This is a genomic window from Pseudomonas sp. dw_612 (genome assembly GCF_018449725.1).
GTDB lineage: Bacteria > Pseudomonadota > Gammaproteobacteria > Pseudomonadales > Pseudomonadaceae > Aquipseudomonas.
Genome location: NZ_JAAVVC010000011.1, coordinates 172291 through 229469 on the forward strand (window position 1 = coordinate 172291; position 57179 = coordinate 229469).

Consider the following 57179-nt stretch of genomic DNA (forward strand, 5'->3'; position numbering starts at 1 on the left):
AAACTCCTGTCCATTTTGCTGGCAGCAGTTAATCACAGGAGCGCGCGTCAGGCTGTGCGACAACGCCGTCAAAAGCGGCGGTTCTAACCATTTGAAACACATTCCCCACGCAATCGAGAAACCTGTGGGAGCGAGCTTGCTCGCGATGAGGGAGTGTCAGTCACCATCCATGTTGTCTGATACACCGCTATCGCGAGCAAGCTCGCTCCCACATGGATAGGGTTGTCAGATCTCAGAAGGCGGTAACGCCGCCATCGACAGCCAGCGAATGCCCGGTGGTGAACGCCGCACCGTCGCTGCACAGGTACAACACGGCGCTGGCGATTTCCTCGACCTTGCCGATGCGGCCGACCGGGTGCATGGCGTTGGCGAATTCAGCCTTCTTCGGGTCGGCTTCATAGGCACGGCGGAACATGTCGGTATCGATCACTGCCGGGCACACCGCGTTGACGCGGATCTTCTTCTTGGCGTATTCGATGGCTGCCGACTTGGTCAGGCCGATCACCGCGTGCTTGGAGGCGGCGTAGATGCTCATCTTCGGCGCCGCACCGAGGCCAGCCACCGACGCGGTGTTGACGATCGCACCGCCGCCCTGAGCCAGCAGCAATGGCAACTGATACTTCATGCACAGCCAGACGCCTTTGACGTTGACGCCCATGATTGCGTCGAACTCATCCATCGTGCCGTCGGGCAGTTTGCCTTTTTCGATTTCGATGCCGGCGTTGTTGAAGGCATAGTCGAGACGACCGTAGGTATTGATCACCTCGTCCATCAGATGTTTTACCTCGCTCTCCACGGTGACGTTGCAACGCACGAAGGTCGCTTCGCCGCCTGCCGTACGAATCAGCGCCACCGTGCCTTCGCCCCCCGCCGTGTCCAGATCGGCGACCACGACCTTCAACCCTTCGGCCGCAAAGGCCTGGGCGGTGGCGCGGCCAATACCATTGGCGGCGCCGGTCACAACGGCTACCTGGCCGGAAAACGTCATGCTCATTGTTCTGTCCTCGAAGAGAAGGTTGCGGGGGATCGCGTGCTTGCAGTCTAGCCACAGGGACCTGTCCCACGGCAGCACTATCAGAAGGCCGGTTGAGGGCCCATGACTCACAGTGATAGAACCGCCCGAGTCACTATCACTGCACTGGATCGGCCTGCATTCGCCGCATCAGCCAACCTTGCGGCATCTGCCTTGAAGGGCTATCAACAAGGCTTCATTCATCTTGAGTGCCTGCCATGACAACCCAGACCAATCGCCAGTTCCTGCTCGCCAAACGCCCGGTCGGCGCGGCGACCCGTGAAACGTTCACCTATCAAGAAGTACCGGTCGGCGAGCCGGCGGCAGGTCAGATCCTGGTCAAGAACGAATACCTGTCGCTGGACCCGGCCATGCGTGGCTGGATGAACGAAGGCAAGTCCTACATCCCGCCGGTCGGTATCGGTGAAGTAATGCGCGCATTAGGCGTAGGCAAAGTCGTGGCATCGAACAATCCGGGGTTTGCGGTCGGCGACTACGTCAACGGCGCCCTGGGCGTGCAGGATTATTTCCTTGGCGAGCCACGGGGTTTCTACAAAGTCGATCCGAAACTGGCGCCACTGCCGCGCTACTTGTCCGCGCTGGGCATGACCGGGATGACCGCTTACTTCGCCTTGCTCGACGTCGGCGCACCGAAGGCCGGCGACACCGTGGTGCTGTCGGGCGCGGCAGGTGCGGTGGGCAGCATTGCCGGGCAGATCGCCAAGATCAAAGGCTGCCGTGTGATCGGCATCGCCGGCGGCGCGGACAAGTGCAAGTTCCTGATCGATGAACTGGGTTTTGACGGGGTCATCGACTACAAAAACGAAGACGTCGTCGCCGGGCTCAAGCGCGAATGCCCGAAAGGCGTGGACGTGTATTTCGATAACGTCGGCGGCGATATCCTCGACGCGGTGCTGAGTCGTCTGGCCCTGAAAGCGCGGGTGGTGATTTGCGGCGCCATCAGCCAATACAACAACAAAGAAGCGGTCAAAGGCCCGGCCAACTACCTGTCGCTGCTGGTCAACCGCGCGCGGATGGAAGGCTTTGTGGTGATGGACTACGCCGCGCAATTCGCCGCCGCCGGGCAGGAAATGGCCGGCTGGATGGCCAAGGGGCAGTTACAGAGCCGCGAAGATATTGTCGAAGGACTGGAAACGTTCCCGGAGACGCTGATGAAATTGTTCAGCGGGGAGAATTTCGGGAAGTTGGTGTTGAAGGTTTAACCCGGTTTTTGCAGGCAACACATAACCAATGTGGGAGCGAGCTTGCTCGCGATTGCGGTGTGTCAGACAACATTGATGTCGACTGATACACCCTCATCGCGAGCAAGCTCGCTCCCACAGGTTTAGCGGTGTCTGTTTAGGCGATTTCGGCGACGACATCGGCCAACGCCTTGGCCGGATCCGCCGCCTGGCTGATCGGACGGCCGATCACCAGATAGTCGGAACCTGCATCCAACGCCTGGCGCGGGGTCAGGATGCGGCGTTGATCGTCCTGGGCGCTGCCCGCCGGGCGAATCCCCGGGGTCACCAGTTGCAGCGACGGATGGGCCGTTTTCAGGGCCTGGGCTTCCAGGGCCGAGCACACCAGACCGTCCATCCCGGCTTTTTCCGCCAGCGCGGCCAGGCGCAGCACTTGCTCCTGCGGCTCGATGTCCAGGCCGATGCCCGCCAGATCCTCACGCTCCATGCTGGTCAGCACGGTCACGCCGATCAGCAGCGGCTTGGGACCGGTGCGCTGGTCGAGCACTTCACGGCACGCCGCCATCATGCGCAGACCGCCGGAGCAGTGCACGTTGACCATCCACACGCCCATTTCCGCCGCAGCCTTGACGGCCATCGCGGTGGTGTTCGGGATGTCGTGGAACTTGAGGTCCAGGAACACTTCGAAACCCTTGTCACGCAGGGTGCCGACGATTTCCGCGGCGCAACTGGTGAACAGTTCCTTGCCGACTTTGACCCGGCACAGTTTCGGGTCCAACTGGTCGGCCAGCTTCAGTGCGGCGTCACGGGTGGGGAAATCCAGGGCGACGATGATAGGAGTCTGGCAGACGGACATGTGCGGGCTCTCAGGCAGGACGAAATCGGCGCGCATTGTAGCGGAAGCAGCGCCGCTGCGGGACCCGATGATCGGTAAATCGTCCCGAAGACTCTGGCAAGCCTAGCTTGTGCGCCAATTGTGTCGAGCCCGATACACACAGGACACGCCCACAACAAAGGGCGTCGCTACCCTCGGCAGCCGCAACACGTCCTTACAGCACTTCCCGCCTTCGGGCTGGACGCCTATGCTGAAGCCACAACCTCGCAGCCCATCTTTGTGGTTGGCAGCCTATCCGGCAGATGAACGCACGCATGCACAACACCTCAGCACCTGTGAACGACGATCAAAAAGCGCCCGGCGACGACAAACGCTGGAGCATTCGCGCCCTGATCGTCGACGATGACGTCCCGATCCGCGAATTGATGATCGACTACCTGGCCCGGTTCAACATCCACGCCAGCGGCGTCACCGATGGCGCGGCCATGCGCCAGGCACTGCAAGCGGAACATTTCGACGTGGTGGTGCTCGACCTGATGCTGCCCGGCGAAGACGGTTTGTCCCTGTGCCGCTGGCTGCGCGCCGAATCGGACATCCCGATCCTGATGCTCACCGCGCGTTGCGAACCCACCGACCGCATCATCGGCCTGGAACTGGGCGCCGACGACTACATGGCCAAGCCGTTCGAGCCACGGGAACTGGTGGCGCGGATTCAGACCATTCTGCGGCGGGTGCGCGACGATCGCACCGAACAGCGTGCGAATATTCGCTTCGACAACTGGCGCCTGAACAGCGTGCTGCGCCAGTTGATCGCGGCTGATGGCCTGGTGGTGCCGCTGTCCAACGCCGAGTTCCGGCTGCTGTGGGTGTTTATCGAGCGTCCGCGCCGGGTACTGAGCCGCGAACAATTGCTCGATGCCGCCCGGGGTCGCTCAATCGAAGCCTTTGATCGCAGCATCGACCTGCTGGTGTCGCGCCTGCGCCAGAAACTCGGGGATGACCCGAAAAACCCACAGTTGATCAAGACCGTTCGCGGCGAGGGTTATCTGTTCGACGCGAGAGACATCGGCTGATGCGTGGGCGCTTCGATACGCTGTTCGGCCGCCTGTTTGGTGTGTTGCTGATCGCGATCATCCTGGCGCACCTGCTGGCGTTTTTCTGGTTCCGCCACTACGGCCCGCCTCCCCCGCCACCGCCGCCCGGGTTTTCCGAGGACTTCGGCGGGCAGCGTCCACCGATGGACCCGCGCTTCGAAAAACGCCCGCCACGGCCGTGGTTCGGCGGGCCGTTGGTGCCGCTGACCTTTCAGTTTGTCTCGCTGATCATTGCGGCCTGGTACGGCGCCAAACTGTTGAGCCGACCGATCCAGCGCCTGAGCGATGCCGCCGAGCGTTTGAGCGAAAACCTCGACAGCCCGCCGCTGGACGAGTCCGGCCCCCGGGAAGCGCGGCAAGCCGCCCACACGTTCAACAAGATGCAGCGCCGGATTATCGAGCAAGTGCAGCAGCGCTCGCGGATGCTCGGCGCAGTGTCCCACGACCTGCGCACGCCGCTGTCGCGCCTCAAGCTGCGCCTGGAACAGATCGACGACAACAAGCTGCAAGGCCAGATGCGCCAGGATCTGGACGACATGATCGGCATGCTCGACGCCACCCTCACTTACCTGCACGAACAACGCACCAGCGAGGCCCGGCAGTGGATGGACGTGCAGGCGCTGGTGGAATCCCTGAGCGAAAACGCCCAGGACCAGGGGGCCGACGTTCAGGCCAGTGGTCACTGTGCACCGTTGCAAGTGCAACCGATGGCGTTGCGCTCATGCATCAATAATCTGATGGACAATGCCCTGCGTTATGCCGGGGACGCGCTGATTACCCTGGAAGACAGCCGTGAGCATCTGGTGATCCGGGTGATCGATCATGGGCCGGGGATCGCGGCGGACAAACGGGAAGCGGTGTTCGAACCGTTCTTTCGGCTGGAGGGTTCACGCAATCGCAACTCCGGTGGCGTCGGTCTCGGCATGACCATTGCGCGGGAAGCGGCGGAGCGGCTGGGTGGGCAGTTGAGCCTGGAAGAGACGCCCGGTGGTGGTCTCACCGCTGTCATTAACCTGCCTCGAACCTGAACCATACCGAGATCCAGCGGGCTTGCTCGCGAATACGGTGTATCAGTCAACAATGATGTCGTCTGACACTCCCTCTTCGCGAGCAAGCCCGCTCCCACAAGGGATCTTGGTGGAGCCCACCGACTCTGTGTACCAACCGGTACAAACGCCACATACCCACGACAACTTGCCCCTTGAGGCTGCATAAGCCGGTGCACTCACCGGTTTTCCGTCCAAAGGAGTGAGCCTTATGATCGGTAGCGTCAGCAGTAACTACACGAGCTATACCAGCACAAGCACCAGCAACACGGCGGCCAACGCCGCCCGCCGTGCAGAGTTCCAGAAACAACTGTTAACCAAGCTCGACACCAATGGCGACGGCTCGGTCAGTCAGGACGAGTTGAAAACCGCCCAGACAGAGAAACCCGACAATCGCCTGTTGGCTGACCTGAGCAAGAACTTCACCGACCTGGACAGCGACGACAGTGGCAGCCTGAGCAGTGAAGAAATGGCCGCGATGGCACCGCCGTCGCACTCGCAGGATCAGGCGCCGAACACTGATTTGGCCGACGCGCTCCTCGGCGCACTGGACGCCGACGGCGACGGCAACCTCAGCAGCGATGAACTGAGCAATGGCCTGACCGCCGCCGGCAGCACCGCCGACAGCAAGGAAATCTTCTCGGCCCTGGACAAGAATCAGGACGGCACCGTCAGCAAGGACGAACTGACCGCCGCCCTGAGCCCGCCGCCACCGCCGCCGCAACAGGCGTCCGGCGACCAATTGTTCAGCCAGCTCGACACCGATAGCGACGGCAGCGTCAGCGCCACCGAACTGAGCAGCGCGTTGCAAGCGAGCACCAGCAGTTCATCGACCTCCACCGACACCAGCGCCGCATTGCTGAAGATCCTCGACAGCGACAGCAGCGGTGGCGTCAGCAGCGACGAACTCAAAGCCGCCCTGCAGGCGGGTCGCGAGAAAAACAGCGACAGCTCTACCGACCAGTCGAATGTGAGCGAAGCGCTGCAGAAAATGATCGCCAATTTGAGCAAGCAGTATTCGCTGGATAACGTGGCGAGCGTGGGCAAGTACCTGAACGTTACGAGCTGACCCAAAAGCTTCGCGGGCAAGCCTTGCTCCTACAGGTTTTATGTCGCTCGCATCATCGCGACACGACGATAATCCTGTAGGAGCAAGGCTTGCCCGCGAAGAGGCCTTAAGCCCCAACAAAAAATCCCACTGACCTTCACAGGTTCAGTGGGATTTATATAAGCAGGGGAATATCAGCGGCGGTCTTCAACCCGCGCCTGACTCTTGCTCCAGTCAGTCAACAAGCTATACGCCACCGCCAGCAACGTCGGCCCGATGAACAACCCGATAAACCCGAACGCAATCAACCCGCCAAACACCCCCAGCAGCACAATCACCAACGGCAGATTCCCGCCGCGACTGATCAGGTATGGCTTCAGCACGTTGTCCACGCCGCTGATGATGAACGTGCCCCAGATGCCGAGGAACACCGCCATCCCGTACTCACCCTTCCAGGCCAGCCAGGCCGTGGCCGGAATCCAGATCAGCGGCGGTCCCATCGGGATCAGGCTCAACAGGAACGTCACGATCCCCAGCACCAGCGCCCCGGGAACCCCGGCGATCAGGAAGCCGATCAACGCCAGGATCGCTTGGGCCGCCGCCGTGCCGATCACCCCGTTCACCACCCGTTGCACCGTGCCGGCCACCAGTTCGATGTAATACCCGGCGCGGTCACCAATCAGGCGTGACAGCAAGCTATGGACAAACGCCGCCAGGCGCGGCCCGTCACGGTAGAAAAAGAACACGAAGACAATGCTCAGGGTCAGTTCGAGAATCCCGCCGCCAATCTGCGCACTGCGCGCCAGCAACCAGTTGCCGACCTGGCCGAGATAAGGTTTGACCGCCAGCATCATCGCCGCGCCCTGCTGGTCGATGCTGTTCCAGATGCCTACCAGCCGCTCGCCCACCAACGGCACGCTGACCAGCCAGGCCGGCGCTTCCGGCAGGCCATCGACCTGCACGTCCTTGATGAAGGCCGTGGCATCACGCACGTGGTCCGCCAGGTTGAACCCGAGCCACACCAGCGGCACCGCCACCAGCAACATCCAGCCCAGGGTCAGCAACGCGGCCGCCAGGGATTCGCGGCCATTGAGCCAACGGGTCAGCAAACGCATCAGCGGCCAACTGGCAAATGCCAGCACCGCGCCCCAGAACAATGCCGACCAGAACGGCGCCATCACCCAGAAGCTCGCGCCAAACAGCACCAGGAGCAGAATCTGCACCAACAGCCGATCGTTATTGAGCATGTAAGGTCTCGAAAAAGTCAGTCAGCAAAAGAGTAGGCGAACGCGCGGGACGCGTTCGCCAAATGCAGCTTATCGCAACAGTTCGATGTGCAGGCCAGCGCCTTCGACGCTGCCGGTTTCCATGCGCGCCGCGCGTACGCCCAAGGCGATCAGCGATTGACGCCAGGCTTCGGCCTTGCCCCCGGAAACACTGACTCGCAGCGTGGTGTCCAGGTTCAAACCACGGGAAATCAAACGCAACCAGGTGTCGTCGGGATCGGCATTCAGTTTCGGGAAGTCGAGCTCACCGGTGCTTTTGAGCTGGCGCAGCAGGGTTGCCGAGGTCGGCAACAAATCCCCCAGCGGCGCTGCCGAGTCAAACTGCTCAACGTGCAGGTAGGCTTTGCGATTGCCGCGGGTGATGCTGTAAAGCGCCACCAGCGAATTGTCGTTGGGCGCGGCGCGGCGCAGCAGCAAATACGCCTGTTGATCGTCGGCGCCAAACAGCTTGGCATTGCCGAAGACTTCATTGGCCCACAGGCTGCTTTCACCGCAATCACGGGCCTGGCACCAGAACAGCAATTCGGCGCCCTGCTTCTGCAAGGCTTCGCGGGCGACGGTAAAGGCTTCGGTGGAGGAATGCTCCGGCGGTAGCTCGTAGGTCACCGAGGTGGTTTGCCCACGGGCGCTGACCTGACCGTCAAAACGCAACTGGCCGCTGATCTTGCGGATCGAGCCCAGTGGATAGATCCGTTCAAGCTCCACCGGCGGGCGATAGTCGACGATCTGCGCATCGGCCAGGCGTGGCACGATCGGCAGGTCCTGGCTGCCCGGAACATCGGCAGCGAACAATAAAGGGCTGAAACAACACAACGCCAACAGGCTGAGTAAACGCTTAGGCCGGCTCATCGGATCAGCATGGCCGGGGCGACCGCGAGGCCATTCGGGGTCGCAGCGGTGTAGAGATTTATCATGGTTGTCTCCCTTTTCAACCCGCCCAGCCTCGACAGTTGCCCGGCGCAAGTCAAGGAACGGCGAAGAACCGATTGAAACAGTCTGCGACAAGGTCGGCACCGGACTCGTCATTCAGGTGCAAATGATGGCCGCCTGGCAGCTGTTCACGGCTAAAGGGTAGACGCTCCAGCAACTCGGGATGTTTGGCGAGCATGCCGTCAGCCGCAACCACCAACAGCGCAGGACAAGTGATCCGCTCAACGAAAGCCATGGCTTGTTCTTGTGTCAGACGCAGCGGCGACGGCAGCGTGAGACGGCTGTCGGTGCGCCAGGTGTAACCGCCCGGCACCGGCATCAGCCCCCGTTGCGCCAACAGTTCGGCGGCTTCGCGACTGACCGCCACCAAGCCTTTCATCCGCGCTTCGATGGCCCGGTCCAGCGTGCTGTAGACCGGTTTGCGCTTCTCCCGCAGGTCCAGTTGCGCTTGCAGGGCCATGCCCATGCGCTCGGCCGCATTTTCGCCTTTGTCTGTAGGAGGAATGACGCCATCGATCAACGCCAGGTGCGTGACCCGCTCCGGCATCGACCCGGCGATGATCAACGACGCAATCGCGCCCATGGAGTGGCCCAACAGCGCAAACCGCTTGAGTCCAAGCTGTTCGGCGACTTGCAGCACGTCATGGGCGTAATCCCACATCGCGTAGCCGGCGCCGCTCGGCCGATGCCCGGAGTGGCCGTGACCGGCCATGTCCAGGGCGATGATGCGCAAGCCTTTGAGCTTGGGCGCCAACCGCGCAAAGCTGTTGGCGTTATCGAGCCAGCCGTGCAAAGCGATCACCGGCAAGCCATCTTCGGGACCAAACAGATGCGCCGCCAGCTCGATGTGCGGCAGGCTCAGGCGAACTTCTTCGACGCTGCTCATGCGCAATCCTGCTGGCGGCGACCTTCCCAGCGGCTGAACAGGTTTTTCAGCAGCGTGGCGGTGTCTTGCGGACGTTCGAGCGGAAACATGTGGCCGCCGGGCATGGTCAGGGATTCGCCCAACGGCATGCGTCCGACGGAGCTGGCGTGATGGCGCATGACCACGCGGCTGTTGTTCCCGCGCACCACCGCCAGCGGTACTTTCAACTGCCGTGCGCGACCGGGGCTGGTGTGCGGCACGCCTCGGTAAATGCTGATTTCCGTGGCCGGATCGAAGCGCAGGCGCAGCTTGTCGCCGACCTTGTGCAAACCGTGTTGCAGGTAGGCGTCGAAGCATTCCGGATCGAACCCGCGAAACAGGGTTTTGCCGGAGAAGTAGCGGCGGGCGCTGTCCAGGTCGGCAAACTCTTCACGCCGGCCCAGGGTGCGACCGGCCGGCGTCAGGCGATCGATGAAGCCGAAACGCTTGGCGGCAAGGATCACCCATTGATCGGCGCGGGTCAGCACCGGCGAATCGAGCATCACCACGCCGCGATACAACTCGGGGCAACGCAGGGCTGCGTGCAGGTGCAGCACACCACCAAAGGAATGGCCGACGCCCCAGACCGGTTCCGGTTGGCGCTTGAGGTGATGGATCAACTCATCCACCAGGTTGCGCCAGTTGTCATCGGCTGGAAAACGCGGGTCATGGGCGTGTTGCTCCAGATGCGTCACCTGATATTCGGGCGCCAACGCCGCGAACAACTTGCCGTAGGTCCCCGAAGGAAAACCATTGGCGTGGGCGAAAAAGATCTGCTGCGACATACCGGTCAATCCATGGGCGAGAAACGTGCGTTGATTGTCCGTAAGACCACGCCTTACAGCAATGACTGTAACTGACAGGAAGGGTGACAGTCTGGCCATGGCTATGAGTCATTCAGCCTTGGCGCAGAACCCAGTGGCGAGCGAGCTTGCTCGCGCTCGGCTCATGTAGCAGCTGGCGAAGCCTGCGTTCGGCTGCGCAGCAGTCGTCAATTCAGACGACTCGGTGTGTCTGATGCACCGGGTTCTCAGGTTTCACGACTGCTGCGCAGCCGAACGCAGGCTTCGCCAGCTGCTACATGGAATCGCATCAACGCGCAGGTGGATTCTCACCCAACGGCACCACCGCCATGGTCAGCCGCGAAATGCAACTGGCCTTGCCTTCGTCGCTGGTCAAGCGGATATCCCAGACATGCGTCGTACGGCCGATATGAATCGCCTTGGCCACCGCCGACACCCGCCCACTGCGCAAGCCGCGCAGGTGGTTGGCGTTGATTTCCAGGCCGACGCAGTAAAACTTGCTGGCGTCGATGCACAGGTAACTCGCCATTGAACCGACCGTTTCCGCCAGCACCACCGAAGCGCCGCCGTGCAGCAGGCCGTAGGGCTGATGCGTGCGATGGTCGATGACCATGCTCGCGGTCAGGGACTCGTCGTCGAAGGCTTCGAAGCGAATATCCAGCACTTCGCCGATGGTGTTTTTCTGGATGGCATTCAATTGTTCAATGTTGGGAGCGGTACGCCACAGACTCATCGCTGACTTCCTTTATTGATGTTGTTCGTCGCTCAATCCTGCCACAGCACCGCTTCGTTGCGCTCGCTCCATTCTTCGAAACGGGCGCCATACGCCGCTTCGATCACGTTGCGCTTGATCTTCAGGGTCGGCGTGAGGAAGCCGTTTTCCACAGCCCAGCTGTCCTTGACCACCACCAGCCGGCGCAAGCGTTCATGTTTGTCGAGGGCACCGTTGACCTCTTCCAGGAGTTTTTCCAGGCTCGAATGCAAACCCGCACGCGCCGTGCCGATTGCGTCCTGCTGGCCGACCGCCGAGAGCACGCACAATCCCAGCGGCGCGCTCAATCCATCGCCGACCACGCACACCTGTTCGATCCGCGAATGCACCGCCAGGCGATTTTCGATCGGTGCCGGGGCCACGTATTTGCCTTTGCTGGTCTTGAAGATTTCCTTCAGACGCCCGGTCAGGCGCAGGTTGCCTTCGGCGTCTTGTTCGCCCTTGTCACCGGTACGCAGGAAGCCGTCTTCGGTGAGGGTGTCGGCGGTTTTCTCCGGTTCCTTGAAATAGCCGAGCATGGTCGCACCGCTACGCACCATCACCTCGCCCGTCTCGGCGATCCGCACTTCAACCTCGGGACAGGGCTTGCCGATCCAGCCCGGTTTGTCGTCTCCGGGGCGACCGATGTGCGAATAACCACAGCTCTCGGTCATGCCGTACACCTCCAGCACGTCCAGCCCCAGTTTGCGGTACCACAGCAACAAGGTCTGCGGCACCGGGGCCGCGCCGGACAAGGCAATGCGCAACGCATCCAGCCCCAGCCCGGCGAGGACTTTGTGCCCTACCCGCTTGCCGATGATCGGCAGACCGAGCAGGAAATCGAGGCGCTTCGCCGGGATCTTGCTGTACACGCCCATCTGGAATTTGGTCCAGATGCGCGGCACGCCGAACATCGCTGTCGGCCGGGCACGCTGCAAGTCGGTGAGGAACGTGTCGAGGCTCTCGGCAAAGAATACGGTTTGCCCGGTATAGATCGATGCGAGTTCGACGAACATCCGCTCGGCGACGTGGCACAGCGGCAAGTAGGACAGCAATCGGTCCGACTCATTGAGGCCGAACAACTGCGTGCCACGGGTGGTGGCGAAACCGAGGTTGCCGAAACTGTGCATCACACCTTTGGGCAGGCCGGTGGTGCCGGAGGTGTAGATGATGGTCGCCAACTGCTCGGCGGTCGGTTTCGGGTCGTCCTGGATCGGCGAGCTCTTGAGCAAATCGTCCCAACTGAAAGCGAAAGTGCCGGGCGGATGCAGTGGCAGGCTGATGGTCGGCAGGTCGGGGCTGACCCCGCGAGACATGCCGGGCCAGTCATCCAGTTTGCCGATGAACGCCAGCGCAGCTTCGGAGTGCTCGAGCACTTGGGCCACGGACTCGGCGGTGAGGTTGGGGTACAGCGGCACCGAGACATGCCCGGCCATCCAGATTGCCAGGTCGGCGATGATCCAGTGGGCGCAGTTTTTAGAGATCAGGGCGATGTGGCTGCCTTGGGGCAGTTCCCGGGCACGCAGCCAATGGGCGGCGCAACGGGCCTGATGGCCGACATCTTCCCAAGTCAGGGTTTCGACCTGGCCACCGCCCACCGGCTGGACCAGAAACCGCTGGCGCGGATGGCGGGCTTCACGCTCGTAGAACACGTCCAGCGGCAAACGAAAGGCAGCAGACATGCGGCTTGCTCCTGTGTTTTGGTCTGGAGCAAGCGTAGTCAACCAAGCAAGTGCTTGGTTAACTATTTGTAAGCAAGATCAAAAGATCGCAGCCTCGTTGCACTCGTCAGCTCCTACAGGGCAATGCGGAACCCATGTAGGAGTTGACGAGTGCAACGAGGCTGCGATCTTTTGCTTTTACGGGTGCTTGATGCCGTTGAGCTTCATCGCCCCCGCCAGCGGCCCCTCGCCTTCGAGTTCGGCCAGGCCGGCGGTTTTCACCGCTTCCGGGTCCTGGACGTGACCGTGCTGCAGGTAACCCAGCAAATTGCCCACCAGCGGGTTATGGCTGACGAGCAAGGCGTGATCGACCGACACCAACTGCTCGGCCACCGCTTGTGGACGATTGTCGGGGGTCAGCCACTCGACCGTACGGATCTCGGGGGCGAACCCCAGCGCCGTGCGCACGATTTCCGCGGTTTCCTGCGCGCGCAGGTACGGACTGGCATAGATGGCCGTAATCGGGCGACCGATCAACTCGGCGGCAGTGCGCAGTACTTCTTCACGCCCGTGGGCGGTCAGTGCCCGCTCGGAATCCGGACGCGTGCCGTGTGGCTCGGCTTCACCATGACGCAATACCCAGAGTTTCATAGTTTCGGTTCCTCATCTCGAGCCGGATGTGGAGCAGGCGCCACCACATGCGGCGCTTCACCTTCCGGTGTACGCGGCGTCGGCCAGTCGGCGAACGGCCAGGGCTTCTGGTCGCTGTGAAACGTGCCGAAACGACCGATCTGCGCCAGGAACTGGCTCAGGCTGTCGCCGAAGTTCATCAGGCTGGCGCTCGGGGCGCCATAAATCAAACGATAGATCAACTGCACCAGCACCACCGCGCCGAGGATGAATTGCGCCACTTGCCAGACCAGCAAGAAAACGATCATCCACAACACCCGCAGCAGGATGGATTCATACTTGGCTTCCACTTTCGGATCGTTCATGTCCCGTTCTCCCTGCCCTTGGATTAAGTATTCAGTTAAAACCGCTGGTGGAAATGAAGTCGACGTCGGTCTTCGGCTCGGCACGCATTAACAGTTCGATCACCTGCTCAAGCGTGCGCCCTTCAAATAGAATCGCGTGCAGCCCGGCGACCAGCGGCATGTAGACGCCCGCTTCCTGGGACTTGGCCTTGAGCACTTTCAACGTATTCACGCCTTCGGCGACTTCGCCCAGGCGCGTCACCGCGTCTTCCAGGCTCAGCCCCTGGCCGAGGGCGAAACCGACCTGGTAGTTGCGGCTTTTCGGCGACGAGCAGGTCACGATCAAGTCGCCCACACCGGCGAGGCCGAGGAAGGTCATCGGGTTGGCGCCCTGATTCACCGCAAAACGGGTCATTTCCGCCAGCGCCCGGGTGATCAGCATGCTCTTGGTGTTTTCACCCATGCCCAGCGCCACCGCCATGCCGGCGATGATCGCGTAGACGTTTTTCAGCGCCCCGCCCAACTCCACGCCATAACGGTCGGCGCTGGCGTACACACGAAAGGTGCGGCCGTGCAGCGCTTCCTGCACCCGCGCGCACAACTCTTCGTCTTCGCTCGCAACCACCGTGGCGGTCAGCGCGTGTTCGGCGATTTCACGGGCCAGGTTCGGCCCGGACAGCACGCCGATACGGGCTTGCGGGGCGATCTCTTCGAGGATCTCGCTCATCAGCTTGAAGGTGTGGGCTTCAATGCCTTTGGTCAGGCTCACCAGCAATTTGCCGCTCAAGCGTTCGGCGTGCGGGGCCAACACCAAGCGCAGCGCGCTGGACGGCAGCGCGACGAAACACAGGTCGCAGGCCTCCAGCGTAGCTTGCAGGTCAGTGACCGCTTCCACGCCCGGCAAAATCTTGATGCCTTTGAGGTAACGCGGGTTCTCGCGATTGACCCGGATGGCCTCGGCCTGTTCGGGATCACGCATCCACTGCCGGACCTGAAGCCCGTTCTCGGCCAGCAGGTTTGCCACGGCGGTACCAAAACTTCCGCCTCCCAGGACCGCAATTGGGCGCTGTTCAGTCATATGCAATCCGTTAATCCATACCAGTGGCGATGCCGGCATTATACGGAGCGGCCCAGTGGCGGCCAGCCCCCGCGTCAATTACCGACACTTGTAGGAAGAAGACCAACAATTCCGAGGAAAATGCCCGTAACGTGACTGGAAAGTGACTGAGCTCGGTTAACATGCGCGCCACTTAATCGCTATCAAGGCTGTGTCGTGTCTTTTGGCCCTCCCTCTCCTCGCTCGTCGCTGGTCCTGGCGCTGATGTTCAGCCCGGCCCTGCTGGCTGACGATCTGTTCCTCGACAACGAGCCGCTGCCCCAAGTGCTGACGGCCACGCGGCTGAAACAGTCGCCGGCCGCCGTGCCGGGGAGCATGACGGTGCTCGACAGCGAACTGATCAACGCCAGCGGCGCCCGGGACATCAGCGAATTGCTGCGGCTGGTGCCGGGGATGATGGTCGGCAACATCAATGGCAACCAGGCGGCGGTGAACTACCACGGCACCAATGCCAGCGAAGCGCGGCGCATGCAGGTATTGATCGATGGCCGCTCGGTGTACCGCGCCGGCCTGGCGACGGTGGACTGGAGCGATATTCCGGTGGCCATGGAAGACATCGAGCGCATCGAAGTCTTTCGCGGCCCGAACACCGTCAGCTATGGCGCCAACGCGCTGATGGCGGTGGTCAACATCATCACGCGCAACCCGGCGGACAGCCACGGCACGCGGATCAAAGTCACCCGGGGCCAGCGCGGCATCAATGATTTCTACGCCAGCCAAGGCACCGGTTGGGACGGCGGCGATCTGCGTCTGTCGTTGTCCGGCCAGCAAGACGATGGCTTTGATTCGGACCGCAACGGCGCGGATTACCGTGACAGTCGGCGCTTGAACCGCTTCAACCTCGCCGTCAGCCAGACGCTCAACGAGAGCCAAAGCATCGACTGGCAATTGAACGCCAAGGACGGGACCAATCAGCGGCCCTACACCTACCGCCCGGTGTTCTCCGGGATTACCGCCGCCGGGAACAATTCCGACGTTATCGCCAAGGATTACGCCGGTTCCCTGCGCTGGAACCTGGACATCAATCCCGATCACAGCCTGTATATCCAGGGCTCGGCGCAGCATTGGGACCGCCAGCAGACCTGGCGTGCCTGTGATGCCGAAGTCTCGTTCAGCCCGCAACTGACCGATTTGTGGCAACTCAACCCGAACTACGCCGAACGCCTGGCGCGCAATATGGAGCGCTACACCGGTCCCGGCGCACCGGCAGGTACCCCGGCCGAACAAGCCCTGGGCAATCAAGTGCTGGACCAATGGAAAAACGGCGCCAGGCAAACCCTGTGCGGTGACATCGACCAGAGCGCCCGGGAATCGCGCTACGACCTCGAACTGCAAGACACCTTGAGCCTGTCCGATAGTCTGCGACTGGTCAGCGGCATGAACTATCGTTACGACCGGGCAGATTCCGAGACCTACTTCAATGGCACGCTCGATGACACCACGTGGCGCACGTTCGGCCAACTCGAGTGGCGCGCCAGCGAACACTGGTTGCTCCAGGGCGGTGCCATGTTCGAAGACACGCAATTGACCGGCAGCTCGCTGACCCCACGGGTGGCGGTCAATTACTTGATCAACCCGCGCCATGGCCTGCGCGCGGTGTATTCCGAAGCGATCCGCTCCCCGGACATGTTCGAGAACAACGTTAACTGGAGCTATCAGGTGACCAACCTGCGGCCCAGTGCCTACGGCCAGACCAGCGCCCGTTATTTCGTCAAGACCCGCGGCCCTGGCGACCTCGACAAGGAGCGCATGCGTTCCCGGGAACTGGGCTACAACGGTTTCTTTGCCGAACTTGGCCTGGCAGTGGATGTGAAACTGTTCTATGACGAAATCACCGGCATGATCAGCGAGCCGTTGCGCAACAACCAGTACATCGCCAGCAACGCCAACAACTCGCGCTTCACCGGGACCGAAACCCAACTGGACTGGCACGTCAGCAGCGTCGATCGCCTGCGCCTGACCTATGCCTACGTCGATGCCAAGTCCAGCAACCCGCTGGACCAACGGCAGACCGCACGCAACAGCGGCTCCGCCGGTTGGCTGCGCAATTGGGGCCAGGGCTGGAACAGCGCGCTCTTCTACTATGGGGACGACGCGCTGAACGGCTACCGCTTCGAACGGATCGACACGCGCATCGCCAAGCGCATCAACCTGGGCAAGGCCAACCTGGAATTGGCCGGTGTGCTGCAAAAGCGTCTCGACCATCAGCCCACCACGTTCGTCGACAATAATTACGACGAACGCCGGGTGCTCTACTTCAGCGCAGAGCTGGCGTTTTAGATGCAACCCCAGTCATGGAAGACGCCAACCCTTGGCCGACTGCTGGCCGGGTTGTGCCTGCTCGTCAGCGGCTTGCTGTGCAGTCTGCCGGCCAGTGCCGTGGAGATTCTCCTGACCGGCGCCGAAGACAGCCCCGGCGTGCAATCCTTCACCCAGGCCCTGAGCGAGTTGCGCCCCACCGACAGCGTGCGTTTCCAGCCACTCGCCAGCCTGCCGGTGCCGGGCAAATTGCCCAGCGGCACGCGCCTCATCCTGCTCGACCTGCCGAGCCTGGACTGGCGCCTGCAAGACAGCCAGGGCCCGGCGACGCTGGTGCTGCGTATCAGTCGCCTGCAAGCGCGGCAACGCCTGAACAATCTGCTGCCCACCCACCTGAGCCTGCTGTGGAGCGATCCGCCACTGGAGCGGCAATTGCGCCTGACCCGGTTGATCCTGCCTCAGGTTCGTCGCGTCGGTGTGCTCTACGACCGGCACAGCGAATTCCTCTTGAAAGAACTGCGCCTGGCCGCCCTGCCCCTGGGCCTTGAGATCGTCAGCGAATCCTGGGACAACACCAATGACAGCCGTCCGTTGCAAACGCTGCTGAAAAACAGCGACGTGCTACTGGGCCTCGACGACCCCGACCTGTACAACCCGAAAACCGCGAAAAACCTGCTGCTCAGCAGCTATGCCCGGCAGATGGCGCTGATCGGCCCCAACGCCGCTTTCGTCAAGGCCGGCAGCCTGGCCAGCACCTACAGCGACCAGAGCGACTGGCTGGCGATTCTCGACGATCTGCTCGACCGGCCACCGGCCAGTTGGCCACGCACGCTCTACCCGCGACACTTCAAAGTCTTAAGCAATCCACAAGTGGCTCGTTCATTAGGTATTGAACAGATGAACGAAGCATTTGTCGCATCAGAGTTGGCCGAAGGAGAAAGCCGCCCATGACCTTCCGTCGCCGTTGGGACATCAACACCCGGACCCAGATCATCAGCCTCGGCCCCGCCCTGTTGCTGACCTTGTTGTTGATCAGTTTTTTCACGTTCGTGCGGATTCAGGACCTGCGCCAGGAACTCAACCACACCGGGCAACTGATCGCCAACCAACTGGCACCGGCCACGGAATACGGGGTGATTTCCGGTAACAACGACGTGCTCGAAAGTCTGCTCAAGGCCACTTTGGCGACGCCGAATGTGCGGTTCCTGGAAGTGCAGGACAACGCCAACCGGATTCTGGTGTACGTCGAGCAACCGTCGGAATCCCACAACCGCTCGCAACAGGTCGAAGTGTTCCAGGCGCCGGTGCGGCTGCAACGGATCGCGCTGAACAATGACTTCTTCCAGAACACCCGCACGTCCATCAGTGCGCCGAGCGAGGATTATCTGGGACGGGTGATCGTCGGCCTGTCCAACGACGCCTTCAGTCAGCGCCAGCAAGAGATACTGTTCAAGGCCGGGATCCTCGCGTTGTTCGCCCTGCTGTTTACCTTCCTGCTGGCCCGGCGTTTGGCGGGCAGTCTGTCGCAACCGATCCGCGACATCGGCAACGCGGTCAAGGCGATCCAGAAAGGCGACTACACCACGCCGCTGCCGATCGTCGATGACACCGAACTGGGCGCCTTGTCGCAACACATCAACAACCTGGCCGACGGCCTCGAACAGGCCAGCCGCGAACAGCAGCAAGCGATGTCGCAGTTGATCCAGACCCGCGAAGAAGCGGAAAAGGCCAACAACGCCAAATCCGATTTCCTGGCAATGATGAGCCACGAACTGCGCACGCCCATGAATGGCGTGCTGGGCATGCTGCAATTGCTCGAAACCACTGACATGACCGAGGAGCAGGTCGAATACGCGGCGCTGGCCTCGGAGTCCACCGAGCACTTGCTCAAGGTGATCAACGACATCCTCGACTTCTCGCGTATCGAGCGCTCGGAGCTGGAACTGGAACACATTCCGTTCAACCTCGCGGACCTGATCGGCAGTTGCGCCCAGTCCTTCCAGCACAGTGCGGCGCAACGCAAACTCGATCTTGAGTTGCGGGTCCCCGACGACATGCGCGCCTTGCAGGTTCAGGGCGACCCGACGCGGATCCGACAGATCTTGGTCAACCTGATCGGCAATGCGCTGAAATTCACCGAACAGGGCCGCGTCACCATCGAGCCGCAATGGCAATCCCTGGACCACGAATTGTTGTGGTTCACCTGCACCGTGCGCGACAGCGGCATCGGAATTTCGGCCGAAAGCCTGGAATTGATGTTTAACGCGTTCCAGCAGGCCGACAGTTCCATTTCAAGACGTTACGGCGGCACCGGGCTCGGCTTGCCGATTGCCCGCACCCTGGCCGAGCGCATGGGCGGCACATTGCGCGCCCAAAGCGAAGAAGGTCGCGGCTCGGCATTCACCTTGGAAATCCCCCTGGCCCTTTATAAACAGGCGTTGCCGGAACTGGCGCCACCGCGGGTGCCGACGGGCAAGGGCCATGGCGAAGGACGCAATGTGTTGCTGGTGGAGGACAATCCGGTCAACCAGACCGTTATCGAAGCGATGTTGCGCAGCCTGGGCTTTACTGTCAGCGTCGCCACTGATGGCGCGCAGGCGGTACGCAGTGCCGAGAGCCTGATCTTCGAGGCGATTCTGATGGATTGCCGGCTGCCGATCATTGACGGCTATGAGGCAACCCGACAGATCCGCCAACTGCCCGGCTGCCTGGACCTGCCGATCATCGCCCTGACGGCCAATGCCTTGCAGGGGGATCGCGAAGCTTGCCTGGCGGCGGGCATGAACGATTACCTGGCCAAGCCCTTCAAACGCACTGATCTGCAGCAAATTCTGCAGCGATGGGTGCAGTAGTGCTGTCCTTTCGGCTATCTGCGACTGGCGTGAAAGGCGAAAGTGCGGCAGTCTTAGGCACCCGAACAGGCCCGAAAAGGGGCTTGAATAATAATTTCAGTGCACAAGTGTACATTCATGTCCTTGGTGCTGTGACTTTCACCACAACGCAATAGTCTATGAGTAGGCTGTCGACTCGAGGCATGAACGCTTCGATCGGCCGGGAAGATTTGCCCCACCCTGCCGCACGGGACTATTGAGGAGCTCGCATGACCAAACAAAACGCCTTTACTCGGGAAGACCTGCTGCGCTGCAGTCGCGGTGAGCTGTTCGGCCCAGGTAACGCGCAACTGCCCGCCCCGAACATGCTGATGGTGGATCGCATCACCCATATCAGCGAAGAGGGTGGCAAGTACGGCAAAGGTGAATTGGTCGCCGAGCTGGATATCACTCCGGACCTGTGGTTCTTCGCCTGTCACTTTGAAGGTGATCCGGTGATGCCGGGCTGCCTGGGCCTCGACGCCATGTGGCAACTCGTCGGCTTCTTCCTCGGCTGGCAAGGTTTGCCGGGCCGTGGTCGTGCACTGGGTTCGGGCGAAGTGAAGTTCTTTGGTCAGGTCCTGCCGACCGCCAGGAAAGTTACGTATAACATTCAGATCAAGCGCGTCCTCAAAGGCAAGCTGAACCTCGCTATCGCCGATGGTTCGGTCAGTGTCGACGGCCGCGAAATCTACACCGCCGAAGGCCTCCGGGTCGGCGTGTTCACCTCCACTGAAAACTTCTAAGGGTTATCCGCATGCGCCGCGTCGTTATCACTGGTCTGGGCATCGTTTCGTGCCTGGGCAATGACAAAGAGACCGTCTCCGCTAACCTGCGTGCAAGCCGCCCTGGCATCCGGTTCAACCCGGAATATGCTGAAATGGGTCTGCGTAGCCAGGTTTCCGGCTCCATTGACCTTCCCCTCGAAGAGCTGATCGATCGCAAGATCTATCGCTTCGTCGGCCATGCGGCGGCTTACGCCTACCTGGCCATGAAAGATGCCATCACCGACTCCGGTCTGACCGATGAGCAAGTCTCCAACCCGCGTACCGGCCTGATCGCCGGTTCCGGTGGCGCCTCCACGCTGAACCAGATGGAAGCGCTGGACATCCTGCGCGAGAAAGGCGTGAAGCGCGTTGGCCCATACCGCGTGACGCGGACCATGAGCAGCACCGTTTCCGCTTGCCTGGCCACGCCGTTCAAGATCAAGGGCCTGAACTACTCCATCGCTTCTGCCTGCGCCACCAGTGCTCACTGCATCGGTACCGCCATGGAACAGATCCAGATGGGCAAGCAGGACATCGTGTTCGCCGGCGGCGGTGAAGAAGAGCATTGGAGCCAGTCGTTCCTGTTCGACGCCATGGGCGCACTGTCCAGCCAGTACAACGAAACCCCGGAAAAGGCTTCCCGTGCCTACGACGCCAAGCGTGACGGTTTCGTCATCGCCGGCGGTGGCGGCATGGTCGTGGTCGAGGAGCTGGAACACGCTCTGGCCCGCGGCGCGAAGATCTACGCGGAAATCGTTGGCTACGGCGCGACGTCCGATGGCTACGACATGGTCGCCCCAAGCGGCGAAGGCGCCATCCGCTGCATGCAGATGGCCATGTCCACCGTCGACACCCCGATCGACTACCTGAACACCCACGGCACCTCGACTCCGGTCGGCGACGTCGCGGAAATGAAAGGTGTGCGTGAAGTGTTCGGCGCCAACGCCCCGGCCATCAGCTCCACCAAGAGCCTGTCGGGTCACTCCCTGGGCGCCGCCGGCGTTCACGAAGCGATCTACTGCATGCTGATGATGGAAGGCAACTTCATGGCGGGTTCCGCCAATATCGACGAACTGGACCCGGAAGTGGCAGACATGCCGATCCTGACCAAGACGCGCGAAGACGCCACCATCAACACCGTGATGAGCAACAGCTTCGGCTTCGGCGGCACCAACGCCACGCTGGTGCTGAAGCGCTGGGCTGGCAAGTAACACCCCCGCCCCGCTCGCTGCACACAAAAACGCCCCGACTGGTTCGGGGCGTTTTTTTTGTGCCTGGAAAAACTGGCCCACCCTACCAACACAAGACCCTGTGGGAGCGGGCTTGCTCGCGAAAGCGGTGTGTCAGCCATGTAGATGTCGACTGACATTCCCTCTTCGCGAGCAAGCCCGCTCCCACAGGGAGGGAATGTGGCCAGTCTAAAACAGCGGTTTTGTTCATGCCGAACATGAAACTTTTGTCATTTAACTCAGCGGCCTGCGACCGAATGTCGCGTGTTTGGCGGGCTGCAGCACTTTTGCGGATTTCGCAAATATTCGTTACCGAACGAAAGCATTTACTTAGCAACCTAACCAAACATATAACAGAGTCCTGCACACGCCTTGCTGCAGATAACAGAGATTGGAGCTAGCAGATGACTGTAAAAGTAACTGAACGCGACGATTCACATAAATCCCACGAAGGTGTAGCCGCCGGTATCCGCATCTGGGACGTACATCAACAAGACATGCTGGTGGGAATGTTCCACTCCGAGACTGACGCCCACAGCTATAAGGCCGAACTGGAAACACTGGAACAGAAACGCGAAGCGTCGGCCAACTGAGCCTGCGTGACGAGTGAAGCGCCTGCCCGGCCCTCAGCCGAGGCAGGCGACTTTTGATCAGCTCAGGTCCAGCGTCGCCAGATGCAGCGTGTCCTCCACAACCACCGAAGGCGCCAGACCAGTGATCCTGCCGGACTCCACTTCAGCAAACTCGCAACGGCCCTTACCCATCCCGTCGTTCCTGACCGCAAACCGGACACTGTCCGGATAACGCTTGCCGTCTTCGAAATCCATTCCGCAGGCGATCAGGAAATCGATTTTCGAATCGGTCTTTTCCAACTCGTCATCCCGTTGCCCGTTCTCCAGAACCGCATAGTCCAGGCACACATTAATGCTGAATGGGCATTGCGCAATTAACGTATTGGAAAACACCGGGCCATAACCGTCCAGGGAGTTGTGTTCAGCCACCGTAGAACTGACACCCTTGACCTTGATCTTCAAGTTATCCGACAGTTTGAAGAACCAATAACCAGCGGCACTATCAACATACTGACCGAAATCAATAGCGGACACATAACGTTTTGGCCACATGGACATCTCCGGTGTTCCGTTACTGAGAACCTTGAAATTACTGGTGGTCATCACATAGTTGATCACATCAAAATAAGCTGCCTGCCCCTCTCCTACTTTGATCAACGTGGCACAAGTGCCTGCCAGCAATATGACTTTTCCATATTGATTCACCGGCAGCCAATTCATCAGAATCTCCATACAATCAGGCATTCTGTCCATGTACGCCATACTGAGCTCCAACAGCTCTTCTTCGCGCTGTGCGCTGCTCCACGGCACGTTCCAAAAAAATTCGGGCAAGGTAAAGAACAGGCATTCGCTGTCTGGACGCTGATCAATGGCGGCCTTGGCCGCTACTTCGAGCCGGTCGCTGACAAACTGCATTCGCCTGTCGAGTTCCTGGCTCACATAATCCGTCATGGACTGGCCTGGCTTACGTGGCCAGGAAAACTCGGAATGAAAGGTGGGGTGTTGCAGAGAAGCGATAGTTACTAACATCAAGAACCTCAAACGTATTTAATTAATAAGCCTCCTCGATGAACAATTGAATACGGGATGAAACAACAGACACAGGAACAAAAACCCGAAACCGCACATTTCCCTTGAATATTTAATACACCCATAAAGAAGAACCCGAAAGAGCGTATCCAACCACTCTTTCGGGCTCAAGGCATTTTATAAGTTGAAGTACTAGCGAATGTGTAGTTACCCATCACTACACTTCAACAACTACCACATCAAATCATCAGGAATCTGATAGGCCGCGTATGGATCGTCCTCGGCCGCGACTTCTTCCTTCTTGACGTTCAGCTGCACGATGCGCTGCGGATCGCGCTCCTGGATCTTCAGGGCCGCCTCACGCGGGATCACTTCGTAACCGCCGGCGTGGTGCACGATCGCCAGGAAGCCATTGCTGAGCTGGTTGCGCATCAGCGTGTTGACCGAGATGCGCTTGACCTTCTTGTCGTCCACGAAGTTGTAGTAATCCTCGGTGGTCAACTTCGGCAGGCGCGAGACTTCGATCAATTGCTTGATCTGGGCCGCGCGAGCCTTGGCCTCGACCTTCTCCTGCTGCAAGCGGTTCAGCTCCTGATCGCGCTTGACCTTCTCGGCCAGCGCTTCCTGGGCCAGGCGCTGCTGGGTATCGTCCTGCTCGATCTGGCCTTTATGGACCAGGCGTTGCTGCTTCTGTTTCTCTTTGCCGACCTGTTTGGCCTGCTTTTGGTTGACCAGCCCTGCTTTGAGCAACTGGTCGCGAAGGGAAATGCTCATGGTGCTTATTTCTCACTTAGGCAACTGCTCAACCGCAGCTGGGCAAATTCTTTTCCTGACGTTTGGCTTCGCCCCACAGGGCGTCCAACTCTTCGAGGGTGCAATCTTCTATGGGACGGAGGGTGTCGCGCAATGCCTGTTCGATAAAACGGAAGCGTCTTTCGAATTTGCTGTTGGCGCCGCGCAAGGCGGTTTCCGGATCAACCTTCAAATGACGCGCCAGATTGACCACGGAAAACAGCAGGTCACCGACCTCATCGGCAATCGCTGCCGAGTCGTTGTCGGCCATGGCTTCGAGCACTTCATCCAGTTCTTCACGGACCTTATCCAGCACCGGCAACGCATCCGGCCAGTCGAAACCGACCTGCCCGGCGCGCTTTTGCAACTTGGCCGAACGGGACAATGCCGGCAGCGCGGTGGGTACGTCATCAAGCAAGGACAGTTGTTCCGGCGCGGAAGATTTCTCGGCGCGTTCTTCGGCCTTGATCTCTTCCCAACGCTGTTTGACCTGTTCTTCATTCAGACGCGGGACGTCCAGCGGCGCGTACAGATCGCCGGTGGGGAACACGTGAGGATGACGGCGGATCAGTTTGCGGGTGATGCTGTCGACGACCCCGGCGAATTCGAAACGCCCTTCTTCCCGGGCCAGTTGGCTGTAATAAACCACCTGGAACAGCAAATCCCCCAACTCGCCCTGCAAGTGATCGAAGTCACCGCGCTCGATGGCGTCGGCCACTTCGTAGGCTTCTTCCAGCGTGTGCGGGACGATCGTGGCGTAGGTTTGCTTGATGTCCCACGGGCAGCCGAACTGCGGGTCGCGCAGGCGGTTCATCAGGTGTAACAAGTCTTCAAGGCTGTACATCGATTTCTCTCGTTAAACCGGTCTCTGTAGGAGCTGCCGAAGGCTGCGATCTTTTGATTTTAAAGAGCAAGATCAAAAGATCGCAGCCTTCGGCAGCGCCTACAGTGAGATCGAGCACCGCTTATGGCGTACGGTTACGCCGGGTTTCGATGATGTTCGGCAATTGGGAAATCCGCCCCAGCAACCGACCCAACGCATCCAGCCCCGGAATCTCGATGGTCAGGGACATCAACGCGGTGTTGTCCTCTTTGTTCGAGCGGGTGTTGACCGCCAGCACGTTGATCCGCTCGTTGAGCAGCACTTGCGAAACGTCACGCAGCAGACCGGAACGGTCGTAGGCTCGGATGATGATGTCCACCGGGTAGGTGAGCACCGGCACCGGGCCCCAGCTGACCTGGATGATCCGCTCCGGCTCGCGCCCGCCCAGTTGCAGCACCGAGGCGCAGTCTTGGCGGTGAATGCTCACACCGCGGCCCTGGGTGATGTAACCGACGATCGCATCCCCCGGCAATGGCTGGCAGCAGCCGGCCATTTGGGTCATCAGGTTGCCGACACCCTGGATCTGGATATCGCCGCGCTTGCCCGGCTTGTAACCGGTGGCTTTGCGCGGGATCAGTTCCAGTTGCTCGTTGCCGCGTTCCGGCTCGACCAGTTGCTGCGCCAGGTTGACCAGTTGCGCCAGGCGCAAATCGCCGGCACCGAGGGCGGCGAACATGTCCTCGGCGGTTTTCATGTTGGCCTTTTCGGCCAACTTGTCGAAATCCACCGCCGGCAGGCCCAGGCGCGCCAGTTCGCGCTCGAGCAAGGTTTTACCCGCCGCGACGTTCTGGTCCCGAGCCTGCAATTTGAACCAGTGAACGATCTTCGCCCGCGCCCGCGAGGTGGTGACGTAACCCAGGTTCGAGTTCAGCCAGTCGCGACTCGGGGTGCCGTGCTTGCTGGTGATGATCTCGACCTGCTCACCGGTTTGCAGGCTGTAGTTGAGCGGCACGATGCGCCCGTTGATCTTGGCGCCACGGCAGTTGTGACCGATTTCGGTGTGCACGCGGTAGGCGAAGTCCAGCGGCGTCGAGCCTTTCGGCAAGTCGATGGCGTGACCGTCAGGCGTGAAAATGTAGACCCGGTCCGGCTCGATATCGACCCGCAACTGATCCGCCAGGCCGCCGATGTCACCGAGTTCTTCGTGCCACTCGAGGACCTGCCGCAGCCAGGAGATTTTCTCTTCGTACTGGTTGGAACCGGCCTTTACGTCGGTGCCCTTGTAGCGCCAGTGCGCACACACCCCCAGCTCGGCTTCTTCGTGCATCGCGTGGGTGCGGATCTGCACTTCCAGCACTTTGCCTTCGGGGCCGATCACTGCAGTGTGCAGCGAGCGGTAGCCGTTCTCTTTCGGGTTGGCGATGTAGTCGTCGAATTCTTTCGGGATGTGCCGCCACAAGGTGTGGACGATGCCGAGCGCGGTGTAGCAGTCGCGCATTTCCGGCACCAGCACGCGGACGGCGCGCACGTCGTAGATCTGGCTGAATTCCAGACCCTTGCGCTGCATTTTGCGCCAGATCGAATAGATGTGTTTGGCCCGGCCGCTGATGTCGGCATCGACGCCGGTGGCGGTCAGCTCATTCTTCAACTGGTTCATCACGTCGGCGATGAAACGCTCGCGATCCAGGCGCCGCTCATGCAGCAACTTGGCGATCTGTTTGTACTGGTCAGGCTCAAGGTAACGGAAGGACAAGTCCTCCAGTTCCCACTTGATATGACCGATACCCAAACGGTGAGCCAGCGGTGCGTAGATGTCGAAGACTTCACGGGCGACGCGGTTGCGCTTTTCGTCGTCGGCGGTTTTCACCGCACGGATCGCGCAGGTGCGTTCGGCCAGTTTGATCAGCGCGACGCGCACGTCGTCGACCATGGCCACCAGCATCTTGCGCAGGTTTTCCACCTGGCCCTGAGTGCCCAGCACCAGGGATTGACGGGGGCTCAGGCTGGCGCTGATCGCCGCCATGCGCAACACGCCGTCGATCAGCTTGGCGACCACCGGACCGAAGCGCTGGCTGATCGACGGCAATTCGATCTGGCCTTCGCGCACGCCGCGATACAGGATCGCGGCGACCAACGAATCCTGATCGAGTTTGAGGTCGGCGAGAATCTCGGCGATCTCAAGGCCCGTGCGGAAACTCGAGGTCCCTTCGGACCAGAGATTCTTCGCCGCATTGGCTTGTTGTTCGGCCTGTCGAGCGAACTCGCAGGCTTCCTTCAAGGCTTCGCGATCCAGTGCCTGATCGACAGTGACCGCGTGATCGAGCCAAGCCTCGAGATTGATACTGCCGTCGGTGTTGATCGGCTGGTGTGCTCTCACCTGTACCATCTTGCTTTACCTTCCCTACGACGCAGATTCAATGCGTCAAATCGCTGACCTTCATTGCCCGTGAGCCCGCGCCGGGCTGGTGCGCGGCGGCTGCACGGGCGGCCAGTCGGACCAGACGAGCCATCCTAGCTCGCTTCAAATAACGCCATGGCCTCGACATGTGCCGTCTGAGGAAACATATCGAGAATCCCGGCACGTTTTAACCGGTAGCCCTGCTTGATCAATTCGACCGTGTCGCGCGCCAGAGTTGCAGGGTTGCACGACACATACACCAACCGTTTGGCGCCCAGGGATGCCAGCTTGCGCACCACCTCGAAAGCACCGTCCCGTGGTGGGTCCAAGAGTACCGCACAAAAGCCTTCGCGCGCCCATTCGGCTTCGGTCAAAGGCTGGGATAAATCGGCCTGAAAAAACTTCGCATTATGCAGATTGTTGCTAGCGGCGTTCGCGGCTGCCCGCTCGACCATCGCCTGCACACCCTCCACCGCCACCACTTCGCGAACGGCCTTGGCCAGCGGCAAGGCAAAGTTGCCCAAGCCGCAGAACAGATCCAGAACGCGTTCATCCGCTTGCGGCTTGAGCCAGTCCAGCGCCTGGGCGACCATCGCTTCGTTGACCCCGGCGTTGACCTGGATGAAATCCCCCGGCCGATAGGCCAGGTCCAGGTCCCATGACTCCAGGCGATAGCCCAATGTCTGATCGGCCTCGACCGGTTGCGGATCGCCGTCGCCATGCAGCCACAATTGGGCTTCATGGAACGCACAGAAATCCTTGAGGATCGTCAGGTCGGCCTCGGACAACGGCGCCATGTGCCGCAGCAACACCGCCAACGACGAACCACTGAACAATTCCACATGCCCCAGTGCCTGAGGTTTGCTCAAACGTCGGAGCATGTCCGGCAAGCGGCTCATGATCGGTTGCAAGGGCTGTACCAGCACCGTGCATTCGGTGATCGCAACGATGTCCTGGCTGCCCGCAGCGCGGAAACCGACTTCGAGTTTTTTCGCTTTCATGTCCCAGCGCACCGCCACCCGGGCGCGACGGCGGTAACCGAATTCCGGACCGCTCAACGGCGCTGCCCACTCTTGGGGTTCGACACCCGCAACCTTGGACAATTGCTCGGCGAGCATGCGCTGTTTCAGGGCGAGTTGTTCGGTGTGGGGCAAATGCTGCACGCTGCAACCGCCGCAGCGACCGGCGTGAGGGCACGGTGCCGGGCGACGCAATTCGCTGGCCTGGAACACCCGTTCGGTGCGCGCCTCGACCACTTTGCCGTGGGCATTGAGCACACGCGCCTCGACTTCTTCACCGGCCAACGCGCCGATGACGAACCAGGTACGACCTTCGAAAAACGCGATGCCGCGACCGTCATTGGCCAGGCGCTCGATGCTCAAGCGCTGCTTTTTGCCGGTCGGAATTTGTGGGGCCTTGCTGCCGCCCGTGGGTTGGAAGCGCAGGCCTCTCTCTTGCTTGGCCATCAGTTGGGCGCGTCGAAAATGCCGGTCGACAAGTAACGGTCGCCACGGTCGCAGATGATCGCGACGATCACCGCGTTTTCAACTTCCCGGGACAGGCGCAGCATCGCTGCCACCGCACCGCCCGAGGACACGCCACAGAAGATCCCTTCTTCGCGGGCCAGACGACGGGTCACGTCTTCGGCTTCGCTTTGGGCCATGTCGACGATGCGGTCGACACGATCGGCTTGATAGATCTTCGGCAAATACTCTTGCGGCCAGCGACGGATGCCCGGAATCGCCGAGCCTTCCATCGGTTGCAGGCCGATGATCTGCACGTTGTCGCTCTGCTCTTTCAAGTAGCGCGACACGCCCATGATGGTGCCGGTGGTGCCCATCGAACTGACGAAATGCGTGATGGTGCCCTCGGTCTGGCGCCAGATTTCCGGGCCGGTGGTGGTGTAGTGCGCTTGCGGGTTGTCCCCGTTGGCGAACTGATCCAGCACCTTGCCACGGCCTTCGGCTTCCATGCGCTGGGCGAGGTCGCGGGCGCCTTCCATGCCTTCTTCCTGAGTGACCAGAATCAGCTCGGCGCCATACGCCGTCATTGCGGCTTTGCGCTCGGCGCTGGAGTTGTCCGGCATGATCAGGATCATCTTGTAACCCTTGATCGCGGCGGCCATGGCCAGCGCAATCCCGGTGTTACCCGACGTCGCTTCAATCAGCGTATCGCCGGCGTGGATCTGCCCACGCAACTCGGCGCGGGTAATCATCGACAGCGCCGGCCGGTCCTTGACCGAACCCGCCGGGTTATTCCCTTCAAGCTTGAGCAAAAGGGTATTGCTGGTGGCGCCAGGCAGGCGCTGCAAACGAACCAGCGGAGTGTTGCCGACGCAATCGGCGATGGTTGGGTACTGCAAGGTCATGGCGTATTCGCAATCCAGACTGCGGGGGCGCCTATCATACCGGCAAACGTTGGCAGGCCATATCACGCAAAGTGCGGTGCTTATGGCTTATGGGAATAAGTAGCTTATTGATGCGATTGGAAGCGGCGCTCGAACAGCACATAGGTTCAGAGCAATTGTGTCGGCAGTGCTGACACTTGTTCAGCGGATGGGAGGGCCTCATCGCGAGCAAGCTCGCTCCCACAGGGGGTGAGTTTGTTCGCACGATTTTTGTGGCTTACACAATTCCAATGTTGGCTGGAGATGAGTGACCGAGGTAAATGTCTCACCAGCGGTGAGACTATTTCATCTGCAATGAGGGTGGCGACTCGGAAGGCCCTTTCGCGAGCAAGCCCGCTCCCACAGGGATTGGGTTATCAACCAGGATAATTGTCGCACCACTGGTGCGACTATCTTTTTAGCGATGTAGAGGGTGGTGACCGGGAGGGCCTCTTCGCGAGCAAGCCCGCTCCCACAGGGGTTGGTGGTGATCAAATAATTTGTGGGCGACTCAGGTCCACTGTGTGCGGGCTTGCTCGCGAAGGCGTCGTCACTGGCGCCGCTAACATCCGCCACCAACCGCATATTCAGCCGCAACCCGCGCTCGGTGTTCTCAGCCCAAAGCGTCCCACCCTGACGCTGCACCGCATTCCTGGCAATGCTCAATCCCAAGCCAAACCCACCATCCCCCGGCCGCGAGCCGTCGAGGCGAATGAACGGCGAGAAGATCCGTTCGAGATCGGCTTCAGCTACCCCGCCCCCCTGGTCCTCGATCCATAGATGCCAGTAATCGCCATCACGCCGTCCGCCGAGGCTCACGACACCACCCTCAGGCGAATGCCGAATCCCGTTGCGCACGATGTTTTCCACCGCCTGGGCCAAGGTATTCAGATGACCGCGCACCCAGCACGACGAATCCACCGCGCAGTGCAGTCGGCTCGCCGGCCAGCCACTTTCATAGCACGCGTTTTCTGTGAGCATGTCCCACAGCGCCTGAATCTGGATCGATTCGTCGGGCAATCGCGTGCGCTCGGTGTCGAGCCAGGCCAGTTGCAGGGTGTCTTCCACCAGGCGTTGCATGCCATCGACTTCACGACCGATGCGCTCGCGCAAATGCACCAGGTCCTGCTCGCTTTCGCTGGCCACCCGCAAACGGCTCAACGGTGTGCGCAGTTCGTGGGACAGGTCGCGCAGCAGTTGTTGTTGCAGGGCCACGGTGCTTTGCAGGCGCTCGGCCATGTGGTCGAAGGCGCGACCGAGTTCGCCCAGCTCATCCGAGCGATTGGTGGTGTAGCTCGACAGACGCACGTTCAACTGATCGGCGCGCCAGGCGTTGGCCTGTTCGCGCAGGCTGTTCAGCGGCACCACCAGCAAGCGGTACAACCCGACGCACAGCAGCAAAGTGAACAATCCGGGAATCACGCCGTTGGTGATCACGCGCCAGAACACCCGATATTGCCCGGGCATAAACCGTTTCGGCAATTCGATCACCAGGCTGCCGACGCCCGGGTCCTTGGGAAACGGCACGCGCAGCCACGGCAAGCCTTGGGTATGGCGACTGGTGGGCCAATCGAGGCCGCGCAGAAAGGTCAGGCGCTGGATTTCCTTGTCCACCAGCGGATAGCTGCTCAGGGACTGCAAGTCGCCGCCAATCACCCCGACCCACGTCGTCTCGCGCTGACCGACGCGCTGCAACCAGGCATCGACGCCGGCATGCTTGCCCTCGTTCCACGCCTGTTCCGCCTCGGCGGCGTAGCGCGTCAGGGTGCCCCGGGCTTCGTCGGACAGGAACAGGTTCTTCTGTTCCATGTGACGACCCCAGGACCAGCTCAGCCAGATCATCAGCAGACAGAACGCCACCAACAAACACGCCAGTTTCCAGAACAGCGAGTGCCGGCCCGGCAGGTCAGACCATTTCATCGACGGCACTCAACACATAACCCTTGCCCCACACCGTGCGCACTTCCCGCTCGGTGTAGCCGATGGCCTTGAGTTTGCGACGGATCTGACTGATGTGCATGTCCAGGCTGCGATCATGGGCCGCGTAGCCGCGCTGCAACACCTGCTGATAAAGGAAGGCCTTGCTCAGCACTTCGTCGTGATTGCGATTGAGGGTTTCCAGCAGGCGGTACTCGCTGCGGGTCAGGCCGGCGGCTTGCTCGCGATAGAAAACTTCGCACTGCTCCTCATCGAACAACAAGCTGTGCACCGGACTGACCGCCGCGAAAGGCTCTGGAAGACGATCAAGGGCTACCCGCCGCAGGATCGCTTCGATGCGCACGCGCAATTCGGCCATGCTGAACGGCTTGGGCAGGTAATCGTCGGCACCGAGGCGAAAGCCGCTGATGCGATCCGCTTCGGCACCCAGGGCCGACATCAGCACCACCGGGGTGGCATGGCTCTGGCGCAATTGGGTCAGCACGTTCAATCCGTCCATGCCCGGCAGCAGAATGTCCATCAGCACCACATCGAACGATTGCCCGCGGGCGATGGCCAGGCCTTCCTGGCCGTTCTGGCACCAGGTCACCTGAAAGCCGCAGCGCCCCAGGTGCTCGTGAACATAAGCACCGAGCACGAGGTCGTCTTCTATAGACAGGATACGAGGATGGCCAGCAGTGATGGGAGTCATGACTATCTGCAAATAATTCTCAGTTGTCGATTATTCAAGATTGCCTCGCCAGGGGCAACCCAAGGTTTGCCCTGCCGGCAAAAGCAGCGATCCAGCCGACGAATGACGACATCAATTTACGAAGATTGCCCGCAAGCAAATCGCTACACTGCGCAAGTGGTGCGTGCCGGATGCACGTGCGGGTCCAATAAACAGCGGGATGCAGGAGAGATGCGTGCTCAAGAAACTGGGAATTAAAGGCCGCGTGCTGTTGCTGACCTTGCTGCCCACCAGCCTGATGGCGTTAGTGCTGGGCGGCTATTTCACCTGGATGCAGCAATCGGACCTGCAAGCCCAACTCATGCAGCGTGGCGAGATGATCGCCGAACAGCTTGCACCGCTGGTGGCCCCGGCCATGGGCCACAAGAACACCGATCTGCTGGAGCGCATCGCTACCCAGTCGCTGGAACAGACCGACGTGCGCGCCGTGACTTTCCTCGCCCCCGATCGCACGCCTTTGGCCCACGCCGGCCCGACCATGCTCAACGCGGCGCCGATCGGCAACAGCTCGCAGATGCTGCGGCGCAGCGGCAATGACGCGACCCGCTACTTGCTGCCGGTGTTCGGCAAGCATCGCAACCTGGCCGGCGACGTAATTCCCGAGGAAACCGACCGCCTGCTCGGCTGGGTCGAACTCGAACTGTCCCACAACGGCATGCTGCTGCGCGGTTACCGCAGCCTGTTTGCCAGTCTGCTGCTGATCGGCGCCGGCCTGGCTGGTGCGGCGCTGCTGGCGTTGCGCATGGGCCGCACGATCAACCGGCCGATCAGCCAGATCAAACTGGCGGTGGCGCAACTCAAGGACGGTCACCTGGAAACCCGTCTGCCCCCCCTCGGCAGTCAGGAACTGGATGAACTGGCGTCCGGCATCAACCGCATGGCCGGCACCCTGCAAAATGCCCAGGAAGAACTGCAACACAGCGTCGATCAGGCTACCGAAGACGTGCGCCAGAACCTGGAAACCATCGAGATCCAGAACATCGAACTGGACCTGGCGCGCAAGGAAGCCCTGGAGGCGAGCCGAATCAAATCCGAATTCCTCGCCAACATGAGCCATGAAATCCGCACGCCGCTCAACGGTATTCTCGGCTTCACCCACCTGCTGCAAAAAAGCGAGTTGACCCCGCGCCAGCTCGACTACCTCGGCACCATCGAAAAGTCCGCCGACAGCCTATTGGGGATCATCAACGAGATCCTCGACTTCTCGAAAATCGAGGCCGGCAAACTGGTGCTCGACAACATTCCGTTCAACCTGCGCGACTTGCTGCAGGACACCCTGACCATCCTCGCCCCCGCTGCCCACGCCAAACAACTGGAACTGGTGAGCCTGGTGTATCGCGACACGCCGTTGTCGCTGGTCGGTGATCCGCTGCGACTCAAGCAGATCCTCACCAACCTGGTCAGCAACGCAATCAAGTTCACCCGCGAAGGCACTATCGTTGCCCGGGCCATGCTCGAAGAAGAACACGAAGACAGCGTGCAATTGCGCATCAGCATTCAGGACACCGGCATCGGTCTGTCGAACCAGGACGTGCGCGCGTTGTTCCAGGCGTTCAGCCAGGCCGATAACTCGTTGTCGCGCCAACCCGGCGGTACCGGTCTGGGGCTGGTGATTTCCAAACGTTTGATCGAGCAGATGGGCGGCGAGATCGGCGTCGACAGCACACCGGGCGAAGGCTCGGAATTCTGGATCAGCCTGAGCCTGCCGAAAACCCGCGACGATGCCGAGGACCTGCCCGGCCCACCGTTGCTCGGGCGTCGGGTGGCAGTGCTGGAGAATCACGAACTGGCCCGTCAGGCGTTGCAGCATCAACTGGAAGATTGCGGCCTGGAAGTCACGCCGTTCAACACATTGGAAAGCCTGACCAATGGCGTTACCGGTGCGCATCAGACCGAGCAGGCGATTGATCTGGCGGTGCTCGGCATCACCAGCAACGACATGCCGCCGGAACGCCTCAACCAACATATTTGGGACCTGGAGCATTTGGGTTGCAAAGTCCTGGTGCTGTGCCCGACCACCGAGCAGACGCTGTTCCACCTCTCGGTGCCCAACCCTCACAGTCAGTTGCAAGCCAAACCGGCGTGCACGCGCAAATTGCGTCGGGCCTTGTCCGATCTGGTCAACCCGCGCCAGCAGCGCAGCGAACCCGGCGAACCGGTGTCGAGCCGCGCGCCAAAAGTGCTGTGTGTCGACGACAACCCCGCCAATCTGCTGCTGGTGCAAACCCTGCTCGAAGACATGGGCGCCAAAGTGCTCGCCGTGGAGAGCGGTTACGCGGCGGTCAAAGCAGTGCAGAACGAAACCTTCGACCTGGTGCTGATGGACGTGCAAATGCCCGGCATGGACGGACGCCAAAGTACCGAAGCGATTCGCCAGTGGGAAAGCGAGCGGCATTGCACGCCGCTGCCGATCGTGGCCCTCACCGCGCACGCTATGGCCAACGAAAAACGCGCGCTGCTGCAAAGCGGCATGGACGATTACCTGACCAAACCCATCAGCGAACGGCAACTGGCGCAGGTGGTGTTGAAATGGACCGGCCTGGCCCTGCGCAATCAGGTGCCGGAGCGTTCCAGCGACAACCCTGTGGGCAGCGACTTGCTGGTGCTCGATCACGAAGAAGGTTTGCGTCTGGCCGCTGGCAAGGCCGATCTGGCGGCGGACATGTTGGCGATGCTGTTGGCCTCGCTGGAGGCCGATCGCGAGGCGATTCGCGTCGCCCGGGAAGCCAACGATCAGAATGCCCTGATCGAGCGGGTCCATCGCCTGCACGGCGCCACGCGGTATTGCGGCGTACCGCAACTGCGCGCCGCCTGCCAGCGCAGTGAAACCCTGCTTAAGCAACAAGACCCGAAAGCCGCGGCGGCCCTCGAAGAACTGGAACGCTCGATCAATCGCCTGGCCACTCAGGCGCGCATCAGCGCGTGATCCAGGGCAATCCCCCCTTCGCCCCGAGCGCTACGATATGTGTAGCAGTTGGCGAAGCCTGCGTCCGGCGGCGCAGCCGTCGTAAAATCAGCCACCTCGGTTTCTCAGGCAAACCGCGTACGCCGGATTAGCGACGACTTCGTCGCCGAACGCAGGCTTCGCCAGCTGCTACAAAGGCTCTCAAGGAGGACACCATGCGCACAATTCTTTTCAGCAGCCAAACCTACGACCGCGAGAGCTTTCTCGCGGCTGACGTGCCCGCCGGCATCGAGTTGCAATTCCAGTCGGCGCGCCTGAGCCTCGACACCGTGGCACTGGCCGAGCATCACGAAGTGGTGTGCGCCTTCATCAATGATGACCTCAGCGCGCCGGTGCTCGAACACTTGGCCGCCGGCGGCACGCGTCTGATCGCCCTGCGCTCGGCCGGCTATAACCATGTCGATCTGGTCGCGGCGAAACGCCTGAACCTGGCCATCGTGCGGGTACCGGCCTACTCGCCCCACGCCGTCGCCGAACACGCGGTGGCGCTGATCCTGGCGCTCAATCGGCGTCTGCACCGGGCCTATAACCGCACCCGCGAAGGGGATTTCAGCCTGCATGGGCTGACCGGTTTCGATCTGGTGGGCAAGACTGTCGGCGTGGTCGGCACCGGGCAGATCGGCGCGACCTTCGCAAAAATCATGAATGGTTTTGGCTGCCAGTTGCTGGCCTACGATCCATTCCCGAATCCCCAGGTCGAAGCCCTCAGTGCGCGCTACCTGAGCTTGCCGCAGCTGCTGGCCGAGTCGCAGATCATCAGCCTGCACTGCCCGCTCAATGAGCAGAGCAAACACCTGATCAACCGTCAGTCACTGGCCCACATGCAACCGGGGGCGATGCTGATCAACACCGGTCGTGGCGGCCTGGTGGATACCCCGGCGCTGATCGATGCGTTGAAGGACGGGCAATTGGGTTATTTGGGGCTGGATGTGTATGAGGAGGAGGCGCAGCTGTTTTTCGAGGATCGCTCGGACCTGCCGCTACAGGACGACGTGCTGGCGCGATTGCTGACGTTCCCCAACGTGATCATCACCGCGCACCAGGCTTTCCTGACCCGCGAAGCCCTGGGCGCGATTGCCGCGACCACCCTGCAGAACATCGCTGCCTGGGCGGCCGGTACGCCGCAGAATCGGGTCGAAGGCTGATCGGGTCAGGGCTTGGGGGCGATCGAAGAAGCCAGGATCAACAGCCCCAGCCAGCCGAAGCCGATCAAACGCTGTTGCAGGGAGTGTCCGGGACGCAACAGAAACCAGACGAAAAACGCTGGCAGTAAAAATGCCATGATCTTCAGCCAACCTTCCACTGGGCGCGCCGTGTCTGCCCACGCGTTGGTCGCCGGCTCATTGGCCGGTGCCCCACGGCGTCGGTGCCGGGATACAGGCGCCGGTGGAATCCCGAGGGTTGGCTCGACTTCGGGTGCCGGTTCGAGTGTCGAAACTTCGGGTACCTGCTTATCCCGTGGCCGGTGGCCGAAGGAGATAGGCGCAGCCCGGGAGGGAACCGCTCGCCCTGTCGTGACCGACGCTCCGCAGTGAATGCACGAATTGGTTTCAGAGCTGATGCTCTGTTTGCATTCAAAACATTCGGTCAAGGCCATTTCCATTCCTTAGGGGTGCAAAAAGCGGCAGTGTGCCATGAGTGAGTGGATGATTTGAACCTGATCGAAGGTCACATGCCCGCGCCATGCTGCGTTGATGCCCGTGCTAGCATACCGCGCATATTTGGAGGACCCATGGTCGAACACGATTTCCGCTACACCCTGATGAACCCGCAGCACACCCTGACCGAATGCCGCGCCCTGGTGCCGGGGCGTTATCAAGTCACCGGCAATGGCGGCTCGATTCGCAATAATGACGTCCTGGTGGTCACCCTTAAAGGCAGCAAGGACTTGTCCATGCGCCTGACCGTCGAAACCGTTCGCCACCTGATCAACCCGCCCGGCCAATGGGTCGCGGTGGCCAGTGGTCCGGTGTTCGGCGAACTGGCGATCCACACGTGGAAGGTCAATTGCGACAGCTGCGCCAAAGAACTGAGCTTCGAGTTCGCGGTCGACGCCAAGCTCGGCAACAAGGCCGAAAAGCCTGCCGCCACTGCGCGAATTGCCGAGTTGGGCTGGACCACCGCTGGCGAGAAACACCTGTGCCCGAAATGCCAGGAGCCTGCGTGATGAAACACCTTGCTCTGGCGGCCATGGTGGGCGCCAGTCTGATGGGCTGCGCCGCCGAACCGATACAACTGCAACAGAACCGCAGCTACATTCTGGAATGGATCGGCGAACGTCCGCTGATGGATTACAGCCACTTGACCATCACCCTCGGTGACGACGGTCGGGCCTACGGCAATGGCGGCTGCAACCACTGGTTCGCGCCGTACACCCTGGACGGCGACAAACTGAGCTTCGGCAAAATCGGCAGCACCCGCAAACTCTGTGCGCCGGCGTTGATGGAGCAGGAAAAGCGTTTCCTGCAAGCCTTGGAAAACGTGCAGCGCTGGGACATCTCGCCGATCGACCAGATGCGTTTCTGGCCGGTCGAAGGCAAGCCGTTGCGTTGGTGGCTTGAAGAGGGTTGATTGACGCGCCACAGCCCTTGTAGCAGCTGCCGAGGTACGAGGCTGCGTTCGGCTGCGGAGCAGTCGTAAACCCTGAGCATGCGGTCTTTCTGTAAGACCGCATGCGCTGACTTCACGACTGCTTCGCAGCCGAACGCAGGCTTCACCAGCTGCTACAGATCGTGTACCTGCTCAATTCGTGGCTTTCAACTCTTCCAGCTTCGCCATCACCCCCGCCGCTGTCTGCTCACCCATCAACTGTTCCCGCACCTTGCCCTTGTTATCGATGATGTAGGTCACCGGCAATGCTTCGCTGCGTGGCAAATCGAAGAGCTCGGCCGGATCCTGGGCCAGCACGGTGAACTTGATACCCAGTTTGTCGCTGGCGCTTTTCAGCTCTTCGCCCTGCACGTTGTCGAAATTGACCCCGAACACGCCGATCTTTTTGGCCTTGAGCTCCTCGGCCAGCGCATTCAACTGCGGGATCTCAGTCCGGCATGGCCCGCACCATTCGGCCCAGTAATTAAGCACGAACCATTGTTTGTCGAGACGCCCGGCTGCCACTTTGTGGCCATCCTGATCGATGCCATAGTCGTTGCCGCAGCCCCCCAGCATCAGCGCCCCGATGATCGCCAATGCCGCTGCCAATCGCCTTGTCATGTCGTGATCCTTGTTCAAAATTGAATGCGCCTGCGACCCATCGCCTCCCGAGGTTCTGGATTGCGCGCTGCACAGTTAGAATAGCCGTCACCTTACGCAAGATGCGACCCGCACATGACCGATCTGACGCTTTATCACAACCCGCGCTGCTCGAAATCCCGCGGTGCGCTCGAACTGCTCGAAGCCCGTGGCCTGACCCCGACCGTGGTCCGCTACCTCGAAACCCCGCTGAACGCCGCGCAACTCCAGGGCCTGCTGAAAAAGCTCGGGATCAACGCCCGGCAATTGCTGCGCACCGGTGAGGACGAATACAAAACCCTCAACCTGGCCGACGCCAGCCTGACCGAAGCGCAATTGATCGCGGCCATCGCGGCGCATCCGAAACTCATGGAGCGGCCGATTCTGGAAACCGGCGACAAAGCCATCATCGGCCGTCCGCCGGAGAATGTGCTGGAGCTGTTGCCGTGAGCGCGCCGTACATTCTGGTTCTGTATTACAGCCGCAGCGGCTCGACCAATGAAATGGCCCGGCAGATTGCCCGGGGGGTCGAACAGTCAGGGATGGAAGCACGCCTGCGCACGGTGCCGCCGATTTCCACCGAGTGTGAAGCAGTGTCACCGGATATTCCGGACGAAGGCGCGCTGTACGCCAGCCTCGACGACCTGAAGAACTGCGCGGGCCTGGCCCTCGGCAGCCCGACCCGCTTCGGCAACATGGCGGCGCCGCTCAAGTACTTCCTCGACGGCACCAGCAACCTGTGGCTGACCGGCGCCCTCGTCGGCAAACCGGCCGGCGTCTTCACCTCCACCGCGAGCCTGCACGGCGGCCAGGAAACCACCCTGCTGTCGATGATGTTGCCATTGCTGCACCACGGCATGCTGATCACCGGCCTGCCCTACAGCGAATCGGCGTTGCTGGAAACCCGTGGCGGCGGCACGCCTTACGGCGCCAGTCATCACGCCGGGGCGGACGGCAAACAGGGGTTGAATGAGCATGAAGTCGCGCTGTGCCGGGCCTTGGGCCTGCGCCTGGGCAAGACTGCGCAAAAGCTGGAGGGCTGACATGGCGAAGAAGCCGAAGATTCTGCCCTCCATCGAATGGCTCGAACCGCGCGTCCGGGCGATGCGGGTGGTCAGCCTGTTGTGCTTTTTCGGCCTGGTGGGGCTGCTGTGCGCTTACTACCTGCTGGTCGCCGACCTGCATGGCGCGCGGCCGTGGGTGATTTTGCTGATTGAACTGGTGCCACTGTTGTTGCTGGCGCCGGGGATGATTGTCGGCAGCGCACGCGGGCATTCGTGGATGTGCTTTGTGGTGAATTTGTATTTCATCAAGGGCGCATTGGCGGCTTACGACCCGAACCGGCAGCTGTTTGGGTTGCTGGAGATGGGGGCGAGTCTGGCGGTGTTTTGCTCGGCGCTGTCGTATGTGCGGTGGCGGTTTCAGTTGAATCGCAAGTTGGCTGGCGAGGGCGAGATTTCCGTCGCCTGATAGGCCGCCTTCGCGAGCAAGCCCGCTCCCACAGGGGATTTGTGAACACGGCAAATCCAATGTGGGAGCGGGCTTGCTCGCGAAGGGCGCGACTCGGTCTCAATGATTGACGGTGTAAGCCAGCATCATCGAAATCTGGCTCATCGCCCGCCCGCCACTCTGTTCATGCCACTGGTTGAACACATCCTGCACCAACGCCAGGTCCCGCTGGCTGGTCGGCACCTTGTCGACGATCTTCTGCGCATTCAACCCCGCCACCACGTCGTAACTCGGCACGAACGTATCCTTGCCGACCATGCGCAGGAAACGTGGCGCCGATAGTCCGCCCAGTTGATGGCCGCGTTTTTTCAGAAAAGTCCACAAGCCGACGATGTCGGTCACCGGCCACTCGGCAATCAACTCGCCAAAGCTGCCCTTTTCATGGGCCACATCCAGAATGAACTGCGCATTGCGTGGCACGCTTTTGAGCTTGCCCAGGTGGCGGATGATCCGCGCGTCCTGCATCAGGCGTTCAAGGTGTTCGGCGCTCATCAGCACGACTTTTTCCGGGTCGAACTTGAAGAATACTTCTTCGAAGGCCGGCCATTTGGCGTCCACCAGGCTGTGCTTGAGGCCGGCACGGAACACCCGCAGCGCCATGGTCGAGAGGTAGCGGTCGTCGCTGATCTTGCGCAATTGCGCCGGGGTCTTGGGCACCGGCAGATGGGCTTCCAGTTCAGCCGCCGAACCGAAGCGGTTCAGACAGTACTCGTGTAGCCACTTGTAATCGCGCATGCCCTCTCCTGAGGATTGAAACAAAAAACCCTGTGGGAGCGGGCTTGCTCGCGAAGGCGATGTGTCAGTCGAAACAATATTGCCTGACACACCGCTTTCGCGAGCAAGCCCGCTCCCACATGGGGTTGTTCAGAGGTTGACCACGTTGACGAAGCGCGAGGCCGCGGTTTCGTCAATTTTCAAACCGGTAAAGTCGAACAGATTGCGATCCGCCAATTGCGACGGCTGCACATTTTGCAGACTGCGGAAAATACTGTCGACGCGGCCCGGGGTCTTGCGTTCCCATTCTTGCAGCATGTCCTTGACCACCTGGCGTTGCAGGTTTTCCTGGGAGCCGCAGAGGTTGCACGGGATAATCGGGAATTGCTTGAAGTCCGAGTAGGCCTGAATGTCTTTTTCGTTGCAGTAGGCCAACGGGCGGATCACCACGTTGCGCCCGTCGTCGGCGCGCAGTTTTGGCGGCATGGCCTTGAGCAAACCGTTGAAGAACATGTTGAGGAAGAACGTCTCGACAATGTCGTCGCGGTGGTGACCGAGGGCCATTTTGGTCGCGCCGATTTCGTCGGCAAAGGTGTACAGCGTGCCGCGACGCAGGCGCGAACACAGCGAGCAGGTGGTCTTGCCTTCCGGGATCAGTTCCTTGACCACCGAATAGGTGTCTTTCTCGACGATGTGATACTCGACACCCAGTGCCTTGAGATAGGCCGGCAGTACGTGTTCGGGAAAGCCCGGCTGCTTCTGGTCCATGTTCACGGCCACGATGTCGAACCGGATCGGGGCGACCTTCTGAAAGTGCATCAGCACGTCGAGCAGGGTGTAGCTGTCCTTGCCACCGGACAGGCAGACCATGACCTTGTCGCCGTCTTCAATCATGTTGAAATCGGCAACAGCCTCACCGGCCTGGCGGCGAAGGCGCTTTTGCAGTTTGTTCTGGTTGACCGTGAGAGTGCCCATGACGCGAATCCGTGAGGTGTGACGAAAGGCCGGCATTTTACGCAAAAATACATCATGGGCGAAGTGCCTGCCGATTGCCGCCTCTCTGTGAACCGACGCGCTCTTTGTAGCAGCTGGCGAAGCCTGCGTTCGGCGACGAAGTCGTCGCTAATCCGGTATACGCGATTCGTCTGATGCACCGAGGTGGCTGGTTTTACGACGATTTCGTCGCCGAACGCAGGCTTCGCCAGCTGCTACGGGTCCCTTGGCTTGCAAATGAACAGACCCTGCGGCGATTACCAGCCGCGTTTACAGCGCGATTTGCTCTAACGCCCTGCAACCTGCACGGTTAAGACCTTTCTATACTGCGACATAAGGTCGCACACATATCCAGACCTTTACTTACTTGGCCACTTTGGCCCGTAGGCGCTCCGCTGGGGGGCGATGGTAAAAACAAGAGGAGTGACTGGCATGATCCATCACGTAGTGGGGCTCTTCACCCACCCCGACCAGGAATGGAAAGAAATCCGTGGCGACCAGGAGGAAAGCATCAGCCACATGTACCTCACCCACACGCTGATTCTGGCGGCCATCCCGGCTGTGTCCGCATTTATCGGCACCACCCAGGTCGGCTGGGTCATTGGCAGTCGGGCGCCGGTGATGCTGACCACAGAAAGCGCGCTATGGATGACGATCATGTCGTACGTGGCGATGCTCGGCGGCGTGGCCGTGATGGGCGCCTTCATCCACTGGATGGCCCGTACCTATGACGCCAACCCGAGCCTGGCCCGTTGCGTCGCGTTTGCCACCTACACCGCGACACCGCTGTTCGTGGGCGGGTTGGCGGCGCTGTATCCGCACATGTGGCTGGGGATGATCGTCGGCACCGCCGCGATCTGTTACACGGTGTACCTGCTGTACGTGGGGCTACCGACCTTCATGAACATTCCATCGGACGAGGGATTCCTGTTTTCAAGCTCGGTGCTCGCCGTCGGGCTGGTGGTGCTGGTGGCGATCATGGCGTTTACCGTGATTGTCTGGGGACTCGGCGTGGGGCCGGTCTATACGAACTAGTCTTTTCATAGAACAAGATCTGCCAATACAGGCCGCCGCAAGGCGGCCTTCTAATGAGCGGGGCACGACCATTCGGCGCCTCACGGATTCGCAAGTCCCGGGGGTTGCGGCATACTCGACGTCTCTGGAGATCCATCAAGCATGCCCGAGCAACTCAATACCCGCGTCGAAGACTGTTTCCAACAAGCCGAATCCTTTTTCAAACGACCTTTCAAGCGCCCCGTGGTGAGCCTCAAGCTGCGCGGGCAAAAAGCCGGTGTCGCGCATCTGCACGAGAACCTGCTGCGCTTCAACCCGCAGCTGTACCGCGAGAACACCGAAGACTTCCTCAAGCAGACCGTGGCCCATGAAGTCGCGCACCTGATCGCCCATCAACTGTTCGGCGACCGCATCCAGCCCCACGGTGAGGAATGGCAACTGATCATGCGCGGCGTGTACGAACTGCCGCCCAACCGTTGCCACACCTATGACGTGAAACGCCGCAGCGTGACCCGCTACATCTACAAATGCCCGTGCGCCGACAGCGATTTCCCGTTCTCGGCACAGCGGCATAGTTTGGTCAGGCAGGGGCGGCGGTATTTGTGCCGCCGATGCCGGAGCACGTTGGTGTTTAGTGGGGAAATGCGGGTCGAATAAGTCAGATTTGTGCTGTCTGGGCCGTCCTCTTCGCGAGCAAGCCCGCTCCCACAGGGTATCTGAGGTGTTCACAAATAATGAGTCCACTGGAGATCCAATGTGGGAGCGGGCTTGCTCGCGAAGGCGTCCTTGATAGCGCTACACAACCACCCTGGCACGCCGCAATTCCTCAATCCGCTGCGCACTAAACCCCAACTCCCCCAACACCTGATCCGTATGCGCCCCCACCGCCGCCCCGATAAACCGCGGTGCCGGCAACCCCTCGGAAAACTTCAACGGACACGCCATCTGCTGCTGAGTCGAACCATCGCCCCGAGGCACCTCGGTCACCAGCCCCCGCGCCTGCAACTGCGGGTGCCGCACCGCTTCGCCCAGGCTCAATACCGGCTCGACACACGCATCGACCCCGGCAAACAACTCACACAACTCGGCAAAGTCATGCTTCTCGAATTCCATCTTCAACTCGTTCTTTAGCGCCCGCTGCTGTTCGGGTTTGGACGACAAGCCCTGTGCCGCCAGTTCCGGGCGCCCCAGCGCCGAACACAGGTGCTGCATAAAGGCCGGTTCCAGGCTGCCCACCGATAACCAGCGGCCATCCCGCGAACGGTAATAGTCGTAGAAGCTGCCGCCATTGAGCATCTGCTCTTCGCGCCCGGGCTCCACGCCGCAGGCCAGATACCCGGCGCCGGCCATGGCGTTCAAGCTGAAAGCGCAGTCGGTCATGCTCACGTCCAGGTGCTGCCCCTGCCCCGTCTGCTGCCGCGCGATCACCGCGGCCAGCAGGCCGATCACCCCGTGCAACGAACCACCGGCGATATCCGCTACTTGCATGCCCAAGGGCACCGGACCGCTGTCGGCGCGGCCGGTGTAGCTCGACAGCCCTGCCAGTGCCAGGTAGTTGAGATCGTGGCCGGCGCGGTCCTTGTAGGGACCGGTCTGGCCGTAGCCGGTGATCGAGACGTAAATCAGCTTCGGATTGATCGCCCTCAGCGCTTCATACCCCAGGCCCAGACGCTCCATCACGCCGGGGCGGAACTGCTCCAGCACGATGTCGTGGTCCTGCAGCAGTTGCTTGATCACCTCCAGCGCCTCGGGCTGCTTGAGGTCCAACGCGAGGCTGCGCTTGTTGCGGTTGAGGTAAGCGTGGCTGGCGGAAACGCCTTGATCGTGGGGCGGCAGCACCCGCAGCAGGTCCATGCGGGTCGGCGATTCGATGCGCAATACTTCGGCGCCCATGTCCGCCAGCAACAAGGAGGCGAACGGCCCCGGCAGCAGTGTCGAGAAATCCAGAACCTTGAGTGATGCCAGTGGACCGAGCATGGGTGTTCTCCGGGGACGATGCCTCCAGACTAGGCAGATGATGCCATTGCAGCAATCACCTGATGGGTCAGCAAAAGTGACCGTTTCGCTCAAACCGCAGGCATGAAAAAACCCGCCGAAGCGGGTTTCTTCATTACAGCAGTCTTATTTGACGTTGCTTGGGGTTGGGCCTTCGGCCACGCCCAGGTCGTCTTCTGCGCGCTCGTCGGAGATGCCGCGACCGCCAGAAGCCAGCTCGGCGTGCATCACGTCGGTGTCCAGTTCCTTGACCCACTTGGCCACGACCAGGGTGGCAACAGCGTTACCCACCAGGTTGGTCAGTGCGCGGGCTTCGGACATGAAGCGGTCGATGCCGAGGATCAGCGCCAGACCGGCAACCGGCAAGTGGCCTACAGCCGACAGGGTGGCGGCCAGTACGATGAAGCCCGAACCGGTCACGCCGGCAGCGCCTTTGGAGGACAGCAGCAACACTACCAGCAGAGTGATCTGGTGCGTGATGTCCATGTGGGTGTCGGTCGCCTGAGCGATGAACACGGCCGCCATGGTCAGGTAGATCGCGGTACCGTCGAGGTTGAACGAATAACCGGTCGGGATCACCAGGCCTACGACGGATTTCTTCGCGCCCAGGCGTTCCATTTTGATCAGCATGCGTGGCAGTACCGATTCCGAAGAAGAAGTACCCAACACGATCAGCAGTTCTTCACGGATGTAGCGAATCACTTTCAGCACGCTGAAGCCGTGAGCGCGAGCGATACCGCCCAGCACGATCAGGATGAACAGCAGGCAAGTGATGTAGAAGCACGCCATCAACTGACCGAGTTGCACCAGCGAACCCACACCGTAGGCACCGATGGTGAACGCCATGGCACCCAGGGCACCGAGTGGCGCGAGCTTCATGATCATGTTGATGATGTTGAACATCACGTGAGCGAAGCGATCAATGAAGTCCAGGATCGGCTTGCCGTAGGCACCCAGGCGATGCAGGGCGAAACCGAAGATCACCGAGAACATCAGCACTTGCAGGATATCGCCAGTGGCGAACGCACCGAAGATGGTGTTCGGGATCACGTTGAGCAGGAAGCCAATAACGCTTTGATCAGCACCGGCGGCCACGTATTGAGCGACTTTGGAGGCATCCAGCGTGGTCACGTCGATGTGCATGCCTGCACCCGGCTGGACGATGTTGACCACCACCAGACCGACCAGCAGCGCGATAGTCGAAACGATTTCGAAGTACAGCAGCGCGTAACCGCCGGTCTTGCCGACCGACTTCATGCTCTGCATGCCCGCGATACCGCTGACGACCGTACAGAAAATGATGGGGGCGATGATCATTTTGATCAGTTTGATGAAGCCGTCACCCAGCGGTTTGAGGGCCACACCGGTCTGCGGGTAGAAGTGACCGACCAGAATGCCGATGGCGATGGCAACGATCACCTGGAAATACAGGGATTTGTACAGTGGCTGACGAGTCGTCATTGCAAAGTTCCTCAAGAGTGCCCCATGACAACATCCGTCTGTTGCCCAAGACACTTCATTTGCGAACCCTCCTGCACTGGAGGGATTTGTTTTGTCGAGCTGCGCAACGGCAGGCATCTGCCCGTTGTATCGCAAAGCCCGTGCCACCTTCGCCAAATTCCCTGCAAGCCTTTTGACATCAAGGGCTGCAGGGTTTTCGTTGTCACTGATCGGTTACGCCAATGTGGCGGATTTCCGCCGATCGTCCTGACCTCGTCCTACAATATGGCGGATATCCGCCTTGTTCACCGCCAAGTCCTGCGGCTACCATCGGCCGCTTAATGGACGGACCTGCCTGCTATGCGCGAACGCACCATCGCCAGTCATTTCGCCCGTGCCGCCCTCGGTGGCGCGCGTCGGCGTGGCTATGATTATTCCGGCCTGTTGTTACAACTGGGGATCAGCCCCGAGTTGCTCGACGAGCCGCGGGCACGCATTGCGCCGGAACAGTTCACGCGCCTGATCCAAGGCCTGTGGCTGGCGCTGGACGACGAATACCTGGGCTTCGGCCAGGCATCGAGCAAACCCGGCAGTTTCGCCATGATGTGCCATGCCATCATCCATTGCCGCAACCTCGAGAAAGCACTGCATCGCGGCTTATTGTTTTATAGCCTATTCCCCGAGGCTCCGCGCCTGAGCCTGAGCCGCGAAGGCGAAATGATCCGCTTGAGCCTCGACGATTCGCAGTTGTGGGACCCGGATCACTTTCTCAGCGAATCCCTGCTGGTGATCTGGCATCGACTCGGCAGTTGGCTGATCGGCCAGCGTATCCGCCTGGAACAAGCGACATTCAGTTACCCGAAACCCGCGCACGGCGCCGAATACGATTTGATGTTTCCCTGCCCGCAGGAATTCTCGACGCCACAGAGCAGCCTGTTGTTTCACAGTCGTTACCTGAGCATGCCGTTGCTGCAAGACGAGCGAACCCTCAAGCATTTCCTCGAACGCTCTCCTGCCGACCTGCTGTCACGCCCGGACGACGGCGACAGTTTGAGCAGCCAGTTGCGTCGCTTGCTCAGCCGCGACAGTGCACGCTGGCCAGACCTGGAAGCCGTGGCCGCGCACCTGCACATCAGCCCCCAGACCCTGCGCCGGCATTTGCGTGAAGAAGGCAGCAGTTTTCAGGAATTGAAAGATCAGTTGCGCCGGGACATTGCGATTTATCACCTCGGGCGGGCGGATCTGTCGTTGCAACAGATTGCCGAGCAATTGGGGTTTTCCGAGCCTTCGGCGTTTCACCGGGCGTTCAAGAAGTGGACTGGATTGACGCCGGGGGCTTATCGGGCGCAGGAAAACTGAAGGCACCTTCAGACTTTGTGGTGGATATGCCGGCCCCTTCGCGAGCAAGCCCGCTCCCACAGGGGAATGCGTCCAAATGTGGGAGCGGGCTTGCTCGCGAAGAGGCCCGAAAGAACACCATCAATCCGATCAAACCGCCGGAAAATGAATCCGGAACGCCGCCCCGCCCAACGCCGAATCCCCCAGGGTCAATTTGGCGCTGTAGCTCTCGATGATGTCCTTGACCACCGCCAAGCCAATCCCCTGCCCCGGATGCTGGCGATCCAGCCGTTCACCTCTTTGCAGAATCCGCGCGCGCTGGTCCGGTGGCACGCCCGGCCCGTCATCTTCCACACACAGCTCAATCCCGCTCAGGGTTTCACGCACGCTGATGCGCACTTCGCTCAGGCACAGGCGATAGGCGTTTTCCAGCAGGTTGCCCATCATTTCCAGCAAGGCGCCCTGTTCGATCGGCACGTAACACTGTTCCGGCAAGTCGAAAGCCACCCGCACGCGTTTGTCGCGGTAGACCTTGTCCAGGGTGTCGCACAGGCTTTGCAGCACCGGGCGCAGGCGTACCTGATGGCGCACCAAACCGCTTTTGCGCAGGCTGGCGCGTTGCAGTTGATAGCTGATCTGCTGGCTCATGCGTTCGATCTGGGTTTGCAGCACCCAGGCCTGATCACGATCCTCCGGGCGCTGGGCCATGTCTTCGCTGACGCTTTGTAACACCGTCAGCGGGGTTTTCAGGCTGTGGGCCAGGTCGTCGAGGGAATCACGGTAGCGGCTGCGCTGCTCACGTTCGCTGTGCAGCAAACGGTTGAGGGAGCCGGTCAGCCGCAACAGTTCTCGCGGGTGTTCTTCCGTGAGACTTTCCCGGGTGCCGCTTTCGATCTCGTCCAGTTCCTGGCTCAAGCGGCGCAACGCCTGCAAGCCCCAGGTCAGTCCGATCCACAGCAACGCCAACAGCACCAACAAGGCAGCGCCGAACCCCAGATAAAGATTTTCCCGCAAGCCTTCAACGGTGACTTCGTACTCGCGCACCGGTTGCAGGGCGACGATGCTGAATGCCGCACTTTTGCCGCCCAGCAACTTGACCTCGACGTCGTAGACGAAGAATTCCTGGCCGTTGGCTTCGCGAATCCGCGCAAATTCGTTACCGCGCCCGTCGTAGCGCGGCTTGTAGTTGATGTTTTCTTCCTGGGTGGCTTTTGAGCGCCAGACCAGATGCCCTTCGCGGTCGTAGATGTAGCCGAGCAAACGGCTGTCGGTCAGGTTGAAACGCTCATCCGGCAACTGCGCCGGCATCTGCAAGCGATTGCCTTCCACCCGGGCGGCGGAGATCAACGTGGTGACGTCCGAAGCCAGGCGCTGCTCGATGGAATCCTGCAACGCCAGGCTGAACGCGCCCTGCATCGCCGGCAATAACGCCAGCATGAACAACACCGCCAACAGTGTGGCGGCGAGCATCAGCCGAACGCGAAGGGAACGAATCAAGTGCAGCGCTCATTGAACAGGTAACCGAGGCCGCGCACGGTGTCGATCGGCTTGAACCCGGCCGGGCCTTCGAGTTTGCGGCGCAGACGGCCGACCAGCACTTCGATCACATTCGGATCGCGCTCGTCGTCGTCCGGGTAGAGCTGTTCCATCAGGCGGTCCTTGGCCACCACTTGCTGGTGATGGCGCATCAGGTACTCGAGGATCCGGTACTCGTAGGCGGTCAGCGCCAGCGGCTGATCGTCGAGGGACGCCTGCTTGCGATTGAGGTCGAGCAGCAGCGGCCCGGCAACAATCGTTGACTGAGTGAAACCGCTGGAGCGGCGCAGCAAAGCATTGAGCCGGGCGTCCAGCTCTTCGAACTGGAACGGTTTGACCACGTAGTCGTCGGCGCCGGCGGCCAGGCCTTCGACCTTGTCCTGCCAGTTGCCGCGCGCGGTGAGGATCAGGATCGGAAAGGTCTTGCCCCGGGAGCGCAGCTGACGAATCAGGTCGAGCCCGCCCATGCCCGGCAGGCCGAGGTCGATCACCGCCAGGTCATGGTTGAACTGCTCGGTCTGGTACAGCGCCTCTTCGGCGTTGGCCACGGATTCGACCACGTGGCCGCTATCCGTCAGGCGGGTTTGCAGGTGATGGCGCAACAGCGCTTCATCTTCGACGACCAGCAGTTTCATAACGCTCTCCCGGGCAAAACAACATCTCCAGAGGCATGCGCACATGCCTCGAGGGTCAACATGGCAACGCCGGATCACCCGTTTTGGGTGACCCGGCGCAGGTCTGTCACAAACCGCTGATTAAAAAGCGTAGTTGGCAGACAGGTAGGTCTGGGCGCTGCTGTTCAAGGCCAGCGACCCTTGTTTACTGCCACCGCGCTCGCTCATTTCGGTGCTGGCATTGCTGCGCAGGTAACGGTAACCCAGCTCGACCGAGGTGTTTTGTGAAACTTGCTGCAACACGCCGACCTGGCCGCCGAGGGCGTAACCGATGTCGCTGTCGCGGCTGAAGCCTGGGGACTCTTGAGTCATTTTGGTGATGCCGGCCGTGGCACCGCCAAATAGCTTGGTGCTGCCGCCCACCGGGTAGAACAGATCGTAGCTGCCCAGCAGGTTTTCCTGACGCAGTTTAATGCCATTGTGCGAGCCCGACACGTTGTCGTACGTGGCGTAGTAACGGCCCTGGCTGTTTTGCTGGCCCAGGCGCACACCCCAGGTGCTGTCTTTGCCGATCACGCCGTCGGCATTCGGGTTGTTGAGGTTGTCGTTCAAGGCGTGGGATTTTTTGACCTTGTCGCTGGTTTGGCCGAGCGTCAGGCCGGCGAAGGTTTCGTCGGTGGCGTGGGCAGCGGCGCTGGCGCTCAAAACGGTGAAAGCCAGAAGCAGTTTTTTCAATCCAGTCATAGGAAGTTTCCTTATGCGCTATCGCTTTTTGGGTACGGGGCAAGGTTACTCACCCGGCCCTGAACTCCCCCTGAACGCACTCTGAACCTGAGCTGAATCAAATCGACTAGGCTCAATTGACTGACTTTCTTTGATGGAGCTACGACCATGCGCATGTTCCTCGCCCTCGTCTTGCTGGCCTTGAGCGGGCTGACCCAGGCTGCGATCAAGACCCAGGAAATCCCTTACCAAAGCACCGACGGCACGAAAATGATCGGCTATTACGCCTATGACGACGCCATTAAAGGCCCGCGTCCGGGCGTGGTGGTGGTGCATGAATTCTGGGGGCTCAACGATTACGCCAAGCGTCGAGCCCGGGATTTGGCCGGGCTGGGTTACAGCGCGTTGGCCATCGACATGTATGGCGGCGGCAAGAACACCGAGCACCCGAAGGACGCTATGGCGTTTATGCAAGAAGCGCTGAAAGACAGCGCAGTGGCCAGCGCCCGCTTCCAGGCCGGGCTCGATCTGTTGAAACAACAGCCGCAGACCGACCCGAATAAACTCGCAGCCATTGGTTATTGCTTCGGCGGTGGCGTGGTACTGAATGCGGCGCGCCAGGGTTTGCCGTTGAAAGGCGTGGTGAGTTTCCACGGTGCGCTGGCGACCAATACACCGGCGACACCGGGCAGCGTGAAGGCGAAAATCCTCGTCGAGCATGGCGCCAAGGACAGCATGATCACTGCGGACAACGTGGCGGCGTTCAAGTCGGAAATGGACAAGGCAGGCGCCGACTATAAATTCGTCAGCCTGAAAGACGCCAAACATGGGTTCAGCAATCCGGATGCGGATCGGTTGAGCCATGGCGATCATGGCGGGCCGGATATTGGTTACAACAAAGCGGCGGATGAGAGTTCCTGGGCGGATATGAAGGCGTTCTTCAAGAAGATCTTTGGTTAAACCGGTAGACCGTGGCGCGGCGGCCATTCGCGAGCAGGCTCGCTCCCACATTGGAACGCGTCCCCCTGTGGGAGCGAGCCTGCTCGCGAATAGCCGACGCGCCACCGATCTAACCTTTGCACTACCCAGCCCCCGGACAACCCGGCAAAATGCCTGACATGAATCCAGCCCTACCCGCCTGCTGCACCCCACTCGAGCCCCACTGGCCGTTGCCTTTCGTGCTGCCCGATACCGTGCTGTTGAGCACTCACTTCGACACGTCGCAACTGGCCATCGATGACTTCCAGCGCAGCGCCATCGCGCCGCCGGCGAGCATTCAGCGGTCGGTGGCCAAGCGTCAGGCCGAGTTTCTCGCCGGGCGGGTCTGCGCCCGGGCCGCGTTGCAGCAACTGGAAGGGCTGAATTTTATCCCGGCCATCGGCGGAGACCGCGCACCGGTGTGGCCGGCGCACATCGCCGGCTCGATCACCCACAGCACCGGCCGGGCCGCGGCGATTGTCGCGAACAAGGCGCACTGGCGCGGCCTGGGCATGGACCTGGAAAACCTGCTCAACTTCGAACGCGCCGAACGCCTGGCCGGGGAAATCCTCACGCCGCCGGAGTTGCAGCGCATGGCGGCCGGCCCGAGCGATCAATTGGCGTTGCTGGTGACCCTGACCTTCTCGGTGAAGGAAAGCCTGTTCAAGGCGCTGTACCCGATCGTTCAGCAGCGGTTTTATTTTGAGCACGCGGAAGTGCTGGAGTGGACCGAGGACGGTCAGGTGCGGCTGCGGTTGCTGACGGATTTGTCCAGTGAATGGCGCAACGGAACAGAGCTGGAGGCGCAGTTTGGGGTGCAGGATGGGCAGTTGTTGAGTTTGGTCAGTATCAAGGCCTGAAGCTCCCCCCTGTAGCAGCTGGCGAAGCCTGCGTTCGGCTGCGAAGCAGTCGCCAAACCAGACACCGCCGTGTTTCAGGTAAACCGCGTGCGCAGGATTTACGACTGCTTCGCAGCCGAACGCAGGCTTCGCCAGCTGCTACGGGTACTCGTTGGGCCTCACCGCTTCTCCTGATTCCTCGGCCAACTCAAGCTGAAACACGCCCCGCCCAGGCTTTTGCTCTTGCTGATCAGCGCCCGCCCGCCATGCCAGTGCACAATCCGCCGCACAATCGACAACCCCAATCCATGTCCACCCGACGCGCGAGTCCGGCTGTCGTCGAGGCGCAAAAACGGGGTGAAGATTTTCTCCCAGGCCACTTCCGGCACGCCCGGCCCGTCATCCTCGACATCCACTCGACAGCGCAACTGCCCCACCTGATAACTGACGGTCACTCGCGACTGCGCATGGCGCATGGCGTTGCTGACCAGGTTCTGCAACGCGCGATGCAGGTAACGCGGTTCGGCTTCGACCCAAGCATCGTCGCAATCGGCGGCGGACAGGCACAACCCGCGTTGCACGGTGACTTCCGCGCGCAGCGGCGCCAGTTCTTCGATCACTTGATTGACCAACGCATCCAGATCAATCCGCTGGAAATTCAGCGCCGGCGAGCCCTGCTCCAACCGCGCATAAGTGAGCATCTCGTCCACCAATTTATCGAGGTCCTCGATGTCGTGGTCCATGCCTTCGCGGTACTTTTCCAACGCCTGGGGCGTGGTGGCCGAGCCGATCATTTCCAGACCAAAACGCAGGCGCGCCACGGGTGTACGCAGTTCGTGGGACACCGCGCGCACCAGTTCGCGCTGGATCGCCAGCAACTGTTGCAAGTGCTCGGCCATGCCATTGAACGCCGACGCCAAACGCCCGACCGAGTCCGCACCGCGCGCCGGAACGCGGGTTTCCAGGCTGCCCTTGGCGATGCGCGTGGCGGCGGCTTCGAGGCCGCGCAAACGGCGCTCCAGTTGCCGCACCAACAGATAGACGATCAAACCGATCAGCGACAGGCCCAAGGCAGCGATCAGCACCAGCCACTCCGGCGGATACGGGTTCATCTGAAATAACGGGCCGATTTCCAGCACCCACGGCGTTCCGACCATGCCGGCAAACACCCGGATCGAATCGCCGCCCTTGCCCAGCGCCATCACCGTGTCGCCTTCGGACACCCGGCGACTCTGGTCCTCGTCCATGTCCGCCTGCTCGACCGTGACCAGCCGCAGGTCGAAACCAAAACCCTTGTCTTCCTTCAATTGCGCCAGACGCTTGGGTTGCTCGGCCACCGGGTAGCGCACCAGTTCGTCGGCCAGCAGGTAAATGGTCGCCCGGGCCAGTTGTTCGCTGATTTGCTGCACTTCGCCGGTGAGCACCAGTTGTTCTTTGTCGCTGACCAACCGGTAAACCTTCGCGGCATGCGGTCCGGTCTGCTCAACCAAGGCCTGGCCGCGTAGCACACGGGTGCGCTGGGTCAGGTCGAGGTCGGTTTGCGGGAACGTCTGCAACGCCAGGGGAATGCCCAGCAGGCGCTCCCAGACCAGCAAGGCGCGGTGGCGCTCGGTTTCGTTCATCGGTTGCAGGTTGTCGGCCATCAGCGAAAACGTACCGTGGGCCAGGCGTTCGCGGTATTGCTCGCTGCGCACCTGATTCAGCAGGTGCAGCGCCAGCACGCCGAGCACGGCCACGAGGATCAGCGCCGCGCACATGCCGCCGTAGATGCGCAGGAAGATCGAATTCACAGGGGCAGGTCTACGCAGGCTTCCGGCACGAACAAGTAACCTTTGCTGCGCACGGTCTTGATCAGCCGTGGGTGATCCGGGTCGTCGCCGATTTTCGGGCGAATGCGCGAGATGCGCACATCAATGGAGCGGTCCTGGCCGTCGTAACCGATGCCGCGCAGGGCGGTGAAGATTTCTTCCCGGGACAAAATGCGCCCGGCGTTGGCCACCAGCAGCCACAGCAGATCGAACTCGGCGGACGTCAGTTCGATACCGCTGTCATTGAGCCAGGCTTCGCGCAACGCGTTGTCCACCACCAACGGGCCGAATTGCAGGCGCCGCAGTTTTTCCGGGGCCGCTTCCGGGGCTTCGCTGCGGCGCAACAAGGCCTGGATCCGCGCCAGCAACAAACGCGGGCGCACCGGTTTGCACACGTAGTCGTCGGCGCCCAGGTCCAGGCCGAGAATCTGGTCGGTGTCGTCGGTGCGGGCGGTGAGCATCAGGATCGGGCCGTCGAACTTGTCGCGCACCTTGCGGCAGATGCTCAAGCCGTCTTCACCGGGGAGCATCAGGTCGAGGATCACCAGGTCCGGCTGTTCCTTGATGATCCGCGCCGCCGCCAGGGCACCGTTGCCTTCAATCGCCACGCGCAAGCCGTTGGCTTCCAGGTAATCGCGCGTCAATTCGGCCAGTCGCTGATCGTCTTCGACAATCAATACTTGCCAGGCTTCTTGCTCCACGGGTGACCTCTGCTTGCCAACAACACTAATAAGGAAGGATCCCCCCGTCTTTTTGTAATGATTGGGGAGGATAAGAATGCGTGCGTACGGCCGATTGTATAAACGTCGCCCGGCGAGAAAACAAGTCGGCAAATGCGTTCGGACAAGCGGGGATTTTGTGATAGGGTTCGCGCCCTTAAAAATCCAAACGACTGTTTTCATTCATTGAAAATCAGTGAAAAACGGCGCGATCCAGCAGCGTCGCGGCCTACACGCCCGTTCCACCTTTCGCACACAATTTACTCACAGGGTTATCCACAAGCAGTACGTTGCAACGCTCCACAAAACGCACTATCTTGTAGCCCGGCCCCAAAAAAACCCTACATGTAGGGTTTTCAGTTAAAAGCCCACCATATTTCAGACCAGAAACTCAAGTGCTTTATTGCCTGTTTAGGGTTGAACCAAGCGTGTTTTTCAAAGCCCAAACCGCACTAGCGGATGGCACCGTTTTTTTTCAGGCCAGAGGGGTCAGAACGGTACGGGTGTTGCAGTCATTACTGTCACCCTGAAAGGAATCCGGTTTCGAGCCCAGGCTCGCAGCCAAAGACTTCGGCAAGGATGCGGCGTCATTAGCCTTTTTTCCTACTGTCCAGAAGTTGTTATGCCCGACTCCCGTCGGTTGTAGTTTCTCAGGACAGAACGGTGGGCATCGTAAGGTGCCCAAACAAACATAGAGAATGTGGAGACAACCCCCCATGCAAACCGACACAACTCGCGAGAACCCGCAGGGCACCTTGCCGCAGGCTGCTGATTCGACTTCGGATCTGTCCGCCACCGCGCCTGGCCAACTGCGCGTGATCAAGCGTAACGGCACTGTCGTTCCTTACACCGATGACAAAATCACCGTCGCCATCACCAAAGCGTTTCTCGCAGTTGAGGGCGGCACCGCTGCCGCCTCGTCGCGAATCCACGACACCGTTGCCCGCCTGACCGAACAAGTCACCGCGACCTTCAAGCGTCGCATGCCTTCGGGCGGCACCATCCACATCGAAGAAATCCAGGACCAGGTCGAACTGGCCCTGATGCGTGCCGGCGAGCAGAAAGTCGCTCGCGACTACGTGATCTACCGCGACGGTCGTTCGAAACAACGCGCCGCCCACGCCCCGACCGAAGAAGCGGTCAACGCTCACCCGTCGATCCGCATCACCCGCGCCGATGGCAGCTTTGCTCCTCTGGACATGGGCCGCCTGAATACCATCGTCACCGAAGCGTGCGAAGGCCTGGAAGAAGTCGACGGCGACCTGATCCAGCGTGAAACCCTGAAAAACCTGTACGACGGCGTGGCCCTGACCGACGTCAACACCGCCCTGGTGATGACCGCCCGTACCTTGGTTGAGCGTGAGCCGAACTACTCGTTCGTCACCGCCCGCCTGCTGATGGACACCCTGCGTGCCGAAGGCCTGAGCTTCCTGGAAGTTGCCGAAAGCGCGACCCACCACGAAATGGTCGACCTGTACGCCAAGGCCCTGCCGGCCTACATCGCCAAGGGTATCGAATTCGAATTGCTGAACCCGGTCCTCGCGACTTTCGACCTGGAAAAACTCGGCAAGGCCATCAACCACGAGCGCGATCAGCAGTTCACGTACCTGGGCCTGCAAACCCTGTACGACCGTTACTTCATCCACAAGGACGGTATCCGCTTCGAACTGCCGCAGATCTTCTTCATGCGCGTGGCCATGGGCCTGGCGATCGAAGAGAAGCACAAAGAAGACCGTGCGATCGAGTTCTACAACCTGCTGTCGTCCTTCGACTACATGTCGTCGACTCCGACCCTGTTCAATGCCGGCACCCTGCGTCCACAGCTGTCCAGCTGCTACCTGACCACCGTGCCGGATGACCTGTCGGGCATCTACCACGCGATCCACGACAACGCCATGTTGTCCAAATTCGCGGGTGGCCTGGGCAACGACTGGACGCCGGTTCGTGCCTTGGGTTCGTACATCAAGGGCACCAACGGCAAATCCCAGGGCGTCGTGCCGTTCCTGAAAGTGGTGAACGACACCGCCGTTGCCGTTAACCAGGGTGGCAAGCGCAAAGGCGCTGTATGTGCTTACCTGGAAACCTGGCACATGGACATCGAAGAGTTCATCGAACTGCGCAAGAACACCGGTGATGATCGTCGTCGTACCCACGACATGAACACCGCCAACTGGATTCCTGACCTGTTCATGAAGCGTGTCTTCGATGACGGTAAGTGGACCCTGTTCTCGCCATCCGAAGTTCCGGACCTGCACGACCTGACCGGCAAGGCCTTCGAAGAACGCTACGAGTACTACGAAGCCCTGACCG

Annotated in this window: 53 protein-coding genes (1 of these 53 running past the window's edge); 23 read left to right on the forward strand and 30 right to left on the reverse strand. The window is 60.8% G+C overall.

Features of this window, described 5'->3' with window-relative positions; translation table 11 throughout:
• Positions 1-232: 232 nt before the first annotated feature.
• The gene (locus HB680_RS18430) at positions 233-994 is read right to left on the reverse strand and encodes an SDR family oxidoreductase (RefSeq protein WP_123407028.1); all 762 of its coding nucleotides are present in this window, start codon (positions 992-994) and stop codon (positions 233-235) included.
• A gap of 236 nt (positions 995-1230) precedes the next feature.
• On the opposite strand from HB680_RS18430, the gene HB680_RS18435 reads away from it, so the two are divergent.
• A complete protein-coding gene (locus HB680_RS18435; protein WP_213939993.1) occupies positions 1231-2235 on the forward strand; it encodes an NADP-dependent oxidoreductase in 1005 nt (334 codons plus the stop codon).
• 136 nt (positions 2236-2371) lie between these two features.
• Here HB680_RS18435 and pyrF read toward each other — a convergent pair whose 3' ends face one another.
• Entirely contained in the window at positions 2372-3070 is a 699-nt protein-coding gene (gene pyrF, locus HB680_RS18440; protein ID WP_185066885.1) for an orotidine-5'-phosphate decarboxylase, read from the reverse strand.
• Between the two features lie 293 nt (positions 3071-3363).
• On the opposite strand from pyrF, the gene HB680_RS18445 reads away from it, so the two are divergent.
• From HB680_RS18445 to HB680_RS18455, 3 genes are all read left to right on the forward strand, one after another.
• Entirely contained in the window at positions 3364-4122 is a 759-nt protein-coding gene (locus HB680_RS18445) for a response regulator (RefSeq protein ID WP_213939994.1), read from the forward strand.
• The gene (locus tag HB680_RS18450) at positions 4122-5171 is read left to right on the forward strand and encodes a HAMP domain-containing sensor histidine kinase (protein ID WP_213939995.1); all 1050 of its coding nucleotides are present in this window, start codon (positions 4122-4124) and stop codon (positions 5169-5171) included. The genes HB680_RS18445 and HB680_RS18450 overlap by 1 nt, the downstream gene beginning before the upstream one ends.
• Positions 5172-5400: 229 nt before the next feature.
• Positions 5401-6258 (forward strand): EF-hand domain-containing protein, encoded by an 858-nt coding sequence (locus HB680_RS18455; protein ID WP_213939996.1) that lies wholly within the window; start codon positions 5401-5403, stop codon positions 6256-6258.
• Positions 6259-6431: 173 nt separating this feature from the next.
• Here HB680_RS18455 and HB680_RS18460 read toward each other — a convergent pair whose 3' ends face one another.
• The 9 genes from HB680_RS18460 to HB680_RS18500 all read right to left on the reverse strand — a co-directional run bounded on the left by HB680_RS18460 (position 6432) and on the right by HB680_RS18500 (position 14624).
• Positions 6432-7484 carry an AI-2E family transporter gene (locus HB680_RS18460; protein WP_213939997.1) on the reverse strand — a complete coding sequence of 351 codons (1053 nt, stop codon included), beginning with the start codon at positions 7482-7484 and terminating at the stop codon, positions 6432-6434.
• Positions 7485-7553: 69 nt separating this feature from the next.
• Positions 7554-8372 (reverse strand): DUF4892 domain-containing protein, encoded by an 819-nt coding sequence (locus HB680_RS18465; protein WP_213939998.1) that lies wholly within the window; start codon positions 8370-8372, stop codon positions 7554-7556.
• A 115-nt stretch (positions 8373-8487) separates the two neighbouring features.
• Complete coding sequence (locus HB680_RS18470) at positions 8488-9339, reverse strand: alpha/beta hydrolase (protein ID WP_213939999.1); 852 nt, start codon at positions 9337-9339, stop codon at positions 8488-8490.
• Entirely contained in the window at positions 9336-10142 is an 807-nt protein-coding gene (locus HB680_RS18475) for an alpha/beta hydrolase (protein ID WP_123510005.1), read from the reverse strand. The genes HB680_RS18470 and HB680_RS18475 overlap by 4 nt, the downstream gene beginning before the upstream one ends.
• Positions 10143-10449: 307 nt before the next feature.
• Complete coding sequence (locus HB680_RS18480; RefSeq protein ID WP_213940000.1) at positions 10450-10893, reverse strand: hotdog fold thioesterase; 444 nt, start codon at positions 10891-10893, stop codon at positions 10450-10452.
• A 32-nt stretch (positions 10894-10925) separates the two neighbouring features.
• Entirely contained in the window at positions 10926-12593 is a 1668-nt protein-coding gene (locus tag HB680_RS18485) for an AMP-binding protein (protein WP_213940001.1), read from the reverse strand.
• Positions 12594-12770: 177 nt separating this feature from the next.
• The gene (gene sixA / locus HB680_RS18490; protein WP_213940002.1) at positions 12771-13223 is read right to left on the reverse strand and encodes a phosphohistidine phosphatase SixA; all 453 of its coding nucleotides are present in this window, start codon (positions 13221-13223) and stop codon (positions 12771-12773) included.
• Entirely contained in the window at positions 13220-13567 is a 348-nt protein-coding gene (locus tag HB680_RS18495; protein WP_064676308.1) for a DUF4389 domain-containing protein, read from the reverse strand. The genes sixA and HB680_RS18495 overlap by 4 nt, the downstream gene beginning before the upstream one ends.
• Positions 13568-13598: 31 nt before the next feature.
• Complete coding sequence (locus tag HB680_RS18500; RefSeq protein ID WP_213940003.1) at positions 13599-14624, reverse strand: NAD(P)H-dependent glycerol-3-phosphate dehydrogenase; 1026 nt, start codon at positions 14622-14624, stop codon at positions 13599-13601.
• Positions 14625-14819: 195 nt separating this feature from the next.
• On the opposite strand from HB680_RS18500, the gene HB680_RS18505 reads away from it, so the two are divergent.
• The 6 genes from HB680_RS18505 (at position 14820) to HB680_RS18530 (ending at position 22381) form a co-directional block, all read left to right on the forward strand.
• Positions 14820-16943, forward strand: coding sequence for a TonB-dependent receptor (locus HB680_RS18505; protein ID WP_346657410.1), 2124 nt, complete (start codon positions 14820-14822; stop codon positions 16941-16943).
• Complete coding sequence (locus HB680_RS18510) at positions 16944-17873, forward strand: ABC transporter substrate-binding protein (RefSeq protein WP_213940004.1); 930 nt, start codon at positions 16944-16946, stop codon at positions 17871-17873.
• On the forward strand, positions 17870-19774 hold the full coding sequence (locus HB680_RS18515) for an ATP-binding protein (RefSeq protein WP_213940005.1): 1905 nt from the start codon (positions 17870-17872) through the stop codon (positions 19772-19774). The genes HB680_RS18510 and HB680_RS18515 overlap by 4 nt, the downstream gene beginning before the upstream one ends.
• A gap of 248 nt (positions 19775-20022) precedes the next feature.
• Complete coding sequence (fabA, locus tag HB680_RS18520; protein WP_213940006.1) at positions 20023-20538, forward strand: 3-hydroxyacyl-[acyl-carrier-protein] dehydratase FabA; 516 nt, start codon at positions 20023-20025, stop codon at positions 20536-20538.
• Positions 20539-20549: 11 nt separating this feature from the next.
• Positions 20550-21770, forward strand: coding sequence for a beta-ketoacyl-ACP synthase I (fabB, locus tag HB680_RS18525; RefSeq protein ID WP_054054895.1), 1221 nt, complete (start codon positions 20550-20552; stop codon positions 21768-21770).
• A gap of 422 nt (positions 21771-22192) precedes the next feature.
• Entirely contained in the window at positions 22193-22381 is a 189-nt protein-coding gene (locus HB680_RS18530; protein WP_213940007.1) for a hypothetical protein, read from the forward strand.
• A 57-nt stretch (positions 22382-22438) separates the two neighbouring features.
• Here HB680_RS18530 and HB680_RS18535 read toward each other — a convergent pair whose 3' ends face one another.
• The 8 genes from HB680_RS18535 to HB680_RS18570 form a co-directional block, all read right to left on the reverse strand.
• The gene (locus HB680_RS18535; RefSeq protein WP_256735578.1) at positions 22439-23311 is read right to left on the reverse strand and encodes a hypothetical protein; all 873 of its coding nucleotides are present in this window, start codon (positions 23309-23311) and stop codon (positions 22439-22441) included.
• Between the two features lie 309 nt (positions 23312-23620).
• Positions 23621-24163 carry a DUF2058 domain-containing protein gene (locus tag HB680_RS18540; protein ID WP_054054889.1) on the reverse strand — a complete coding sequence of 181 codons (543 nt, stop codon included), beginning with the start codon at positions 24161-24163 and terminating at the stop codon, positions 23621-23623.
• A gap of 28 nt (positions 24164-24191) precedes the next feature.
• Entirely contained in the window at positions 24192-25025 is an 834-nt protein-coding gene (gene mazG, locus HB680_RS18545; protein ID WP_213940009.1) for a nucleoside triphosphate pyrophosphohydrolase, read from the reverse strand.
• A 121-nt stretch (positions 25026-25146) separates the two neighbouring features.
• Positions 25147-27390, reverse strand: a complete 2244-nt coding sequence (relA, locus tag HB680_RS18550; RefSeq protein WP_213940010.1) for a GTP diphosphokinase — start codon at positions 27388-27390, stop codon at positions 25147-25149.
• Between the two features lie 125 nt (positions 27391-27515).
• Complete coding sequence (gene rlmD, locus HB680_RS18555) at positions 27516-28868, reverse strand: 23S rRNA (uracil(1939)-C(5))-methyltransferase RlmD (protein WP_213940011.1); 1353 nt, start codon at positions 28866-28868, stop codon at positions 27516-27518.
• The gene (cysM, locus tag HB680_RS18560) at positions 28868-29770 is read right to left on the reverse strand and encodes a cysteine synthase CysM (RefSeq protein WP_213940012.1); all 903 of its coding nucleotides are present in this window, start codon (positions 29768-29770) and stop codon (positions 28868-28870) included. The genes rlmD and cysM overlap by 1 nt, the downstream gene beginning before the upstream one ends.
• 324 nt (positions 29771-30094) lie before the next feature.
• Positions 30095-31708, reverse strand: coding sequence for a sensor histidine kinase (locus tag HB680_RS18565; RefSeq protein ID WP_276572265.1), 1614 nt, complete (start codon positions 31706-31708; stop codon positions 30095-30097).
• Entirely contained in the window at positions 31695-32417 is a 723-nt protein-coding gene (locus HB680_RS18570; RefSeq protein ID WP_213940013.1) for a response regulator transcription factor, read from the reverse strand. Before HB680_RS18570 ends, HB680_RS18565 begins: the two co-directional genes overlap by 14 nt.
• A 214-nt stretch (positions 32418-32631) precedes the next feature.
• On the opposite strand from HB680_RS18570, the gene HB680_RS18575 reads away from it, so the two are divergent.
• Together HB680_RS18575 and HB680_RS18580 are read left to right on the forward strand one after the other, a co-directional pair.
• Entirely contained in the window at positions 32632-35382 is a 2751-nt protein-coding gene (locus HB680_RS18575; protein ID WP_213940014.1) for a response regulator, read from the forward strand.
• Between the two features lie 194 nt (positions 35383-35576).
• A complete protein-coding gene (locus HB680_RS18580; RefSeq protein WP_213940015.1) occupies positions 35577-36566 on the forward strand; it encodes a 2-hydroxyacid dehydrogenase in 990 nt (329 codons plus the stop codon).
• A gap of 5 nt (positions 36567-36571) precedes the next feature.
• On the opposite strand, the gene HB680_RS18585 is transcribed toward HB680_RS18580, so the two are convergent.
• Positions 36572-37018 (reverse strand): hypothetical protein, encoded by a 447-nt coding sequence (locus tag HB680_RS18585; protein ID WP_213940016.1) that lies wholly within the window; start codon positions 37016-37018, stop codon positions 36572-36574.
• A gap of 135 nt (positions 37019-37153) precedes the next feature.
• Between HB680_RS18585 and HB680_RS18590 the strand changes: the two genes are divergently transcribed.
• Both HB680_RS18590 and HB680_RS18595 read left to right on the forward strand, forming a co-directional pair.
• Positions 37154-37588: a hypothetical protein gene (locus HB680_RS18590; protein ID WP_213940017.1), complete on the forward strand. Its 435-nt coding sequence runs from the start codon at positions 37154-37156 to the stop codon at positions 37586-37588.
• Positions 37588-37992: an META domain-containing protein gene (locus tag HB680_RS18595; RefSeq protein WP_213940018.1), complete on the forward strand. Its 405-nt coding sequence runs from the start codon at positions 37588-37590 to the stop codon at positions 37990-37992. Before HB680_RS18590 ends, HB680_RS18595 begins: the two co-directional genes overlap by 1 nt.
• 171 nt (positions 37993-38163) lie before the next feature.
• Here the strand turns inward: HB680_RS18595 and HB680_RS18600 are convergent, their stop codons facing one another.
• Positions 38164-38631: a TlpA disulfide reductase family protein gene (locus HB680_RS18600; protein ID WP_213940019.1), complete on the reverse strand. Its 468-nt coding sequence runs from the start codon at positions 38629-38631 to the stop codon at positions 38164-38166.
• Positions 38632-38745: 114 nt separating this feature from the next.
• Here HB680_RS18600 and arsC point away from each other — a divergent pair, with 114 nt between their 5' ends.
• The 3 genes from arsC to HB680_RS18615 are packed head-to-tail and all read left to right on the forward strand — an operon-like array spanning position 38746 to position 40119.
• Entirely contained in the window at positions 38746-39099 is a 354-nt protein-coding gene (gene arsC / locus HB680_RS18605; protein ID WP_213940020.1) for an arsenate reductase (glutaredoxin), read from the forward strand.
• A complete protein-coding gene (wrbA, locus tag HB680_RS18610; RefSeq protein WP_133840441.1) occupies positions 39096-39692 on the forward strand; it encodes an NAD(P)H:quinone oxidoreductase in 597 nt (198 codons plus the stop codon). The genes arsC and wrbA overlap by 4 nt, the downstream gene beginning before the upstream one ends.
• A 1-nt stretch (position 39693) precedes the next feature.
• Positions 39694-40119, forward strand: a complete 426-nt coding sequence (locus tag HB680_RS18615) for a DUF2069 domain-containing protein (protein ID WP_213940021.1) — start codon at positions 39694-39696, stop codon at positions 40117-40119.
• 99 nt (positions 40120-40218) lie between these two features.
• Here HB680_RS18615 and HB680_RS18620 read toward each other — a convergent pair whose 3' ends face one another.
• Both HB680_RS18620 and ttcA read right to left on the reverse strand, forming a co-directional pair.
• Positions 40219-40893: a DNA-3-methyladenine glycosylase I gene (locus tag HB680_RS18620; protein ID WP_123407098.1), complete on the reverse strand. Its 675-nt coding sequence runs from the start codon at positions 40891-40893 to the stop codon at positions 40219-40221.
• Between the two features lie 129 nt (positions 40894-41022).
• Positions 41023-41847 (reverse strand): tRNA 2-thiocytidine(32) synthetase TtcA, encoded by an 825-nt coding sequence (ttcA, locus tag HB680_RS18625; protein WP_213940022.1) that lies wholly within the window; start codon positions 41845-41847, stop codon positions 41023-41025.
• A gap of 450 nt (positions 41848-42297) precedes the next feature.
• Here ttcA and HB680_RS18630 point away from each other — a divergent pair, with 450 nt between their 5' ends.
• Complete coding sequence (locus HB680_RS18630) at positions 42298-42900, forward strand: Yip1 family protein (protein ID WP_054613819.1); 603 nt, start codon at positions 42298-42300, stop codon at positions 42898-42900.
• A 141-nt stretch (positions 42901-43041) separates the two neighbouring features.
• Complete coding sequence (locus HB680_RS18635) at positions 43042-43536, forward strand: SprT family zinc-dependent metalloprotease (protein WP_123407102.1); 495 nt, start codon at positions 43042-43044, stop codon at positions 43534-43536.
• A gap of 138 nt (positions 43537-43674) precedes the next feature.
• Here the strand turns inward: HB680_RS18635 and HB680_RS18640 are convergent, their stop codons facing one another.
• Together HB680_RS18640 and HB680_RS18645 are read right to left on the reverse strand one after the other, a co-directional pair.
• The gene (locus HB680_RS18640; RefSeq protein ID WP_213940023.1) at positions 43675-44856 is read right to left on the reverse strand and encodes a CaiB/BaiF CoA-transferase family protein; all 1182 of its coding nucleotides are present in this window, start codon (positions 44854-44856) and stop codon (positions 43675-43677) included.
• A gap of 144 nt (positions 44857-45000) precedes the next feature.
• Entirely contained in the window at positions 45001-46335 is a 1335-nt protein-coding gene (locus HB680_RS18645) for a dicarboxylate/amino acid:cation symporter (protein ID WP_213940024.1), read from the reverse strand.
• Between the two features lie 339 nt (positions 46336-46674).
• On the opposite strand from HB680_RS18645, the gene HB680_RS18650 reads away from it, so the two are divergent.
• Positions 46675-47673: an AraC family transcriptional regulator gene (locus HB680_RS18650; protein ID WP_213940025.1), complete on the forward strand. Its 999-nt coding sequence runs from the start codon at positions 46675-46677 to the stop codon at positions 47671-47673.
• Between the two features lie 129 nt (positions 47674-47802).
• Here the strand turns inward: HB680_RS18650 and HB680_RS18655 are convergent, their stop codons facing one another.
• The 3 genes from HB680_RS18655 to HB680_RS18665 all read right to left on the reverse strand — a co-directional run bounded on the left by HB680_RS18655 (position 47803) and on the right by HB680_RS18665 (position 50546).
• Positions 47803-49149 (reverse strand): ATP-binding protein, encoded by a 1347-nt coding sequence (locus HB680_RS18655; RefSeq protein ID WP_213940026.1) that lies wholly within the window; start codon positions 49147-49149, stop codon positions 47803-47805.
• Complete coding sequence (locus HB680_RS18660; RefSeq protein ID WP_054054836.1) at positions 49146-49823, reverse strand: response regulator; 678 nt, start codon at positions 49821-49823, stop codon at positions 49146-49148. Before HB680_RS18660 ends, HB680_RS18655 begins: the two co-directional genes overlap by 4 nt.
• A gap of 120 nt (positions 49824-49943) precedes the next feature.
• On the reverse strand, positions 49944-50546 hold the full coding sequence (locus HB680_RS18665) for an outer membrane beta-barrel protein (RefSeq protein ID WP_213940027.1): 603 nt from the start codon (positions 50544-50546) through the stop codon (positions 49944-49946).
• A 147-nt stretch (positions 50547-50693) separates the two neighbouring features.
• On the opposite strand from HB680_RS18665, the gene HB680_RS18670 reads away from it, so the two are divergent.
• On the forward strand, positions 50694-51485 hold the full coding sequence (locus HB680_RS18670) for a dienelactone hydrolase family protein (protein WP_213940028.1): 792 nt from the start codon (positions 50694-50696) through the stop codon (positions 51483-51485).
• Between the two features lie 158 nt (positions 51486-51643).
• Positions 51644-52363, forward strand: coding sequence for a 4'-phosphopantetheinyl transferase superfamily protein (locus HB680_RS18675; RefSeq protein WP_213940029.1), 720 nt, complete (start codon positions 51644-51646; stop codon positions 52361-52363).
• Positions 52364-52521: 158 nt separating this feature from the next.
• On the opposite strand, the gene HB680_RS18680 is transcribed toward HB680_RS18675, so the two are convergent.
• The gene (locus HB680_RS18680) at positions 52522-54132 is read right to left on the reverse strand and encodes an ATP-binding protein (RefSeq protein WP_213940030.1); all 1611 of its coding nucleotides are present in this window, start codon (positions 54130-54132) and stop codon (positions 52522-52524) included.
• Complete coding sequence (locus tag HB680_RS18685) at positions 54129-54851, reverse strand: response regulator (RefSeq protein WP_213940031.1); 723 nt, start codon at positions 54849-54851, stop codon at positions 54129-54131. Before HB680_RS18685 ends, HB680_RS18680 begins: the two co-directional genes overlap by 4 nt.
• A 734-nt stretch (positions 54852-55585) precedes the next feature.
• On the opposite strand from HB680_RS18685, the gene HB680_RS18690 reads away from it, so the two are divergent.
• Positions 55586-57179, forward strand: partial view of a ribonucleoside-diphosphate reductase subunit alpha gene (locus HB680_RS18690; RefSeq protein ID WP_213940032.1) — the 5' portion only. It continues 1301 nt past the right edge of the window; the window shows 1594 of its 2895 coding nt (coding positions 1-1594); its start codon is at positions 55586-55588; the stop codon falls past the right edge of the window.

Bases quoted from the DNA above. Each gene is read 5' to 3' on its own strand.
- sixA (WP_213940002.1), bottom strand. From the start codon at position 13,223: ATGAAACTCTGGGTATTGCGTCATGGTGAAGCCGAGCCACACGGCACG.
- HB680_RS18450 (WP_213939995.1), top strand. From the start codon at position 4,122: ATGCGTGGGCGCTTCGATACGCTGTTCGGCCGCCTGTTTGGTGTGTTG.
- HB680_RS18535 (WP_256735578.1), bottom strand. From the start codon at position 23,311: ATGACGGATTATGTGAGCCAGGAACTCGACAGGCGAATGCAGTTTGTC.
- HB680_RS18585 (WP_213940016.1), bottom strand. From the start codon at position 37,018: ATGGCCTTGACCGAATGTTTTGAATGCAAACAGAGCATCAGCTCTGAA.
- fabB (WP_054054895.1), top strand. From the start codon at position 20,550: ATGCGCCGCGTCGTTATCACTGGTCTGGGCATCGTTTCGTGCCTGGGC.
- HB680_RS18435 (WP_213939993.1), top strand. From the start codon at position 1,231: ATGACAACCCAGACCAATCGCCAGTTCCTGCTCGCCAAACGCCCGGTC.
- ttcA (WP_213940022.1), bottom strand. From the start codon at position 41,847: ATGGGCACTCTCACGGTCAACCAGAACAAACTGCAAAAGCGCCTTCGC.
- HB680_RS18475 (WP_123510005.1), bottom strand. From the start codon at position 10,142: ATGTCGCAGCAGATCTTTTTCGCCCACGCCAATGGTTTTCCTTCGGGG.
- mazG (WP_213940009.1), bottom strand. From the start codon at position 25,025: ATGTACAGCCTTGAAGACTTGTTACACCTGATGAACCGCCTGCGCGAC.
- HB680_RS18445 (WP_213939994.1), top strand. From the start codon at position 3,364: ATGCACAACACCTCAGCACCTGTGAACGACGATCAAAAAGCGCCCGGC.
- cysM (WP_213940012.1), bottom strand. From the start codon at position 29,770: ATGACCTTGCAGTACCCAACCATCGCCGATTGCGTCGGCAACACTCCG.
- HB680_RS18675 (WP_213940029.1), top strand. From the start codon at position 51,644: ATGAATCCAGCCCTACCCGCCTGCTGCACCCCACTCGAGCCCCACTGG.
- HB680_RS18615 (WP_213940021.1), top strand. From the start codon at position 39,694: ATGGCGAAGAAGCCGAAGATTCTGCCCTCCATCGAATGGCTCGAACCG.
- HB680_RS18495 (WP_064676308.1), bottom strand. From the start codon at position 13,567: ATGAACGATCCGAAAGTGGAAGCCAAGTATGAATCCATCCTGCTGCGG.
- HB680_RS18670 (WP_213940028.1), top strand. From the start codon at position 50,694: ATGCGCATGTTCCTCGCCCTCGTCTTGCTGGCCTTGAGCGGGCTGACC.
- fabA (WP_213940006.1), top strand. From the start codon at position 20,023: ATGACCAAACAAAACGCCTTTACTCGGGAAGACCTGCTGCGCTGCAGT.
- HB680_RS18600 (WP_213940019.1), bottom strand. From the start codon at position 38,631: ATGACAAGGCGATTGGCAGCGGCATTGGCGATCATCGGGGCGCTGATG.
- HB680_RS18510 (WP_213940004.1), top strand. From the start codon at position 16,944: ATGCAACCCCAGTCATGGAAGACGCCAACCCTTGGCCGACTGCTGGCC.
- HB680_RS18540 (WP_054054889.1), bottom strand. From the start codon at position 24,163: ATGAGCATTTCCCTTCGCGACCAGTTGCTCAAAGCAGGGCTGGTCAAC.
- HB680_RS18565 (WP_276572265.1), bottom strand. From the start codon at position 31,708: ATGAAATGGTCTGACCTGCCGGGCCGGCACTCGCTGTTCTGGAAACTG.
- HB680_RS18460 (WP_213939997.1), bottom strand. From the start codon at position 7,484: ATGCTCAATAACGATCGGCTGTTGGTGCAGATTCTGCTCCTGGTGCTG.
- HB680_RS18580 (WP_213940015.1), top strand. From the start codon at position 35,577: ATGCGCACAATTCTTTTCAGCAGCCAAACCTACGACCGCGAGAGCTTT.
- HB680_RS18470 (WP_213939999.1), bottom strand. From the start codon at position 9,339: ATGAGCAGCGTCGAAGAAGTTCGCCTGAGCCTGCCGCACATCGAGCTG.
- HB680_RS18620 (WP_123407098.1), bottom strand. From the start codon at position 40,893: ATGCGCGATTACAAGTGGCTACACGAGTACTGTCTGAACCGCTTCGGT.
- HB680_RS18515 (WP_213940005.1), top strand. From the start codon at position 17,870: ATGACCTTCCGTCGCCGTTGGGACATCAACACCCGGACCCAGATCATC.
- HB680_RS18455 (WP_213939996.1), top strand. From the start codon at position 5,401: ATGATCGGTAGCGTCAGCAGTAACTACACGAGCTATACCAGCACAAGC.
- rlmD (WP_213940011.1), bottom strand. From the start codon at position 28,868: ATGGCCAAGCAAGAGAGAGGCCTGCGCTTCCAACCCACGGGCGGCAGC.
- HB680_RS18465 (WP_213939998.1), bottom strand. From the start codon at position 8,372: ATGAGCCGGCCTAAGCGTTTACTCAGCCTGTTGGCGTTGTGTTGTTTC.
- HB680_RS18645 (WP_213940024.1), bottom strand. From the start codon at position 46,335: ATGACGACTCGTCAGCCACTGTACAAATCCCTGTATTTCCAGGTGATC.
- HB680_RS18500 (WP_213940003.1), bottom strand. From the start codon at position 14,624: ATGACTGAACAGCGCCCAATTGCGGTCCTGGGAGGCGGAAGTTTTGGT.
- HB680_RS18630 (WP_054613819.1), top strand. From the start codon at position 42,298: ATGATCCATCACGTAGTGGGGCTCTTCACCCACCCCGACCAGGAATGG.
- HB680_RS18530 (WP_213940007.1), top strand. From the start codon at position 22,193: ATGACTGTAAAAGTAACTGAACGCGACGATTCACATAAATCCCACGAA.
- HB680_RS18635 (WP_123407102.1), top strand. From the start codon at position 43,042: ATGCCCGAGCAACTCAATACCCGCGTCGAAGACTGTTTCCAACAAGCC.
- HB680_RS18480 (WP_213940000.1), bottom strand. From the start codon at position 10,893: ATGAGTCTGTGGCGTACCGCTCCCAACATTGAACAATTGAATGCCATC.
- HB680_RS18660 (WP_054054836.1), bottom strand. From the start codon at position 49,823: ATGAAACTGCTGGTCGTCGAAGATGAAGCGCTGTTGCGCCATCACCTG.
- HB680_RS18640 (WP_213940023.1), bottom strand. From the start codon at position 44,856: ATGCTCGGTCCACTGGCATCACTCAAGGTTCTGGATTTCTCGACACTG.
- HB680_RS18665 (WP_213940027.1), bottom strand. From the start codon at position 50,546: ATGACTGGATTGAAAAAACTGCTTCTGGCTTTCACCGTTTTGAGCGCC.
- HB680_RS18430 (WP_123407028.1), bottom strand. From the start codon at position 994: ATGAGCATGACGTTTTCCGGCCAGGTAGCCGTTGTGACCGGCGCCGCC.
- HB680_RS18650 (WP_213940025.1), top strand. From the start codon at position 46,675: ATGCGCGAACGCACCATCGCCAGTCATTTCGCCCGTGCCGCCCTCGGT.
- HB680_RS18595 (WP_213940018.1), top strand. From the start codon at position 37,588: ATGAAACACCTTGCTCTGGCGGCCATGGTGGGCGCCAGTCTGATGGGC.
- HB680_RS18570 (WP_213940013.1), bottom strand. From the start codon at position 32,417: ATGACTCCCATCACTGCTGGCCATCCTCGTATCCTGTCTATAGAAGAC.
- relA (WP_213940010.1), bottom strand. From the start codon at position 27,390: ATGGTACAGGTGAGAGCACACCAGCCGATCAACACCGACGGCAGTATC.
- pyrF (WP_185066885.1), bottom strand. From the start codon at position 3,070: ATGTCCGTCTGCCAGACTCCTATCATCGTCGCCCTGGATTTCCCCACC.
- HB680_RS18590 (WP_213940017.1), top strand. From the start codon at position 37,154: ATGGTCGAACACGATTTCCGCTACACCCTGATGAACCCGCAGCACACC.
- arsC (WP_213940020.1), top strand. From the start codon at position 38,746: ATGACCGATCTGACGCTTTATCACAACCCGCGCTGCTCGAAATCCCGC.
- HB680_RS18485 (WP_213940001.1), bottom strand. From the start codon at position 12,593: ATGTCTGCTGCCTTTCGTTTGCCGCTGGACGTGTTCTACGAGCGTGAA.